Origin of the sequence: Arthrobacter sp. NPDC056691 (assembly GCF_042791415.1) — a bacterium.
Lineage (GTDB): Bacteria > Actinomycetota > Actinomycetes > Actinomycetales > Micrococcaceae > Arthrobacter.
In genome coordinates this window covers 1-56,801 of the sequence record NZ_JBHTXX010000032.1, presented here as the reverse complement: position 1 = coordinate 56,801, position 56,801 = coordinate 1, and the positions used below count along the sequence as shown (strand labels likewise).

Sequence of the window (56,801 nt, the reverse complement as noted above, 5' to 3'; positions counted from 1 at the left end):
TTCTCGTCAGCCTGGCTCCGCCAGGGCGGCAAGCCGTCAGGATGGTGGCCGACGATCAGCAGCGTGCCACCGGGGCGGACCGCATCGGCAGCCACGCGGTGCGGCCGCTGCCACGGGGCTTCGGTGGAGTGCAGGAACTGCGCGGACACGAGATCGAACTGCTCCTCGGGAGCCCACGCGTCAAGGTCACGCTGCAGCCACGTGATGCGCTTCCCGGCCGGGGAGGCTGCGGCGTGCTGCGCGGCGCGGTCCAGTGCGACGGCGGAGACGTCCACCGCGGTCACCGTCCAGCCCTGCTCGGCAAGCCACAGGGCGTCGGCTCCCTCGCCGCACCCCAGGTCCAGGGCAGTGCCGGGCTCCAGCCCTGCCGCTTCGGTCACCAGCTGCGGGTTGGGCCGGCCGCTCCAGACGCGCGCCCTGCTCCGGTACATTTCGTCCCAATGGCGGGCGGCGCCGTCGTGCCCCTCGTGGTCCATGGCCAACACCCTGCCACAGAATCGTCCGCCCATCTAGGCGCGTCAGGGCAGCCGGACGATGATGTTCTGCTCCCCGTCCGCGAACACCGGGTAGCTGCGCAAAGGGGCTGCCCCGGTGGTGGAGCAGCCTGTTTCCAGCTCAAACGCGTGCTGGTGCAGCGGACACATCACCACGGCCCGGTCGATGGTGCCGTCGGCGATCGGGCCGCCCTTGTGCGGGCAGACGGCCGAGACCGCACGGAGGGAACCGTTCCGGAGCCGGAACACGGCGATCTGTTCGCCGGCTACGGCGTACGCGCGGCCCTCGCCCACGGGGACCTGGGCCACCGGGCCGAGGACATGCAGCCCGTCGGCGTGTAGCCCGGCGCCGGACAGCCCGGCGCTCATCGGACCGGCACCTGGGGGAGCACCTCAAGTGGGAGCGAGGTGCGGAACTGGCCGGGGGTGAAGGGGTCGTTGCGCTCAGCCCACGGGTCTGCGTAGGCCTCCACCGACGCCTGCATCGCAGCATCAAGCTGCGCGGCCAGGCCTTCAGCGTCGTCCACGATCACCGCGCGGAGGTGCTCGATCCCGACGCGCGGCACGAAGGTATACGTGCGTTCGAGCCAGTTGGCGCGCTCGCGGTAGTACTGCATGAAACGCCCCGCCAGTAGTGTCACGGTTTCGCGATCGTCCACGGTGGCCAGCAAGTCCCCCTTGCGGATGTGGGCACCCGCGGCGCCGCCGACGTAGATTTCCCAGCGTCCGCCGTCGACCGCCACCACCCCAACATCCTTGACCAGGGATTCGGCGCAGTTCCGCGGGCAGCCGGAGACCGCGAGCTTCAGTTTCGCCGGGGACTCGATGCCCTGGAACCGCGATTCGATCTCGATGCCCAGCTTCGTCGAATCACCCGTGCCGAAGCGGCAGAACTCCTGCCCCACACACGTCTTGACCGTTCGGAAGCTCTTGCCGTACGCGTAGCCGGAGGGCATGTCCAGGTCTGCCCAGACCCTCGGCAGGTCCTCCTTGGGAACACCGAGCAGGTCGATCCGCTGGCCGCCCGTCAGCTTCACCATCGGGATGCCGTACTTGTCCGCCACGTCAGCGATCCGGCGGAGCTGCTCCGGGGAGGTCACGCCGCCCTTCATCTGCGGCACCACCGAGAACGTGCCGTCGCGCTGGATGTTGGCGTGGACGCGGTCATTGACGAACCGTGCATCGCGTTCGTCGATGTACTCACCGGCCCACATCATTTTCAGCAGGGACGCCAGACCCATCTTCGACTTCGCGTCCTCCGCCCCGTCCGGTGCCAGCGCCGCGAACACGGCGGACACGGACCGCAGGCCCTGCTCCCGGATTGCGGCCATCAGCGCGGTCTTCTGCAGCGGCACGCCGGGAACGTAGTACGCCGCGGCAGGGTCCTCCGCCACGGCGCCGCCGGCTACCCATTCCACCACCTGCCGGACCAGCAGCTTGCAGGAACCGCACCCCTTGCCGGCCCGGGTGGCGTCCATGACGCCGGACAGCGTGGTGCAGCCGCCTTTCACGGTGTCCGCGATGGCCTGCTTGCTGACGCCGTTGCAGTTGCAGACCTGGGCATCGCCGTCGAGTTCGGCCACGCCGGTTTCGCCGCCGGGCCCGCCGAGGTCGAACAGCAGCGAGACCCGTTCCTCGGGCAGCGGCAGCCCGCGGTCGAACGCCTGCGTCAGGTACGCCACCTTGCGGCTGTCCCCAAGCAGCGTTGCGCCGACGATCTTGCTGTCCCGGATCACGATGGACTTGAAGACGCCGCGGCTCGGTTCGGAAAACACCACGTGCTCATCGGTGTCCCGTTCCGGGGCCTGCAGCCCCATGGATGCGACGTCGACGCCGGCCACCTTGAGTTTGGTGGCGGTGCGAGAGCCCAGGTAAGTTGCCTTCGGATTGGCCCCGGTGACATGGTCGGCCAGCACGGCGGCCTGCTCCCACAGCGGCGCCACCAGGCCGTACACCTCGCCGCGGTGCTGGACGCATTCACCGACGGCGTAGATCTCGTCCTCGTCCGGGACGCGCATGTGGTCGTCCACCACGATGGCCCGCTCCACGGGCAGGCCACTGGTCACCGCCACCTCCACGTTGGGGCGGATTCCGGCGGCCACCACCACCATGTCGCATTCGATATCAGCGGCGTCCCGCAACTGGACGCCGCGCACCCTGTCCTGGCCCAGGATGGCGGTGGTGCGGCTGCTGGTGTGGACCCTGATGCCGAGCGCCTCGACGCTCCGGCGCAGCACCGCACCTCCGTCCGGGCCCATCTGTGCGTTCATCAGGTGCCCGCCGGAATGGACGACGTCGACGCCGATGCCATGGCTTTGCAGGCCGCGTGCGGCTTCCAGCCCCAGCAGTCCGCCGCCGATTACGACGGCGCGCCGGTGGTGGTCCTGCTGGGCGTACGACACCATGCCCCGGGTGTCATCGATGGTGCGGAACGCGAAGACGCCGGGCAGCAGTCGGCCGCCCGGCGTGTACAGGCCCTCCACGGCGGGCATGAACGAGCGGCTGCCGGTGGCGATGATGAGGATGTCGTACGGAGTGGCCCTGCCGTCGTCGGAGAACACCAGTTTGGCGAAGCGGTCGATCTTTTCCACCCGGACGCCAGCATGCAGCGTGATGTTGTTCTCCCGGTACCAGTCCAGCGAATTCAGGAAAATGCCGCCGGCGTCTTCCTCGCCGGAGAGGACATGGCTGAGCATGATCCGGTTGTAGTTGCCGTAGGGCTCGTCGCCGAACATGGTGATCCGGTGCTGAACAGCGCCGCCGCGGGCCAGGATTTCCTCGACGGCGCGGGCGCCGGCCATCCCGTTGCCGATCACCACGAGCCTGCGCCGGCTATCACCCGGCGTGCCCCGGCCGGAGCGGCTGGCGAGGGCGGTCATCAGTGCTCCACCATGCCCATGTCGACCACGACGGATCCACTGACCCCCGTGTCCGCCAGCAGCCTCAGCTCGATCAGGGAGCCGCCGTCGATGTCTTCCACCACGCGAAGCGGGACGTGCACGTCGCCCTTGGCAGCTATCGGGAAGTACCGCATGGGCACGCCGTCCCGCATCAGCACCACCGTGACCAGTTCCGCGGAAGAGTTCCCGCCACGGAAATACAGGGTCTGGTTGATGACGCCGTCGGGGACGAAGTGGGAAAGCTGGCTGTGGATGGGCACCGCCTTTTCGAGCCCCGCACCGTCGAACGGAAAAATGCCCTGAAGGAAGATGTTCTTCAAGATCACGGTCGGATCCTTTCGGCGGAGGGGACGCTGCGGCCGCTGCCATCGGCCCGGCATGAGTCCATCCTTCGCCGCACGTGTTACAGCGCCCGGCAGCCTGTGTAATTTCCGTTTAACACCTTTCTCACCGTCTCCAGGGCGTGACCCGGCGCCCGATCCGTGACCCGGACCAGGCAAAGAAAAACCGCGCTGCGGACCACCGGAGTGGCCGCAGCGCGGTTTTTCTGGTCTGAGGGATTAAGCGTCGGCGGCAGCGGGGACGCTGGTGCCCTCGGCCTTCCACTCCTCGATCCGTGCCTGCTGCAGCGGCGTCTGGCGGTTGAAGTACCAGGCGGCACCCAGCAGCAGGAACCACACCGGGGCAACCACCAGCGCGAGGCGGGTGTCCTCGGCCTGGGCCAGTGCCACGAGCATGAACGCGAAGAAGGCCAGGACCACGTAGGGCATGAAGGCCGAACCCGGCATCTTGAAGGTGGACGCCTCGTGGAGTTCCGGCCGGCGGCGGCGGAACACGATGTAGCTGATGAGAATCATCGACCAGACGAACATGGTCAGCACCGATGCCAGGGAGGTGACGATGGTGAAGGCGCCGATCACGGAGTCGCCCGCATACAGCAGGACCAGGCCGGCCAGCAGGAAGATGCAGGAGAACAGCAGTGCGTTCTGCGGAACCTTGCGGACGCTCAGCTTGCCGAAGGCCTTCGGGGCGTTGCCGTCCTGCGCGAGGCCGTAGACCATACGCGAGGTTGAGTAGATGCCGGAGTTGGCGCTGGAGGCGGCCGAGGTGAGGACCACGAGGTTGATCACGACGGCGGCGATGCCGAGGCCGGCGAGGGTGAACATGCCGATGAACGGGCTGCTTGCGGGGTCGATGCTGCGCCACGGGTTGACGGCCATGATAACCACCAGGGCGCCAACGTAGAAGAGCAGGACGCGGATCGGGATCGAGTTGATGGCCCGGGGGAGGTTCTTTTCCGGGTCCTTGGTTTCGGCGGCCGCCGTGCCCACGAGCTCGATGCCGGCGAAGGCGAAGATCGCGATCTGGAAGCCGAGGATGAAGCCGAACAGGCCGTGCGGGAACATGCCGCCGTCGTTCCACATGTTCGCCAGACTGGCCACTGCGCCGCTCGGCGAGGTGAAGTTGGTGGCGATCATGACCACGCCGGTGGCAATCAGCGCCAGGATGGCGACCACCTTGATGATGGCGAACCAGAATTCCGCTTCGCCGAAGGCCTTGACCGTGGGAAGGTTCAGCAGGATGAGGACCACGGGCGTGATCAGAGCCGGGATCCACAGTGGTGTGCCCGGAGCGAGCTTGTCCACGTAGCCGGCGATGGCCACGATGTCGGCCACGCCCGTCACCACCCAGAAGAACCAGTAGGACCAGCCGGTGAAGAAGCCTGCCCACGGGCCAAGGATGTCCCCGGCGAAGTCGCTGAAGGACTTGTAGTTCAGGTTGGAGAGCAGAATCTCGCCCATGGCCCGCATGACGAAGAACAGCATGAAGCCGATGATCATGTACACGAAGATGACGGACGGGCCGGCAAGGGAGATGGTCTTGCCGGAGCCCATGAACAGGCCGGTGCCGATGGCGCCGCCGATGGCCAGGAGTTGGATGTGGCGGTTGCCAAGCCCGCGGGCGAGGTGCGGTTCCCTGCTCTGGCCGGGTTCAGCACGTTCTGTGGTGGGTTGAACGGAAATGCTGGTGGTGCGTTCAGACATCAAGTCTTCTTCCTTGTCACAGGCGCCGGCACGTGCGCGAGCGTGCCGTGCCGGCCGCGTTGATCCGCCGCAGATGTGACGGAACTAACAATTGGGATGGTGTTAAGACTACGAGCGGCGGGAGGCTGCATCTGCGTTCCGGCCAGCCGGGGCACCCGGCTGTGGGCAGGCGGGATGCCCGCGCGCCGGGCGGGGCGGCGCGGCCGGAAAGCGCGTTTCCGCAGTCCAGCCGGGAAATCCGGTCTGCCAGCAGGAAATTCGCTGTGAGCGCGGAACGCCGCAATAGTCTTCGACATATGTCCAGCATGCCAGTCCCAAATGTCGTCCATTGTTGTCCGTGACTTGCGTCACGCACTATCAAGCGCGCTGCGAAGGGCTGCATGCTCCCGACCGGCGTGCCCGTCCGAAGCCGTCCAGGGGCCGCGCAGGGGCCGGAGATGGGCCGGGGAAAGGGCCGTGCAACGGGTGGGAAAGGGGCCGGGAAAGGGCCGTGCAACGGGTGGGAAAGGGTCCGGGGCGCCCGGATGGTAGACTGGTGGGACTTGATGTGCAGTGATGCCCGCTTTGCTCTGAATTTTGGAGAGCGGGCTTTTTTCATGTGAGAGGCACATCCTGCGTCGATGAACGCTATTGGTCCCGGCGGCCGCTGTTTGAACACTGGCAGCAGCCCGGTTGACCACCTGACTTTTCTTCGGCGACCCCCTGGGCCAACCGGCTTCGGGGGCCGATATCCGCTGGATACCGCCTGAAAGACCCTGATAAACGCATATGACTACTTTTGCTGCCCTCGGAACGCCCAAGGCACTCGCAGATACCCTGGCCGCCCAGGGTATCGATTCCCCGTTCCCCATCCAGGTCAAGACCCTGCCGGACACCCTGGCCGGCCGCGACGTGCTGGGCCGTGGCCGCACCGGCTCGGGTAAAACCATCGCCTTCGCCATCCCCCTCGTGGCCCGCCTCGCCGAGCGCGAAGCCGCCTACTTCCGCAAGCCCGGCCGCCCCATGGGCCTGGTCCTCGCACCGACCCGTGAGCTGGCCACCCAGATCAACGCAACGATCGAGCCGCTGGCCAAGGCCATGGGCCTGAACACCACCGTGATCTACGGCGGCATTTCCCAGGCCCGCCAGGAGAAGGCGCTGCGCGCCGGCGTCGACATCGTCATCGCCTGCCCGGGCCGGCTGGAGGACCTGATCCGCCAGCGCATCCTGACCCTCGAGGCCGTCGAAGTGACGGTGCTGGATGAGGCCGACCACATGGCCGACCTCGGCTTCCTGCCCGTGGTCAAGAAGCTCATGGACATGACCCCGAGCCAGGGCCAGCGCCTGCTGTTCTCCGCCACGCTGGACAACGGCGTGGACAAGATCGTCCAGCGCTACCTGTCCAACCCGCTGACCCACTCCGTGGACGATCCGCAGGCCGCGGTGACCACCATGGAGCACCACGTGCTGGTGGTCAACGACCAGACCGTCAAGAAGCAGCTGATTGTTGAACTGGCCTCCGGCGCCGGCCGCCGCGTGCTGTTCATGCGGACCAAGCACCATGCCCGCAAGCTGGCCAAGACCCTGACCGACGCCGGGATCCCCGCCGTCGACCTGCACGGCAACCTGTCGCAGAACGCCCGTGACCGCAACCTTGCGGAGTTCTCCTCCGGAGACGTCCGCGTTCTGGTGGCCACCGACGTTGCCGCCCGCGGTGTGCACGTCGACGACGTCGAACTGGTCATCCACGTCGACCCGCCCACCGAGCACAAGGCTTACCTGCACCGCTCCGGCCGTACCGCCCGTGCAGGCTCCGACGGCACCGTGGTCACGCTGACCCTGCCCGAGCAGCAGACGGACGTCAGGAAGCTCATGAAGGCTGCCGGTGTCGAGGTCACCTTCGAGCGGGTCACAGCCACCTCGCCGGTTGTTGCCGAGCTGGTCGGCGAGATTGCCGACAAGGTTGATCCCCGCACCCGCGCCGCGCTGCTCGCAGCCAAGGCTCCGCAGCAGGGTGGCGGCAAGTCCACCGGTGCCAACGCCGAGCGCAAGCGCGCCCGCCGCCAGGCATCACCCACGGCCGGCGGCCGGGGAGGCCGCGGCGGCCGCGGACGGGTTTCCGCAGAGGCTCCGCGCACGGACCTGCCCCGCGCTGAACGCCGCGCCGCGGCGTTTGAGGGCCGCACCGAAGCCCGTGCGGCATTCGATCGCGCCGCTGAGCAGAACGAGGACCGCGCCACCGCGGCAGCTGCGGCCCGCCGCAACGCCCGCGGCCGCGGCACTGCCGCCAGCACGCACCGCAACGACGTCCCTGCGGCCGGCGGCCGCTCGTCGGCCGGCCGCGGTTCGGATGGGCGTGCGGCGGAGGGCCGGGGCGATTCCCGCTTTACCCGCAGCGAAGCCCCTCGTGGCGGCACCGGTCGCCCGAGCACCGGAGGCCAGCGCAGCGGACGTCCGGCCACCGGCCAGCGCGCCACCGGCCAGAGGGCAGCTGCCGGCGGCAAGTCCGGCGGCAACGCTCCGGTCTGGTCCTCCACCACCGGCGGCACGTCGGGCGGCTCGTACTCGGGCGGTTCCTCCTCGGGCGGCAGCGGCCGCTCCGGTGACGGCCGTCCCGCCCGGAAGGCCCCGCGCCGCGCGTCGGCTCCGGCGTCGAACGAGCGCCGCGCCAGGTAGCTGGCGACGCGCCAGGGTTCTGGCGACACGCAAACGGCCGCCCGCTCCGGCAAAACCCGTCGCGCCCGGCATTTTGCGTAGCGCAGGCCACTATGCGTAGCGCAGGCTACCAGCCGCGGGCGCGCCACTCGTCAAGGTGCGGCCGCTCGGCGCCGAGCGTCGTGGGCTTGCCGTGGCCCGGGTGCACCACAGTGTCGTCCGGGTAAACGCCGAAGATCCGCTCGGTGACGTCAGTGAGCAGCTGGTCGAACCGATCGGGATCCTTCTGGGTGTTGCCCACGCCGCCCGGAAACAGCGAATCGCCGGAGAAGATGTGGGCCGGTCCCTCCGGATCCTGATACACCAGTGCCACCGAACCGGGCGTGTGGCCGCGCAGATGGACGGCCGTGACGTCGAACCCGTCAAAGTTCCCCACGTCACCGTGCTCCAGCAGCACATCCACCTTCACGGGAAGTTCCGGGGCGTCGTCGGTGCCGGCCGCCGTCTTGGCTCCGGTGGCTTCGACGAGGCCCGGCAGCGCCCGCACGTGATCCCAGTGCTGGTGCGTCGTGGCAATCAGTGCCAGCGTCGGTGGCCCGGACGTGTCCGCGACGGCGTCCGCCAGCAGGCCCTGGATCGCCGGCAGGTCATCCGCCGCGTCGATCAGCAGCTGCGCCCCGGACTCCTTGGCCGTCAGCAGATACACGTTGTTGTCCATCTCGCTGACCGATATCCGGCGGATGGTGATGTCCCGAAGTGAATGAATGAGCGTGTCCATGAGCCCAGTCTAGGGAGGACGCCCAGGCTAGGGAGCCGGATCAGCCCCGCGCCGGCGGGAAGGCCCCGCCGGCAGCATCTTGAGCCCGGCCGCGCATCCCACAATGCCTGCGATGAACAGCACCTTGAGCAGGCTGAAGGGCTCGACGCCGGTGGCCATGGCCCAGCCGACCGTCAGCGCCGCGCCGATCCCCACCCAGACGGCGTAGGCGGTGCCGAGCGGGATGTGCTTCACGGCCATGCCCAGCCCCTGCATGCTGAGCGCGGCCGTCACGACGAAGACAATGGCAGGCACGGGGCGGGTCAGGCCGTCGGACAGACCCAGCGCCGTGGCCCAGACAGCTTCCAGGACGGCCGAGGCGAGCAGGATAATCCAGGCCGTGGCAGGCTTTGCGAGCATCACGCCACCGCCTTCAGGCCAACCACGCACGCGGCGATACCGGCGAGCAGCAGCAGCCGCGCCGCCGTCGGCCGTTCAACTCTGGCCACGATCGCGTAGGCGGACGTCAGCACCACACCCACGCCGACCCACACAGCGTAGGCGGTGCCGGTGGGAATGGACTGCATCGCGAAGCCGAGGCCCGCGGTGCTGGCCACGACGGCGACGAGGAAGAGCGCACCGGCCGCGACCCGGCGGCGGCCCGAGGACTGGGACACCCGGTGCAGCGCTGCCGCCCACACCGCCTCGAGCGCGCCGGAAAAAATGAGGACGAACCACGACATGACAGATCCTTTGGCCAGTCTTGTCGCGCACCGGGTACTGAACCGTCGTCCGGAGGTCCGGGGAAGGGGACCTTGGCTTTACCCTAGCAACGCCCGACGGCGGTGGCCACCGGTGGTGGCAAACCTCACCGCCGGCGTGCGCTCGGGTTAGCGGGCACGGCCGTCAGCGGGGGCAGATCAGAGGGCGCCGCCGGCCGCTTCCGGCGCCGAGGCGTCACGGCCGCCGTCGCCGATGGTTTCACGGGCAACGAAGTTCTCGATGTCGAAGGTGTTCTCTGCCCGTTCGGCGATGTTCAGGAGGGTGGTCATTGAGGCGACCTCCTCCACCTGCTCCTTGAGGAACCAGAGCATGAACTGCTCGCCCAGGGCGTCATCTTCGGCCCGGGCCGCGCGGAACAGGCTTTCGATGCTGCTGGTGACTTCCTTCTCCTGCCGGAGCGCGAGTGCCAGCGGGTCTGTTACCGAGGCAAAGTCGTTGCGTACGGCGGGCACACCGGGGATGGTGACGGCAACACCGCGGTCCACCATGTACTGGACCATCATCATGGCGTGGTTGCGTTCCTCCACCGACTGCCGGTAGAAGTACCTGGCCAGTTGCGGGAGGTCCTGGTTGGCGAACCAGACCGCCACGGCAATGTACTGCTGTGAGGCCGCGAATTCATTGCCTATCTGCAGCAGCAGGAGATCACTGAATTTTGACTTGGTCATGGCACCGAGTCTAGGTTCCGGCACCTCGCGCGTACCAGAGCCGCTAGCCGGTCACCGGATCGAGGGATACCACTGCCAGGAACCCGCGGCCCAGGATTTCCGGCGTTTGGGTGTCGGAGCCCACCACCGCGTCGTAGCGGCCGAGCGGGACGGGCGCGCTGTCCTGTCCGGGGCTGGCCGTCGCCTGTCCCTGCAGCAGGACGCCTAGCTGGCCCTCGAAGACGGGATGGGCACGCTTCTTGGACAGTTCGATGATCGAGGTGTACGCCTTGAAGGTGCCCTCCCGGGCGATGACGTTCAGGTTGCGGACATCCCCGGTGGGCAGGGCCGAGGAGGAGGCCGCGCCGCCGGGAAAGCGGAAGGGCCGGTACTTTTCGAGCGGGTGCTCGGTCCCGTCCACGGCCAGCAACAGCAGTTCGCCCTCGACGACGGTAAGCACCCGTTCCATCCCCGGAAAGGGCGAGTACTCCCCGGCGCGGGTGACGTCGGCGATGCTGATCCGCCAGTCCCACGCCCCCGCGTCGGTTGACGTGGCTTCAGGAGAGGCGGACCCGGATGAAGCGGCGCCGGCTGCAAGCTCGCGGGTGACCCCGCCGCCGTTGCGCCAGGGCTGGGGTTTGAGGTCGGCGAAGCGGATGATCTGCATCAGCCCAGCCTATCCGCGCGTTGCCCGCCCCCTGCCTCCCCGCGTAAAGTCGGCGACGGATCGCTGTGGTCGAGGGCGACGCTGTCAACAACAAGGAGCCGGTGAATGTTCGTCAAAGTCTGCGGCCTGAGCACGCCTGACTCAGTCCGGGAGGCCGTGGAAGCCGGAGCGGACGCCGTCGGCTTTGTCCTGACGGCCAGCCCCCGGGTGGTGTCGCCCGCACAGGTCACCCAACTCGTGAAAGCTGTGCCCGACGGCGTGGCCGCCGTCGGCGTCTTCCGCACCGAACCGGCCGCGGATGCGGTGGCCATCGCCCGCGCTGCCGGGCTGGGCTGGATCCAGCTCCATGGTGAGCGGACACCCGAGGACGTAAAAACAGTGCACGACGCCGGCATGAAGGTCATCCGCGCCGTCACCATGGGTGCCGAACCGGACACGTTTGCCGATTGGGGCGAGGAGTTGCTGCTCATCGACGCCGCAGTTCCCGGTTCCGGCGAGGCCTGGGACTACGGTTCCGTGCGCGCCAGGGGCCTGGAAGGACGGCACTGGCTCCTGGCCGGCGGCCTTGACCCCGCCAACGTGTCCCAGGCCGCCCGCGATGCCGGCGCATGGGGCGTGGACGTTTCCTCGGGTGTCGAACAGAGCAGGGGAGTGAAGGACTTGGCCAAGATCAGGGCGTTCGTGGCGGCAGCCAAGGGCTGACCGGCCCCGTGACTGGGATGTCCGCCCGGGCGAAAGTCCGCAGGCTGAAGGTTAAGGGTTAAATCAGGGCAGATCCCGAGGCGCTTGGGGCTCCGCGACCGGCAGAATGGACGGATGAAGACACTCCTGAACATCATCTGGCTGGTTTTCGGCGGTTTCTGGCTGGCACTTGGTTACTTCGCCGCCGGCATCATCTGCTGCCTGCTCATCGTGACCATCCCCTGGGGCATTGCCTCCTTCCGGATTGCGTCCTACACCCTGTGGCCGTTCGGCCGGATGGTGGTGGATAAACCGGGCGGAAACGGCGTGTCCGCGCTGCTCGGCAACGTGATCTGGCTGCTGGTGGCCGGCATCTGGATCGCGATCGGGCACGTGGTCACGGCAGTCGCCATGGCGCTCACCATCATCGGCATCCCGCTGGCCATCGCCAACCTGAAACTGATCCCGGTGTCGCTGATGCCGCTGGGCAAGCAGATCGTGCCCACGGACAGGCCGTTCATCACCGCCTACCGCTGACCGTCACGCAACGTCCGGTCAGGGCCTGTCAGGCCAGTTCGCCCTGCAGGTTCCGCCGGGCGGCGTCCAGCCACAAATTCCGGGCCCGCTCGGTATGGAAGAGCGGGTCCAGCGCCAGCAACTGGCGGACGACGGCGGCCCTTCCGGCCGCGAAATCGGCGTCGCCGATGTGCGCATAATCTTCCCGGACGGCGGCCACATACCGGGCATAGGGCACCGGTTCCTCGCCCAGAACGGACAGGTCGGCGTCGCACAGGAGGGCGCCGTCGTCGTCCCCTGCCTCCGGCCGGTGATCCGAGGTAAGCCGGACCAGCCGCGCCACCTCGTCGACTTCGGCTTCCGGAAGTCCGGCCTGGCCGAGCCTGAGCTCGGCGAGCCGGGCGGATTCCTCCTCGTCGTCGCCGGCGGCTCCCCGGTAGACGGCGTCGTGGAACCAGGCCGCCAGAACCACAGTGCGCGGCGGCCGGGCCGGTTGTGTGAGCAGGTCCAGGGCTTCCAGCACGGCGAGGAGGTGGGTGCAGCCGTGGTACCTGCGGTGGCTCTCGCTCCAGCGGTCCAGCAGGTCCAGGAACAGGGCATCATGGCCCGGCATTACCGTGTTCCAGCGGTTGAGTAGGGGAGTCTTGAGGGACTTCGTGCGGCTGCGGGCGGGGATCCGGAGTCCGCTGGCGATGAGTTTCCGGACCAGGACCCGCGCCTCCACCGGAATGGCGCCGGCGGCGACCAGGCCGTCATAGCGCCGCTGCGGGACGTCGTAGTGGTCGCCGTCGAAAGCCCGTTCCGGGATGCCCGCCGCGGCGGCAAACGCGTGGAGTTCCGCCAGGGAGGTGTCCGAAATCAGGTGTGAAAACAGTGTCTCGTGGGCAGGCCAGAGCGGCGGATCGAGGTAGACGGCCATGGGGAGAGTCTAGTCCGCGCCTGAACCGGGCCGGCCTGGGGCCGGGCGGCCTGAACACGGCCAGCCTGGGGCCGGACCCGGCGCGGACCGGGCCCGCACAGCACGGCACGGCAGGCGTACTACCGGCCACCGCCTGCCGTGCCGTGTTACGGCGAACCTGCTGCAGTTATGGCGTCTTCTTGACGATGACGTCGTCGATGTACTCGTCGCCCAACTGGCGGGAGTGCTCCGCTCCAAGCTGCACATGCGTCAGGCTTGAGACGCCGAGATTCACCGCGCTGCTGGAGAACTCCAGGGCTCCGTCAAACCAGACCTTGATGGTGGAGGAGCTGCCGTTGGCCGTGACCTCCATCTGGGCGCGGTGCCAGGTGCTCAGCGGGATGCTGGAGGACTTCAGCTTGGTGTAGGAGAAAGTGCCGTTGGGTGCCGTAACGCGCAGCCACAGCTGGCCGTTGCTGTTGTAGCGGTAGATGTCCGCGATCCGCGTGCCGTTCGCGAAGAACCGCAGGTAGGGGACGTCGTTCCCGGCGACGCCGGCCGTGGTGATGTTGAACCAGCCGTCGGCGTTGGCCGTCTTGACGGCGGTGGAACCCAGGGCGACCGACATCTTGGCTACCGAACCGGAGTCGTTGGTTACGTGCAGCTTCGCGGAGCAGGTGCCCGTCCGCCGCTGCGAGGTGCTGATGGTTGCGGTTCCTGTGGTGGCTGTGGAGGGGCTGAACGGGGTGAACGACGCCGTCTCGAAGCTCGTGGCGGCCACCGTGGTTCCGGTCAGCGAGTTTGTTGGCTTGACGCTGGAATTGCTGCAGGTCACCGCGTTGGCCGGCGATGAGCCGAGGATCAGCCCGCCCGTCATCAGGACGCCGATGGTGCCCAGGGTGCCCAGTTTTTTCAGCTTGCTCATTTGGTAATCCTCACTATCATTTTCGGTTCGGAGGTCGCCGGCACCGGGTGCCGGTCCCGGTCCGGCAGCCGGCAGGCCGCGCCAGGAGCGAAACGCCGTCAAAGCAGTTGAATGAGCCTGGTCAGAAGCGAAACGCAGATTAGGGAAAGGAGAGCCGCTGCGGTGTACACCGCAGCTTTCGGCAGGGGGGCATCCGGCCGAACTATGCGCAAGGCATCACACGTGAGCACTGCCACCACGGTGGCAAAGCCAGCCAAAAAGACGATCATGACGCACCTGCCATGGCTGCCCGGGACCTCTTGGCGCCGAGGACCAGCAGGAGGAGGGTGACCAACGACAGCACCAGCACCGCCACGGGCGGGGACCACATTTGGGCGAACACCATGGCCGTCGACACGATCGTGGACAGGGCCAGGCTTGACGCCACGGCGATGGAGATGGTCAGCGGGAGGGTGCTCTGCGCGGCCGAGCGGTGGGCGCCGGCTCCGTCGGCGTCTCCCTCGGCTCCCGGATCTGCGGAGCCGAACCGGAGGTAGAGAACCAGGGCTGTTCCCGGGCCGGCGAGCATCAGGAGGCCGATGACCACCAGCCGCAGTGCCTCCGGACCGAAAAACGACAGCGGCACCGCGGCGACGGCGAAGGCCGCCACGACCCATGCGATGTATCTGCGATCAATTGCCATTGCCTGCTCCTTGGATGTGGAAGACCACGCCACCGGCGTTCTCGAACAGCTTTGACCAGCCGGGCGAACTGCCACAGGTGGCGATGAAGCGGTCAAGATCCCCCGAAGGCGTTGTTTCGAGAAGGTCCGCGGCCTCCTTCTGGCTTGTGGTGACGATCAGGTACGCGCCGGCCTTCTGGGCGATCCTGTCGGCTGCATCGCAGGTCAGCGGTTCCGCGCCCGGCTTCGGCTGGGCCATGGTCAGGGCCCGGTAGTCGTAGTCGGCGTACTTCTGGAACTGCCACGGAGTGTTGTGGACCGCCTCGATGAGGATCGAGCCGTCGGGGGCCACCGCGTAGAGCTGCTTGACCAGCGCGATTTCATCGGGCGTGAACTTCTCCATGCTGTCGTTGCCGTACCGCGTGACCATGGTGATGGACGCCAGGACAGACCCCATGGCCAGCAGGGCCAGCGCGCGCCGCCAGCCGGGGCCGCCGCGGCGGTCCGGCATGAGCGTCAGCACGGCCAGGCAGGCAGCGAACGGCAGACTGAACAGGTAGAGGCGCATCATCAGCTCGCCCCCGTAGGGCTGGCCGGGGATCAGAAGCAGCGGGGCCAGGGCGCCGAGCGCGGCGGTGAGCCAGGCGGCACGCCGCCGGTGCGCCAGGAACGCCCCAAGGGCGGCGAGGAGCCACACCAGCGCGACTTCGGCCAGCCGCATGTAGACCACCAGCACGTGCGAATCGCTGCCGACCACCCGCTCGGACAGCGCGCCAAGCGTATGCGCCTCGACATCGCCAAACGAGCCGAACAGTTGGGTCAGATGGCCATCAAAGAAGTCCTTTGCCACAAATACCAGCCACCCGACAGGCAGTACCGCGGCGAGGATCGGCAGCGACGGCAGCCGGAGCCGTCCGCTCAGGAGGAACAGAGCCAGGATCGGGATGGCGGCGAACGGCGTGAGCTGGTGGGACGCCGTCATGGCCACGAGGAGTCCCGCGCTGATGACCAGCAGGATGGCCGTGTCCACTGGCGGCGGGCTGGACATGCCCTGGTGGGGCACGGTGGGATCCAGGCGGGTGGCACTCCGTGCCAGGAACTGGGTAAGCCGGTTGCTGCCTGTCGGCCAGGCCCAGCCGCTGAAGGCGCTCAGCAGGCATGCCAGCAGGGTGACCAGGAGCAGGAAGGCGTACGCCTGGGGTGCGAGGTAGTCCTGCCCCACCCAACTGGTCAGGTAGAAGAGCCAGACGCCCGCCCATGCCTGCCGCGGCTGCGAGGTCAGTCGCCGGGCCAGGGCCAGGAGCGGTGCCAGCAGCAGCAGATTCATTCCCAGGGGCGCCCAGGTGGCAAGGCCCATCAGGTCACTGACGCCGGTGGCGCCGGACAGCTGGACCAGCAGGTCGAAGAACCCGGGCCAGTTAAAGTAGGCGTCCAGGTTGGTGTCCAGCCGGCCGGACTGTGCGATGTAGTCGGCGATGCCAAGGTGCCGGTAGCTGGCTTGCAGGCGAGGCAGGCCGTGAATGATCGGGTCGGCGGAATGCAGGATCACCACGAGCACCAGTACCTGCGTGGCCAGCAGCACGGGGGTGTGCCGGCGCAGGTTCAGTGTGGCTACGAACCCGGTCAGGCTCAGGAAGATGGCAATGAAGAAGGCCGGCGGCACCGCCTCCACGAGCCCGGTCCCGCCGATCCGTGCAGGATCGACGGCGAGCAGACTCCAGATCCCGAGGGTAAGCGCCGCCGCCGCCAATGCGGCCAGCGTGATCAGCTTCCAGGGCGGCGTGGGGCCATGATGTACGACGGCGGGCGGTTCCGCCCCGCCGTGCCTGGCACCACTGTGCTTGGTTTCGGCGTGCTCGCCGTGCTTGGTTTCCCCGTGCTTGGCTTCGCCGTGCCTGGCGTCGTGGTGGCCGTTGCCGTGCTGCGTTTCCCCGTGTTTGGGTTCAGCGTGCCGGTGCGGGGCGTGCGAGGGCGGCGCGGGCGTTGGCGGAGCCGGCGGCGGTGGAGCCGCCGGTGCCGTGGACGTCGGTTCGGGTGTCATGGCTTCTCACTTCCGGTCGGCTGGCGGAGGGCCGCTGGTGCAACCTTGACCGGTTCAGCGGCGGGCATGGGGTGGGTCAGCCTCCTGAGGCGCCAGGCGGCCATCAGGGCTGCTGCGGCCTGGGCGGCGGCCCAGAGGGCCGAGACGCCGGTGAGGCCGAACTGTTGGGCGGTGAAGGCGGCCGGGGCCACGATGAGGACAGCGGCGGACACCGCCACGGCCGTGGCTTCGGCAAGCCGTCCCCCGGCCCGGCACACGCCGAAGTAGACCTGGGTGACGCAGCCCAGCAGCAGGGCGGGCACCAGCATGGGGAGCAGGATGGCAGCCACAGCGTACTCCGGCCCAAGGAAACGAAGAAGGTAGGGGCCGGCTGCCAGCAGCAGCAGACCGGCTGCCAGTGTGAGGCCGAGGCTGGTTTTGAGCGCCGAGGAGACAAGTCCGGGCCGGGACCTGCCGCCGGCCAGTGCGGTCTGCAGCGAGAGCCCTGCCGACTGCGGCACAAAGAACACCGCGGACGCCATCATCCACAACATGTACCAGGCCGCCGTTGCGGCGGGGCCGAGGACGGCGGCGACGATCAGCGGAAGGAGGTAGCCGGGGGCGCGGTCGGCGAGCATCAGGGCATGGTTCGGGAGGCCGGGCTTGAGCAGGCGCAGGGCCGGCCGGGGCCTGAGTCCGTGCTTCCAGTCCGGCGACACCCCCGCACGGTTGAGCTGGCGCAGCCCGAGGACCACACTGGCCATGGCGCCGGCGCCAACAGCTCCGACCACCACGGCTTCTTCCCGGATTCCGGTGGCCAGCGCAATACCCAGTACGGCCAGCTGAACCACACTCTGGGCAAGGCTCCTGACCAGGGCGCGGTCGGAGCGTTCCTGTGCCACGCCCACATGATCCAGCTGGTACGCGGTCGCGGCAAACAAGGCAGTGGCGGCGAACAACCCCGTCACGAGCGGATCATTCCAGGCCAGCCCCAGGCCGGACCCCAGTGCATGGGTCACGGCAACTAGCGCGCCGGACACAACCACTGTGGAAACCCCGACGCTGAGGAGGCTGCTGGCAATCAGCCGCCGGCCGCCGTCGGACTGTTCGGGAAGCAGGGTGAGCGTTGCTTGCCCTACCCCCAGCATTCCCAGTTGCACCGTCAGGAGCGCTGCGGCCACCACGGCGGAACCCATGCCGAGCTGCTCTGGAGGCAACATGATCGCCGCCAAAGCCCAGAACAGGAAGCCGGTGACCATCGGTGCCACCCGCGCGGCCGTCAGCCAGGCTGCGTTCCCGCCCACGGAGAGGCCCGTGCCGGGCGGGCGCAGCAGTTCGCCGAACATCGATCTGTAGTTGTAGAGCAGGAAGCAGGCCCAGTAGGCGAGGAAACGGGGCGCATGCAGCAGCGACAGGCCGACTCCCCGGATCGTGGCCAGCAGCGGCAGCACCAACAGCCAGCCGCCGCGGCCCGGGTGCTTGCGGATGGTGCGGGCCAGTCCGGCTCCGTCCTGGAGCCACTGGTCGCGCGCGGCGTCGAAGGAGTCCATAAACCGGTGCCGCACCGCTGTGGTGCTGGAAACGCCTACCCGGTAGCCGGCGTCTTCAAGCCGGATCCTGAGCTCGATGTCCTCGCCGGAGCGGAAGGTGTCGTCGAATGGCACGGACAGCAGGACCTTCCGGCGCATGAGGGTGGCGCACACGCCGAACCATGAGCGGACCCTGCTGTGGATGTGGTGCCAGGCCAGGGCGGCACCCCAGTACCCTGGACCGTCCGCTTCGCTGACCAGGTCGAACTGCAGGCCGTCGTAGCCGCAGGCCTTGAACTCGTCCAGGAGCCCGCCGAGGGCACCGGGCGGCAGGACGACGTCGGCATCGATCAGCGCAACGAGGTCGGAGCAGGCGTTCTCGACGCCGAGCATCCGCGCTGCCGGCAGCCCGCGGCCCTCGTCGGAGATGACCCGGGCGCCCATGGAGCGTGCGATCTCCACCGTGTTGTCGGTGGAGCAGCCGTCCACCACGATGATCTCGCGCGGTTTTTCGGCGCGGATGGATTCCAGGCATTCGCCGAGCCAGCGGGCTGCGTTCCGCGCGGGAACCACCACGGACACCTCGAGGTCGCTCACGTGGGCGCCCATGTTACTCCTCCAGCTTGGAGCTGATCAGGCCGGCAACGTAGTCGGACGTCCGGTCGGCGGACCACGAGGCGGGGATCCGGAGCAGGGAACAGGGCACGTCGTCCAGTGCCCGGCGCACCACGGCTGCCTTCTGGCTGAAGAATTCCTCCAGCGGCACCAGCCCTGTCGCGCCGAGGGCCTCGATCAGCCGCCGTGACACGACCGGGAGCTCCGAATGGAAGTTCCCGACTATGCGGGAGGTCATCCATTCCTGGCTGCGGGTCTCCAGCCGGGCTTCGGAACCGTCATACCGTTCAAGGAAAATTGCCAGCCGGGTGAGCGCCGCCGAGGAGATGCCGTCCTGCCCGAAGACCAGCTCCGGATGGACCATGCGGTGCTCCGGGGACCAGCGGCGCGTGAAGGCGGCGGTCTTCGGATAGCGGACGATCACCGGATGGACGGCCGTGGCGAGGTGGGCCACCGTATTAGTGAGCCAGCCCGGTGCGAGGGGCTTGCGGGCGCCGCTGAAGACCTCGGGGTAGATCCTGCGGTGGTGCGGCTTGAGGAACATCGGCTTCGCGTAGCCCATGAGCATGCCGTCGGCATCCAGGAACGCCCAGTCATCGGCCATGAAGCGCACGCCGGGCATGGCCACAAGTTTCGCGACCGTGCTGGTCTTGCCCACGCCGCCCCACGCCGGAAGGAGGACCCCCGAACCGCGGAAGTCGACCACGGCAGCGTGGATCATGGCGGCGTTCTCCCGGATGCAGAGCCGGTCCAGCAAGGGTATGACGGCGGTCAGCAGCTCGCCGCGGCCCCGCACCGAGTAACCGTCGCGGGTTTCCTGGACCTGGACGCGGTCAGCCGGGATGTAGAGCGACTCCGCCGTGAACCGGTAGGCATCCTCGGCGTGCGACTGGTCCGCTACCTCCGCCGTATCGGCGCTAACATGCAGCCGGAGCGGTGCCCGGGACGGACCCAGGAACGGTGCGAGCATGTCCCGCAGCTGTGCTTCGCCGGGGGTGCCGGGGGCCACGTCGATGCCCACGAGGCCGTGGACATCGAAGCTGGTGCCGGTGGACGGGAGCGAATCCCGCAGGAATTCTTTTTCGGACTGACTCATGCCCCGTGGCCTCCAGCGGTCTCGTTGGTCCCGGCCATCTGGGCAGGGGTGTACTGCGGGTACATCCGGATCATTTGACTTCCCTCCAGCTGACGTGTGGCTCGTGCGGCGCGAGTCCCGCGTTCGCCGGATCGAGGGGCATGCGGCGTCCCCGGATGTACCCGCAGGTTGTGACGGCCAGCACTGCGACCATGGCCGCTGCCCGGCGCAGGCCGGCGGGATCCGTTCCCCGGATCCTGCCCGCTATGCCCGATGCGACGGCACGCGGCAGCACGCTGCGGACGTACCGGCGCTCGGGCCCCAGGGCGCGCTTGTGGCCGACGATCTTGCTGACCATGGCTTTTGATATCCCCTCGGACCAGGCCCGCCGCAGCATGTAGCTGAGCGTGCCCCGCTGGGCGGGAACATAGTGGTTCACCAGCGCGGCCGGCTCGTACACCACCCGGCCTCCGGGCGAGCCGATGACCGCCCGGATGCAGATCTCCGTCTCCTCGCAGCCCAGGGGCAGCGAATTCTGCCGGCCCAGCGCAGTGTTGAATCCTCCCACCACCTGCAGAACCTGGGAACGGAAGGACATGTTGGCGCCGATGACGTTGCGCACTTCGGCCGCCACCTTGGGCAGGCCGCGGTGCGTGCAGCCGATGATCCAGTCCAGCTCCTCGCCGAAATAGTCCGGCCGGCTTGTTTCCCAATCCGGCAGGACGCGTCCGCCCACGGCCAGCACATCGGGGTCGTCGTAGAGGGCTGTCAGCCGCTGCAGCCAGTCCGGGGCCGCCACCGCGTCGTCATCAAGGAAGGCAACGACGCCGGCCGTCGCCGCCGCGGCGCCTGTGTTCCGAGCTCCGGAGAGGCCTTTGGGGCCGGTGTTCTCCAGGATCACCACATCATCGACCGTAAAGATGAGCCGTTTGTAGAGGTCCACGTTGTAGTCCACCACCAGGATCGTCTGCTGCGGCGGGACGGTTTGGGCGCGGACGGATTCGACGGCGGCCATCAGCCGGTCCCACCGGTCTTCCGTGTAGGAGCAGATCACCACCGAAACGGCCGGGAGCCCTTCAGCATGGTTCACCTTAATCACCCGCTATCAGGCCAAGGACGGTTGCCGGATCCGTCGGAATGTGGGGGAGGGTCAAGCTGGGGTACCTGTATTTCACGCGCCTGAGCGACTCGGGCCGGGCACCGGCCGTGGGTGCTTCCCAGCCCACGCATTCACGGGCCAGGGTCCGCAGTACCCGCCATCCGTCGCGGAAAGTATGAAGATTGGAGTTGCCGGAGATCCGGTTCAGTTCGTTGCTGGGCACCTCGGCGATCCGCAGGCCTGCCCTGGAGGCACGGACGATCAGCTCGGTTTCAATTTCGAACCCTTCCGATTTCAGTTCAAGGATCTGCAGGCACTCCCGCCGCATGGCGATGTAGCCGTAGCAAAGATCCGAGTAATTGCTGTGCAGGACAAGGTTGGCCAGCCGGGTCAGGGTCCGGTTGCCGGCGCTGCGGAGCAGTGTGATGTCCTCGGAACCGCCGCCTGTGACATACCGGGAGCCCTTGACGAAGTCGAACTCATGCTGGAGAGGTGAGATGAACCAGCCAATTTCCTGCGGATCCATGCTTCCGTCGGCGTCCAGCATGACAATGATGTCCCCGGATGCCGCAGACAGCCCGGCCCGGACGGCGAAGCCTTTGCCTGCCTGGGGCTCGGAGACCACCACGACGTCCAGGCGCAGCGCGCGGGCCACGTCGACGGTGCTGTCCAGGGAACGGCCGTCGACAATCACCACTTCGTCCACATACGAGGGCATGCGTCGAAGGACCCATGGGAGGTTAAAGGCTTCATTGAGGGTGGGGATTACCACGCTGATGGAGGCCAGGGGAACCGGTATTACATTTGGTGCACGAACAGATGAAACTTGTATAGGGATGGTCACTAGCCTCACCACTCATCGGAGTCGTATGCCTATGCCCCTCCCGAGCAGCCTCCCCGGCTGGATACGGGAAATAGAAGCGCCTGCTGCTGCGGTACTGGCAACTTTGCTTGCACTCCCCCTCGGATCATGTTCGGCCCGCCAACTTGTAAAAAGCTTGGGATCGCTTGAAGTAACCCCAGTTTTAGGGGTCGCAGAATCCTTGGATGCAGCAGTCACGGGTGCCACACTTGCCCCATGGTTAACTCAGCCCACGGCAGGCACCGTGGGCGCCGCACTTTGCCCGGACCCGCTGGGCGGCTGGCTGTGCTCGCGGCGGTCGCGGCGCTGACGGTTTACGGGACGGTGGCCACTGAAGCGCAGCGGCTCCAGGCGGACCGGCCTGCAGCAGCAGAACCATCGGTCACCGATCCTGCTGCGGCGTCAGCGGCCGGATCCACTGCGTCTGCACCTCAGGGAACGGAAACGGGCGCTGCCAAGCCCGCCCCGCCGTCGCCATCCAGGCCGGCGCCTTCCCGGGCCGCGGCCCGGGCAACTGGCCCATCGGTCGCCGCGCCTCCCTCAACAGCCGCCCCGGTGGCACCGCAAGCACCCAAACCACTGACCGCGGAGGTGCCCGCAGTTGACCCGTTGCTGCAGGAACTGCCCACGGGCGACCTGCCCGGGTGGAAACAGGTGTTCCGGGAGGACTTCAACCAGGGGGACGTGCCCGTTGGCGGATTTCCGGGACCTGCCTACGCCGCGAAGTGGAGCGCCGGCTATGTGGACGGCACGCCGGACACAGCCGGTCAGCGGGGTGCGAAGTCCGGCTACTACCCCTCCAAGGTGCTCAGCGTGCAGAACGGCATGCTGGACTGGTACCTGCACACGGAGGACGGTGTTTCGATGGGGGCCGCACCCACCCCGAAAATTCCGAACAGCAGCACCAACCCGCACCGGGACAACAGCCTCCTCTACGGGAGGTTCTCGGTACGGTTCAAGGCCGATCCGCTGCGCGGCTTCAAGACGGCCTGGCTGCTGTGGCCGGACAGCGGGATCTGGCCCCGTGACGGCGAACTCGACTACCCCGAGGGGGACCTCTCAACGAAGTTCTACGGCGCCGTGCACAAGATGGGGAACGACCCCTACGCCACGGACATCATCTACTCAGACACCACCTTCACGCAGTGGCATGTGGCCACGATGGAGTGGAGCCCGGGCAAGGTCGAGTTTTTCCTCGACGGCCGCTCGCTCGGGGCGGGAACCTCACTGACCCCCAACATCCCCATGCACTACATTCTGCAGACCGAGGCCTGCCTGTTCGGCTGCCCGAAGCCGGAGACGGCGGGGCACGTCTACCTGGACTGGATCGCCATCTGGAAACGGGCCTAGGGGGCCGGTCCGCCGACCCGGCAGTCTCCGGGCCGGCTACTTCCGTCCGATCTCGAACGTGTCCGTGAAGGAGTAGCCTGCCGCCGGAACGAACCGTGCTGAGAGCCGGTCCGCGGTGGCCGTCACGTCCAGGGTGCCGAGGGCGGCGTCCCGGTTTTTCCCTGACCAGGTGGCGAAGTAGGGGGCTTCGGGATCCTGGTCGTGCACCTCGTAGAGCCCCACACCGCCGGTGCCCACAGTGGCGAAGACGGTTCCGGCGCCCTGGACCATGGGGCCGTTCGAGTCTGCGAGGCAGCCCCCGGAGAAGGTATCCGGTACCAGCGCCGGGCAACCCTGGCCGGCACCCAGTTGGTGGCTTCGCTGGTAGATGTGGTCGTGCCCCGTCAGCACCAGGTCAGCCTTCTTGTCGATGAGCAGGTTGGTGAAGTCGCGCCCGGCCTGGCAGCCGTATTTGCCCACGCTGAGGCACGGGGTGTGCATGCCCACGACAGTCCACGGGATGTGCTTGGACTTCGCGCCGTCAAGCGCGGCCGCGGTCCACTGCCAGCGCTCGCTTCCCCTGGAGTAGTCCAGGGTGTTTCCGTCGTGGAATTCGATGCCGGGGGACACCATGATGAAACGCACCAGCGGATTCCGTTCCGGGTAGTCCGCGTACCACTGGATTCCGTACTCCCCCTGAAGTCCGGAGAGTCTGTTGGGCAGGCAGTTCACGATGTTGGCGATGTCGCCGTCGTGGCCGTCGCTCTCGTGGTTTCCCGTGACAACCTGGTAGGCAAATCCACCGCCCAGCTTTCCGGTGACCATGTCACAGAAGTCCTGCTCGCGCCCTGCCTCGTAGGAGAAGTCGCCCAGGGCCAGGTTTAGCTCAGGACGAAGGCCGCGAATCGTGTCCAGAACGTCCCATGCCCCCGTGCTCAGCCCGATATCGCCCTGGGCCGTGAAGTGGACAGACCCTGGCTCGGGGGAGGCGGAGGGCTCAGCCGGGGAAGGCCGCGTGGGGGAGGACGTCCCTGGCGGGGAGGGAACCGCCGGGCTGGAAGGCTCTGGCGTTGCCGGCGGCCGGGACGTGCCGGGTGAAACCGGCGCCCCGGACGACGGCGGGGGCGCGGGCGGGCCCGGCTGGCATCCGGTGAGCAGCAGCGCCAGCCCGAGAACGGCGGCCCGTATCAGGCCAGCCCATCCACGCTGTTTCGACGGTCCGGTCATGGTCCCTCACATCACGGAACTGAGCCTGTTGCCGCTGCAGGCTGGGGAACAGGAAGTACTGCTAGGCCTCAGGGTAGTGCCCGCAGTACCGCCGTGCCAGACACCGGTCCCGGCCCGGATGGCAGTGACAGGCTTCGTAATGAATATGACAAATTCTGTCACTGCACGTACGCTCGCAGCCGGACCTCTCGCACCCAACGCTAAGGAGCCCCACATTGAAGATCGCAAAAATCCTGGCTGCGGCCGCGGCCGGTGCGGCGCTGCTGGCTCCCGTTCTGTGCGCCCTGCCGGCCCAGGCCACCACGGCCCAAGGCGTGCCCGTCAAGGAAGTGCCGGCGCCCCATGATGGCGGCACCTTCAGCAGGGATATAGCCGGTGGCGGTACCACCACAGTTTCAGCCGCCCCCTTCGCGGCGCAAGTTTCCTTCGACGCCGCAGGCACCAATGTGCAGTGCACCGGCAGTCTGATCGCTGCCAGTTGGGTCATCACGGCCAAGCACTGCAACTCCACGAGCCTGAGGTCGGTCCGGCTGGGTACCAGCTACCTCGGAGCCGGGGGTGCGGTCCGTAAGGTCGCCGGGCGCTACCCCGCACCTGCCGGCGATGTCCTGCTGCTGAAGCTGGCCACGCCGTACTACGGCTCCTACGTGGGCCTGTCCGGTTCCTTTCCCGCCACCGGAACCACCGCCAGAGTGTATGGCTGGGGGTATCAGTCCAAGGGATCCGGTGCCATGTCCTACTACCTCAAGGCGGCGGACGTCTCGGTGGTGTGGCAGGGTGTGGACAACTATGGCGGCCCGTCTGTCCGGACGAGGTCGGAAAGCGGCCACACGCTCGACGGCGACTCCGGCGGCCCGCTGGTCGTGAACGGCAAGCTTGCAGGCGTCCTGTCCACATCGGACATCCTGCCGGCCCCGAACCCTTCGAGTTACACCGGCTACTACAACGACCACGCCTCCGTGGTGCGCAACCTCGCCTGGATCACCAGCGTCTCGGGGGTCCGGGGCTCCTAGCGGGTTACATTCCGGGCAGGTCGAGGGTCTCGTACACCTGGATGCTGGCGCCGGGCATCATGAGGTGCGGGTGCCCCTCGAGCAGGGCCAGGGCGCCGTCCATGTCCTCGGCCTGCAGAATGCCGTAGCCACCCACGCTGGTGTTCGTGTCCGAGGTGCCCGACTGGCTGACCTCCTTGCCTGCGCCCAGGGGTTGGCCCATGTCCACGATGCCGCTGCCGGCCCGGGATGCCCACTCCATCCACGCCTTCATGCCTTCCTGGGCGGCCTCGGGGGAACTCTCCGCCATCTGGGATTGTGCCGACTGCGGTGCGTTGTAAAGAACTACAAACTTCTTCATTGCCGGTCCTGTCTCTGGGGTAGTGGCAGCCACAGGTTGATCCTAGGGGGATTCGGCCGGCGGCGATACAGTTCAAGGGCCACCGTTCACGGAAAATTCGCCCGTCCGCAAGAGGTGCATTTCGCTGTGGGAAAACCTGGCCGTGAGGACCTGAAAAAGCAAAGTTGAGCGTAGTAGACTCAACTCATCTAAACCGTCTTCGAAAGGAGCTCTCTTTGGACGTCAAATTCACCACCAAGAGCCAGGAGGCTCTTTCGGCTGCCGCCATGAATGCCTCCACGGCAGGGAACCCGCAGGTGGAACCCGCACACCTGCTCAAGGCGCTGATGGATCAGCGGGAGGGTGTCGCCGTCGCGCTCCTCCGCGCCACCGGAGCCGATCCGGACGCCGTCAGCGTGCAGTCCAGTACCGCCATCAAGGCCCTGCCCGCCACGTCGGGAAGCTCGGTCCAGCAGGCCCAGCTGTCCCGGCCTTCCCTGCAGGCGATCCAGAACGCCCAGAACGAGGCCGACAAGCTGGGTGATTCCTTCGTCTCCACCGAGCACCTGCTGCTGGGTCTTTCGGCCGGAAGCGACGGCGTGGGCAGGCTGCTGCGCGACGCCGGCGCGTCCCATGAGGCGCTGGCGGCCGCCCTGCCAGGTGTCCGCGGCGACCGCAAGGTCAGCTCGCCCGACCCCGAGAACACCTTCCAGGCCCTGGAAAAATTCGGCACTGACCTCACCGCCGTGGCGCGTTCCGGGAAGCTCGATCCGGTCATCGGCCGTGACAGCGAAATCCGCCGCGTGGTGCAGGTGCTCAGCCGCCGGACCAAGAACAACCCCGTGCTGATCGGCGAACCGGGCGTCGGCAAGACCGCCGTCGTCGAGGGCCTGGCCCAGCGGATGGTCGCGGGCGACGTGCCGGAGAGCCTTCGGGGCAAGACCCTGATCTCCCTGGACCTGGCCTCCATGGTGGCCGGCGCCAAGTACCGCGGCGAGTTTGAGGAGCGGCTCAAGGCCGTCCTTGAGGAGATCAAGAACTCCGACGGCCGGATCGTGACGTTCATCGATGAGCTGCACACCGTGGTGGGTGCCGGTGCCAGCGGCGAAAGCGCCATGGACGCCGGTAACATGCTCAAGCCCATGCTGGCCCGCGGTGAGCTGCGGCTGATCGGCGCCACCACGCTCGACGAATACCGCGAGAACATCGAGAAGGACCCTGCCCTGGAGCGGCGCTTCCAGCAGGTGTACGTCGGGGAGCCCAGCGTGGACGACACCATCGGCATCCTCCGCGGACTGAAGGAGCGGTACGAGGCCCACCACAAGGTTGCCATCGCCGACTCCGCGCTGGTGGCTGCCGCGACGCTCTCCAACCGCTACATTTCCGGCCGGCAGCTGCCGGACAAGGCGATCGACCTCGTGGACGAGGCCGCCTCCCGGCTGCGCATGGAGATCGACTCCGCCCCGGAGGAGATCGACCAGCTGCGGCGCGCCGTCGACCGGCTCACGATGGAGGAACTCGCCCTGCAGGGCGAGACCGACGCTGCGTCCGTGGAGCGGCTTGCTGCCCTGCGGGCCGACATGGCGGACAAGAAGGAGCAACTGGCCGGCCTCAACGCCCGTTGGGAAGCCGAGAAGGCCGGCCTGAACCGCGTGGGCGACCTGAAGGCAAAGCTGGATGAGCTGCGGTCCACGGCGGACAAGGCACAGCGCGAGGGTGACCTGGAGACGGCGTCCAGGATCCTTTACGGCGAAATTCCGGCCCTGGAGCGCGAGCTGAGCGACGCCGCCGAGGCCGAGGCCGCCGTCGCGGACAAGTCCGCCCTGATGGTGGCGGAAGAGGTCACCGCCACCGACATCGCCGAGGTCATCGCCGCGTGGACCGGCATTCCGGCCGGCCGCATGCTGCAGGGCGAAAGTCAGAAGCTGCTGCACATGGAGGAGGAGCTCGGCAGGCGGCTGATCGGCCAGTCCAAGGCCGTTACCGCCGTATCCGACGCCGTGCGCCGCGCCCGGGCCGGCATCAGCGACCCCAACAGGCCCACCGGTTCCTTCCTGTTCCTGGGTCCTACCGGCGTCGGCAAAACCGAGCTCGCCAAGGCGCTCGCGGACTTCCTGTTCGACGACGAACGCGCCATGGTGCGGATCGACATGTCCGAGTACAGCGAGAAGCACTCCGTGGCGCGCCTCGTCGGTGCGCCTCCCGGCTACGTCGGCTACGAGGAGGGCGGCCAGCTCACCGAGGCCGTCCGACGCCGGCCGTACTCGGTGGTGCTGCTGGACGAGGTGGAAAAGGCCCATCCCGAGGTGTTCGACATCCTGCTGCAGGTGCTCGACGACGGCCGCCTCACCGACGGCCAGGGCCGCACGGTGGACTTCCGCAACGTGATCCTGGTGCTCACCTCAAACCTGGGCAGCCAGTTCCTCGTGGACCCGACGCTCGATGCGAACGCCAAGCGCAACGCGGTGATGGCCACGGTGAACGCCTCCTTCAAGCCGGAGTTCCTGAACCGGCTGGACGAGGTGGTGCTGTTCGATCCGCTGTCCGTCGATGAACTGGCCCGGATCGTCGAGCTGCAGGTGGCGGAGCTGGCCAAGCGTCTGCATGAGCGGCGGCTCGCGCTGGAGGTCACCGAAGGTGCCCGCTCCTGGCTGGCGATGTCCGGCTTCGATGCTGCGTACGGTGCCCGGCCGCTGCGCCGCCTCGTGCAGCGCGAAATCGGCGACCGGCTGGCGAAAGCCATCCTGGCCGGTGAAATCTCCGACGGCGACACCGTGCTGGTGGACACCGCCGCGGACCTCGGGGAACTCACCGTGGAGGGCCTGGAGGCACTCTCAGGTCCCGACGGCGGCCCTCCTCTGGGCAGCGGACTCACCGTCCGCCGCCGGGACTAGCGGGACGGGAGCAGGCTTGCCTTGATGATGTTGCCGGATGCGGTGACGTAGCAGTCCACGCGGCGGTCGCCCTTGCCCCAGCTGGCCGTGCTCGGGTAAGCGAGCCGGTAGTTCAGGTTGTAGGCGTTGGACTTCTCTGTCAGGGCCGCCGTCTGGCACGTCTCCCTGGCCCTGGTCTTCAGGGCGTCACGGCCCGGGTACCCGTCACTGCCGGCGTAGTGGGTGACCGCCACCAGTTGGGCGGAATGGTCGGTGGTGCACGCAACGATCGTGGACTTTGATGCCTCGGGGTCGAAGTCCCTGAAGCAGTCGCCCACCCGGAAGTCCAGCGGACCCACGCTGGCCAACGGCAGGCTGGGGCGGGGAGACGCGGCCGGCGGGGCGGGGGAGGGCTCCGCCGCTGCCGCTTCGGGCCGGTTGGCCGCCTGCATGGTGGCAGTGGCGAGGAGTGACGTCAGGAGCCATACGAGCAGGCCGCCGGCCACCAGCAGCGCAGCCACAAAGCCCGCTTTGAGCAGGGTTTGCCGGACCTCGGGCCGGGCGAGCCGGGAGCGGATCGACCCGGTGAGGCTTTTGGGCCGGGCCGCACTGGCTTGGGCTTCGGCTCGGCCTTGTGCCGGTTCGGGGGATTTGGGTTCTGCCGGTCCGCGTGTACCCGGACCGGGCTGCACGGTGATACCGCGGGCCGGCCCGCGTTCCCCGTCGTGACTGGGATCGTTGTCATTCATATGGGGCGGCACCCCTTCCAGGCGGTCGCTCGGCGTCGGGCATCCGGCAAATATTGCGTTTCCGCGGTGTGGCCCGTGCGGCCGGTAACCGGATTCCCCCGCTCGCTTAATTTCAGTCGTTCAGGAGACTCTATCGAACAAAAAAACTGCGCGAGCCCCGGATTGCCGCGGAGAAGCGGGCTGCGGCGGCCTCCGGCGGCCCGCGTGGCAAGCAGATGCCGCCGAAAGCATGTAATCTAGGGATACGACAAATTGACCAAACATTCCGGGGCCTCACCGATCGCCAAAGGTGACCACCTCCGGTCCAAGTACAAAAGGGGGTCACGCCATGGGGCGCGGCCGTCAAAAGGCAAAAGCTACCAAGCAGGCTCGGGACATCAAGTATTACTCCCCGAACACCGATTATTCGGCCCTACAGCGTGAGCTCACGGGTCCGGGAAGTCGTGCCACGAGCCATTTCGCGAATGAACCGGTCGAGCCGGACTATTCAGCCTACGTGGATAAGTACGCGGACGATTTGGATGAAGACGACGACGAGGTAGACAGCCGTCGTATCGGTTAGTCGTTCCCGCTGAACTGCCGCCAGGCAGTTTGCTGCACGGCGCCGTCGTACACCTCCTGGGTATTTCCCGCATTCGGGTTGCCCGCTCCAAGGTGTCGCAAAAATTATCAGGCCCGTTGGGCACGCCAGTCTTTGGCGTGCCCAACGGGCCTTTTGCGTTCTTCATGCAGCCGTGCCCTCAAGGACTTAGGCTGGAGGAAACTCAGCCAACGAAAGGTACGGACGCATGGTTCAGCGCAGCGGGTACATCCTCGGAGAGCTCTGTTGGGCGGACGTCCAGACGCCGGATGTGGCTGCCGCCAAGGCGTTCTACGCCGCTGTTTTCGGGTGGCGCTACGAAGACCTGCCGACTCCGGACGGCCGCAGCTACGCCAAGGCCTTCCTGGATGACGACCTCGTGGCCACGGTGGCACCGCAGCCGCAGCAGGGCGAAACAAAGCGGCCCGCGCAGTGGAACGTCTACTTCGCCACGGATGATGCCCGGTCCACCGCGGAGGAAACCGCCCCCGCCGGCGGCACGGTGCAGTTCGGACCGGAGGACATCGGGGACACCGGCACCATGGTGTTTGTGGAGCCGCCGGGCGGCGGCGCCACCGGTGTATGGCAGGCCGGTACCCACCCGGGCAGCGGGCGGCACAACGAGCCAGGGGCGTTCGCCTGGGCGGAACTGATCACGCCCGAGCCGCAGGCCGCCGTCGGATTCTTCCAGCAGCTGTTCGGGCACGAGGTGACCGAATACCCGCAGGACGACGGCGGAACCTACACCACGCTGATGGTGAACGGCGCGGAGGTGGCTGGCATCGCCCCTGCCCTGGAAGAGGACGGGGACGACGATGACGGCGAGCCCGGCAGCCGCGGCTGGCAGGTCTACTTCGGCGTCTCCAGCGTCAAGGAAGCGGTGCTGTCGGCCGTCTCTGCCGGAGCCGAGGTGCTGGTGGAGCCGGAATTCGACGACGACGGCGGCACCATCGCCACCCTGAAGGACCCGCAGGGCGGCGTATTCAGCGTCCTGGAGGTTTAACAGCAGCACTATTAAACGCCGAATGCTCCGTAACTGCCCTTATGAGGGTTCTAAACGGCAGTTACGGAGCACTCGATGGGATAGTTACGCGTAGGCGTTGACCAGCTGGACTGCGCCGCCGTCCACGCCCTTGGCGCCCTGGACGTAGTCCGGGCCGGTCTTGACCACATCATCGGAATCGGCGCTGACGGAGCCCATGATCCAGGACGGCAGGCCGCGCTCGTTCAGGCGGGCCACGGCAGCGTCTGCGGCTTCGGCGGAAACCACTGCCACCATGCCGACGCCGAGGTTCAGCGTGCGCTCCAGGTCGGGCAGCGGCACGCGGCCCAGTTCGGAGACCAGCTTGAAGATGGCGGGCAGCTCCCAGGTGGAGCGGTCAACGGTGGCCACGAGGCCCTGCGGGAGGACGCGGGCCAGGTTGGCGGCGAGCCCGCCGCCGGTGACGTGGCTGAAACCGTGCACGGCCTTGTCCGCCGTGACAGGGAAGGCCCGCGCCAGGTCCAGGCAGTCGGCGGCGTAGACGCGGGTGGGTTCCAGGAGTTCCTCGCCCAGCGTGCGGCCGAGTTCGGAGACCTGGCGGTCCAGGGCCCAGCCGGCGTGGTTGATGACGCGGCGGACCAGCGAGTAGCCGTTGGAGTGCAGGCCGGAGGAGGCCATGCCGATCACTACGTCGCCGGCGCGGACGCGGTCCGGTCCGAGCAGCGCGTCAGCTTCCACAACGCCGGTGGCGGCACCGGCGACGTCGTACTCGTGCTCGCCCAGCAGGCCGGGGTGCTCGGCGGTTTCGCCGCCCACCAGCGCGGTGCCGGCCACGGAGCAGGCGGCAGCGATGCCGCGGACGATGTCCGCGATGCGCTCCGGCACAACCTTGCCGCAGGCGATGTAGTCGGTCATGTACAGCGGCTCTGCGCCCACCACCACGATGTCGTCAACCACCATGCCCACAAGGTCGTAGCCGATGGTGTCGTGGATGTCCATGGCCTGCGCGATGGCCACCTTGGTGCCCACGCCGTCGGTGGAGGTGGCGAGCAGGGGCTTCTTGAAGGTCAGGAGCCTGGACACGTCATACAGGCCTGCGAAACCGCCGACGCCGCCGATCACCGACGTGTTGTGGGTCGCCTTGACGGCGTCCTTCATGAGTTCGACGGCGCGGTCGCCGGCCTCGACGTCCACACCGGCGGCCGCATAGGTGATGCCGGTGTTGTTCTGGGCAGCATTCATGTCAGCAGTGGAGGAAGCGGAAGTCATCAGGACTCTTTCTTGTCAGCGCCGACGGTCGCAGCGTCGTGGTGGAGATCGGGCACGCGGTCGGCGTCGGTGAGAAGGTTCTCGAGCTCGGAATCCGGCCCCGGGTCACAGCCCGTGGCACCCGGCTTTTCCGCGGGATCCTCGGTCACCGGGATGCTGTCCGGGTTGCCGGGGGTGGCAGCAGCCGGGGCGATGGCGGCTTCAGCGGCGGCGTCCGCTGCCGAGCCGGCGGCGGCGGGGGCGGCGCCGGACACGGCGGGCAGTCCGCCCAGGTCCGTGCGCTCCAGCAGGTTCTTGCCGAGCTTGTCCGCGCCGGGGAGTTCGATGGGGTATTTGCCGGTAAAGCAGGCAGTGCAGAGCCGTTCGCGCGGCTGCCGGGTGGCGTTGATCATGCCGTCTTCGGAAATGTAGGCCAGCGAGTCGGCGCCGATGGCCTGGGAGATTTCCTCGATGGTGGCGCCGTTGGCGATCAGCTCCGCGCGGGAGGCGAAGTCGATGCCGTAGAAGCAGGGCCACTGCACGGGCGGGGAGGAGATCTTCACGTGCACGGATGCGGCGCCGGCTTCGCGGAGCATCCGGACGATGGCGCGCTGGGTGTTGCCGCGGACGATCGAGTCGTCCACCACTACAACGCGCTTGCCGCGGATCACGGACTCGAGGGCGTTGAGCTTGAGCCGGATGCCCAGCTGGCGCAGCGTCTGTGAGGGCTGGATGAACGTGCGGCCCACGTACGAGTTCTTGACGAAGCCGTGCGCGAAGGGGATGCCGGATTCCTCGGCGTAGCCCACCGCCGCGGGGGTGCCGGACTCGGGGACGGGAATGACGATGTCCGCTTCCTGGGTGTTTTCGCGGGCCAGCTGGCGGCCCATCTCCACGCGGGATTCGTACACGGACCGCCCGGCGATCGCGGCGTCGGGGCGCGCGAGGTAGACGTATTCGAAAACGCAGCCAGCCGGCGTCGGGTCCGCGAAGCGCTGGGACCGCACGCCCTGCTCGTCGATGGCGATGAACTCGCCGGGCTCGATCTCCCGGATGAAGCTCGCGCCGACGGTGGCGAGGGCGGACTGCTCGGAGGCCACCACCCAGCCGCGTTCCAGCCTGCCCAGGCAGAGCGGGCGGATGCCGAAGGTGTCGCGGGCTGCGTAGAGCGTGCCCTCGTCCATGAACACGAAGCAGAAGCCGCCGCGGATCTTGGGAAGGAGTTCGACGGCGGTCTCCTCGAGGGTCTTGCCCTCTTCGCCTTCCAGCAGTGCTGTCACCAGGGCGGTGTCCGAGGTGTTGCCCTGCTTCATTTCGCCGCTGAGCTGGCCGCCGTTGCGCTCCTGGATCATGGCGTTCAGTTCGGCCGTGTTGGTGAGGTTGCCGTTGTGCGCCAGGGCCACCGTGCCGGTGGCGGTGGCGCCGAGCGTGGGCTGCGCGTTTGCCCAGTGGCTGGCGCCGGTGGTGGAGTAGCGGCAGTGGCCGACGGCCAGGTGCCCGGTCAGGGTGTTAAGCGTGGTCTCGTCGAAGACCTGGGACACGAGGCCCATGTCCTTGTAGACGTTGATCCGCTTGCCGTCGCTGGTGGCTATACCAGCCGACTCCTGACCGCGGTGCTGCAGCGCGTACAGCCCGTAGTAGGTAAGTTTTGCTACTTCTTCACCTGGTGCCCAGACGCCGAAGACGCCGCAAGCGTCCATCGGGCCTTTTTCGCCAGGGAGAAGATCATGAGAAAGTTTTCCATCGCCGCGTGCCACTGGTCGATTATCTCACGTCATGGGGTAGGGAATTTCCGGCCGCCGGATTATGACCGCGGGCCGGGCCCGCCGCCGTCGTCCGTGGTCCGCTCCGGAGCAGTGCCGGATTCGGTGCCCGGGGCGGGATGTTCCGTGCCGGGGGCGGGATGTTCCGCTTCGGGCACTGCTTCGACGACGCCGCGGCGGGCGCGCCGCACGCTGGCCCGGTCCAGCACCAGGGCGGCAATTGCGCCGAGAATCACACCGGCCGCGGCGCACGGCACCATGAAGAAGCCGTACACGGCGCCTCGGTCGTAGCTCGCATCGCCGGGCAGCGCGTACGCAATGACCGCCGCCGCGGCGAAGCCCACCAGCCCGCCCAGGATCAGGAAAGGAACATACTTGGGGGCGCGCCGGACGGTGATCTCGCGCCGTTCAGGAATTTCGCGCTGTTCGGGGGTGGGCTGGTCGGAAGACATGCCATCTAGCCTACTGTCATCCCGGCCGCCGGCCCGCCCCGGCGGCTTCAGGCCAACACCGTTCAGGCCTGCACCAGCCGCTGCCGCTGTTCACCCAGGAGGTTCCCGCCGGACATCCGCATGACGTCCCCGGCCTGCAGGTACGGGAAGCGGCCGGACAGTGCCACGCCTTCCGGGGTGCCGGTGGTGATGAGGTCCCCGGGTTCCAGGACCATGTACTGCGACAGCCGGCGGACCAGTTCGGCGGGCCCGAACACCATGTCCGCCGTCGAGCTGTCCTGGCGGACCTCGTCGTTGACCCAGGAAGACAGACGGATATCGTCGGGCTGAACTGCTGCGGCGGGCACCAGCCACGGCCCCACCGGGTTGAAGGTGGGGCAGGACTTGCCCAGCGACCACTGCGGCCCGGAGTGCTCCAGCTGGTACTCGCGCTCGGAGACATCGTTGGACAGGACGTAACCCGCGATGCACTCTGCGGCTTCGGCATCGGACGACAGGTAGCTGGCACGCCGGCCGATGACCACGCCCAGCTCCACCTCCCAGTCCACCCGCTGCGCCCCGGGCGGGATGACGACGTCGTCGTCGGGGCCCACCACGGTGTTGGGGTGCTTGAAGAAGATGATGGGCCGCTCCGGCACGGGCAGACCGGATTCCGCGGCGTGCGCGGCGTAGTTCAGCCCCACGCCGATCACGGCGCCGGGCCTGGCGATCGGCGCGCCGATCCGTTTGCCGTCGACGCTCACCCGGGGAAGCCCGCTCAGGTCCAGGTCCGGCAGCTGGCCGGCCCAGGCCTGCAGGAAGTTCCCGTCAATGTCCTGGGTGACCGGCCGCAGGTCGTAGGCCTGGCCCTCGTCGTCGATGATTACCGGGACCTCGTTGCCCGCGGGGCCAATGCGCATCAGCCGCATTCTGTCTCCTTTCAGCTGCCGCGGTAGGTGGAGTAGGCGAACGGGCTCAGCAGCAGCGGCACATGGTAGTGCTCGGTGCCGGTGACCTCGAAGACCAGGTCCACCTCCGGGAAGAACGTCGTGCCGCCCTGCCGGGCGTAGTAGTCGCCGATGGCGAAGTTGAGCCGGTAGTTCCCGGGCGCCAGGACCTCCGGTCCCAGGTCCTTCGCGCGGCCGTCCGAATCGGTGGTGCCGCTGCCCAGCTTTGTCCAGCTGCCGCCGTCGTTCGCGTAAAGCACGACGGCGATACCCGCCGCCGGGCGTCCGGCGCCGGTGTCCAGGACGTGGGTTGTCACATGGGAAACGCTCATTCGCTGATCACTCCCTCCAGGCGGAGCAGCGCGATTTCCCGCAGCTGCTGCGCGACGATAGCGTCTTCCTGCGCCGGGGTGTTGGCCAGGCGCCCGTTCAGCGCTGCCAGGATTTCGGGGGCGGTGCGTCCGGCGGCGCGGATCAGGAAGACCCGGCCGAATTTTTCCTCGTACGCGCGGTTGCCGCGGGCCAGGGCGTCGGCCACCCCGGTGTCGGCAGGGTCCACGCCTGCCTGCTCTGACCTGGACATGGCGGCCTCGGCGGTCTGCGCGGCGGGGCGTTCGCCGATCCTCGGATGGTGTGCCATGGCGCCTTCCACCTCATCCGGAGTGAAGGGCGCCGCGGCGGCACGGGCTCCGTCGAAGAGCTCCTGGCGGGAGGCGAACGGGCGCGCAGCGGCGATCTGGTCCACCCAGCGCGGGACGTCGATGCACGGACGCAGGACTGCGTTCGCAGCGTCCCTGTCCGCGGCATTGAATTCGGCAAGCTTCACGTTGTGATCCTCAGGCAGATGCTGGCATCCATGGTGACGGCTATGCGGAGGGCCGGATACTCTCCCGGCGATCGCCACCCCCATCCGGGAGGGCGAGTTCCGCATCATGGAACTGTTATTTCAGCATACGTAATAGTGAAGCCGAGCAGGTCCGCCGGTGTCAAGAGACTACAGCAGGGGGTGAGCTTGGCCGGATAGTATCGGCGTCGGGGGGACTTGACGCTGGGTCGGAGTCCCGCATGGGGTTAGGGGACGGATGAAAGGCACCAGCGCTCGGACGCTCCCGGAGCAGGACGATGACCGGCAGGCCGCGCTCCAGGCGTACGGGCTGCTGGGCGACAGAGAAGTCAGCGCCCTCCCACCCGTCGGCGGCCCCTCCCGCCAGGGCACCGCCCGCACCGACGCTGTCCGCAGCGCCCTGGACAACCTCGTTGATCTGGCGGCCAAGCTGTGCCACGTGCCCTTCAGTGTGGTGAATGTGATTACCGCGGACCAGCAGCGCCAGATCGCGGCGTCGGGCGTCGAACCGGGCATCTGTTCCCGTGAAGACTCGATGTGCGCCCGCGTCTTCCTGACCCGGGAAACCACCGTCGTCAGCGACGCGTCCACGGACCCGCGCTTCGCGAACAATCCGTTTGTGACCGGCGAGATCGCGCGCGTCCGTTTTTACGCCTCGGTGCCGCTGGAAACCGCCTCGGGCTTCGTGTTGGGCTCGCTGTGCGTTTTCTCCGATGCGCCCGCAAACCCCGGGCCGGAGCAGATCCACATGCTGGAGCTCCTCGCCCAGCAGACCGTGGAGCTGCTCGAACTCCAGCACAGGACGCTGCAGCTGAACGTGGCGCTGGATGAAGTGCGGCGGAGCAACGCCAAACTGGGCGAGTTCGCGGGCCGCGTCAGCCACGACCTGCGCATTCCGCTGACCACGATCCTTGGCTATGTGGAACTGAGCGAGGACGATCCGGACATGCCGCCGGAGCATCCGGCCGCCGAGTACGTCCAGCTCATCGGCGCCAGCGGGCGGCGCATGCTGGCCATGCTCGAGGATGTTCTGGACTATTCGAAGGTGGGCGGTGCCCTCCATCCGCAGCCCGTCTCTTTGCGCGGGGCCGCCGCGGACGTCGCGCGGGACCTTGGCATCCCGTTCGGAGCCGGAGCCACGCTGGACTCCGACGACGCGCAGCTGCACGCCGATCCGCTCCAGCTGCGCGCACTGCTGCAGAATCTGCTCGCCAACTCGCTGAACTACCGCAGCCCGGAACGTCCCCTGGAAATCAGGATCACGGCGGTCTCCAACTACCACGGGACCGCGGTCCTGGTTGCGGACAACGGCAAGGGAATCAGGCCGGAGGACAGGCAGCGCGTGCTGGAGCCGCTGGTCCGCCTGCACCGGGACGGGGACGGCCCGGGATCCGGGCTTGGCCTGGCCACCTGCAGGCGGATCGCGCAGGCACACGGGGGTGACCTGACGCTGACGGAGAGCCTCGGCGGCGGAACCACCGTGGTGCTGACGTTCCCCGCCGCCCCGTGAGCGGCGCCGTGGGCCGCCGCGGCAGGGCCGCCGCAATGGTGCTGGTGCTCCTGCTCGTCCTGTTGCCGGCAGCCCTGTTGCCGGCAGGCGTGGCTGAGGCCAGTCCAGCGCCGGCGGGCACTGCAGACACTGCCGGCGCTGCGGAGGGGCCGCTTTTCGGCGCCGCCCTGGAATGGGGCAAGGACAGCGCCGCCGGTTTCGCGGAACGTCTGGGCGCCACGCCGGCCATCTTCGGCCACGACATCGCCTTCCCGCTGCAGGAATCCGAGACGGTCCACATCCGCGAATTCTTCCGGCAAAGCGACTCGCAAGGAGCCCATGCCCTGCTGACGGTCAAGCCCTCGCGGTCCCTGGACCAGGTGTCCGCGGGGGACGCAGCAGCTTTTGCCCGGACGGTGGAACAGCTCAGCACCGGCTTCCGGGGCAAGTTGTACATCAGGTTCGCGCCGGACATGAACACCAGCTGGGTCCCCTGGGGCCAGCAGCCGGAGGCCTACCGGAACGCATTCCGGGCCGTGGCCACAGCCTTCAAAACCCAGGACGACGCGGGCACCGTCATGGTGTGGCAGCCCTTTCTGGGCCGCGACTACCCCTTCGCGCGGAACCGTAACGCCCCGGCCCCGGGGTCGGACGGTTTCAAGCTGCTCGACACGAACGGCGACGGGCGCTGGGACAGCAGCGACGACGCCTACTCCCCGTACTACCCCGGTGACGACGCCGTGGAGTGGTCCGGCCTGGACGCCTACCATGACGACACCGGCGGGGCCTCCGCCGTCAACACACTTCCGGCGGACGGCGAACTGGCCGGCATGCTGACCGGCACCGATGGCCGTGGCGGCTACGGCGACTTCTATGCGGACTACGTGCAGGGACGCAGCAAGCCGCTGATGCTGCAGACGGCCGCATTCTTCAGCTCCACCACGGGCGGCCCGGCAGAGCCGGAGATCAAGCTGGCATGGTGGAACCAGGTGCTCGGTGTCGCCTCGTCTGCACGGTTCGGGAACATTGGCGCCGTGGTCTGGGACGAACGGACCAGCACCCGGGACACCGGGGTGGCAGCGATCGACTGGCGGCTGACGGGACAACCCGGCGTTGCCACGGCCGCCGGCGCGCGGCTGGCGGAATCGGCCGTGGTCACCGGGCCGGTGGCGGCCAGCGGCGGGCTGGCCGCCGACGAATCAACGGGTGTAGGCAAGGTCCTGGGCGGAATCGGTGCGTGGACGACGGCGGGTGTCCTGGCCGCCGTCGTCGGCTTGCTTTGGCTGCTTCCGCGCTTTCTTCCCCGGGCGTCCGGCTGGGCCTACGGCGACCCCTCCTCGCGTGATTCCCGCGTGGACTTACTGCGCGGCCTCGCCATCGTGTTTGTGGTGGTGAACCACGTGGGCATGACATCGCTCTTCCAGCTGGTCACGCAGGAAGCAGTGGGCTTTGTGTCCGGCGCGGAGCTCTTCGTGCTTTTTTCAGGACTGGTCCTGGGCATGGTGTTCGGTCCCCGGGTCAAGGACAACTTCGGTGACGTGGTGGACCACACCACCAAACGCGCCGGGAAGCTGTATGCCACCGCGCTCGTCGTGCTGGTCGGGGTATTCCTGATCTCGCTGGTGCCCGCCATCAACGCAGACACCCTGACGTCCTTCGTGGACCAGGGTACGGGGGCGGCCGGACGCGTAGGAGCCGGCCGCTCCTACGACCTGTACGCCGGAATGGATTCGCTGCTGCACTTCCCGGTGGCGCCGGAGGTCATTCCGGGCATCCTGCTGCTGCAGTTCGGCCCCTGGCAGTTCAACGTCATGGGCCTGTATGTGATCCTGCTCCTGGCCAGCCCGCTGGTCCTCTGGGCCCTGTCGCGCGGAAAGGTGGTGTGGGTGCTGGCCGCCACCACGGCCCTGTATGCGGCCGGGGCCATGTTCCGGATCCGGCTCCTGCCGTCCGAGTTCGAGGATTCGTTCCCGCTGCTGGTGTGGCAGGTGCTGTTCATTGTCGGCATGGTGGCGGGCTACCACCGGCGCCGGATCATCGCCTGGCTGGCCGCCCATTCGTGGGTGGTGGTGGCGTGCACCGTGCTGGCCGCGGGCCTCGCGTTCCTGGCCTGGGGCAATCCGTACCTGGCCAACAGCTTCGACGTCCGCGTGGCCATCCTGCCGGACACAGGCTACCGGGCACTCTACGATGCCTACTTCGGCCGGACCTACCTCGGCGTGGGCCGGCTGCTGAACGTCCTGGTGCTGGTGGTGGCCGCCTACGCGCTGCTGACGGCGTACTGGAAGCCGGTCCACCGGGCCCTGGGCTGGTTCCTGGTCCCGCTGGGCCGGGCCACGCTGTACGTCTTCATCATCCACGTGGCCCTGATCGCCGTCATCGCCAACATCCCGGCCCTGCAGGAGGGCCGGGTACTGTTCAACACCGCCGCCTACGCGGTGATCCTGGCGCTGCTCTGGATCATGGTCAGGACCCGTTTCCTGTTCCGCATCATCCCCACCTGACTAGCCGCGATTGTCAGGAGCCGGTGGAGTCCCTGGACAGGATCCAGGTGTTCGTCCCGTCCTGCCGGGTGAATGTCACGGTGGTGACCAGCGCGCGGATCAGAGCCAGCCCGCGTCCCGACTCGGCATCCTCGCCGGGCATGGCGGGGTCGGCGTCGTCGATGGCCGGGCTGGCGGCGCCGAAGGCGCTGACCTCGGCCCGCAGGCTCGACCTGCGGATGCAGATGTCCACGCCCAGTTCCACGGGATCCGACGATTCCGGTTCCGCATGCTGGACCACGTTGGCGGCGGCCTCGATCACTGCGGTGGCGAAGGTCATCCGGTCCATGTCGGGAACGAACGGGGCATCCTCCCAGAGGCCGTCCAGTTGGCCGTGCACAGCATCGACGGACTCTGGCGTCGCCACACTCCGGAATTTCCGGCGGGCCAGGACCTCAGTCATTGCCGAACGCCTCGTCAGCGGTGGCGTAGGACGTCAGCACGCGGTCCATGCTGGTCAGTTCAAGGACCATCTTCACCTGCGGCTGGACGGCGGCGATGCGGAGGTCGCCGCCTGCCTGCCGGGCCGCCTTCAGGCAGCCGATGAGGGCTCCGAGCCCCGAGGAATCCATGAAGGCGGTGTCCTCCAGGTTGACCACGATCCGGCTGGATCCGGAGGCAACAACGTCGGCCACGAACTCCCTGAGCTTGGGCGCGGACACCATGTTCAGGCGTCCGGCGGCCTTGATTTCGGCGTACGAATCCTTGACCTCGCAACTAAGATCCATCCGTCTTCCTCTCTTCGATCAAAACCCTTGTACAGCACCGCCCTGACCAGGATGCTCATGACCACGAGGTCGAACACCACCCAGGCCACGTTGACCAGCGTACCGATCGGTTCGGACATCCCGGCGGCAAGCCGCGCAATGCCCACCACCGAGGAAGCTGCCAGCAGCACCGACACCACAATCTGCGGCCGGATCAGGCTCCAGCTGGGGCCGCCGGTCTGGCGGTCCTTGGGGGTGACGGCGAACCCCAGGGGACGCCCGAACCAGACGTTCCGGGCCGCCGTCGTACATGCCTTGATCCAGGTGGGAAACAGCGCAAGGCTGTACTGCTGCCCGCGCCAGGTGGGGATGCCGCGGCCGGCGATGGCAAACAGCAGCTGGTTGACCACCATGAACGGAATGAACCGGATGAAGAAGTCGGCGCTGAGGCTGGTGACCGGCAGGATCCCCAGCAGCAGGTAGACGATGGGGGCGGCAAAGTAGATCACCGCTGCGAAGCCGCTCAGGTAGGTCCACATGGTGGCGAAGTACATGAGCCGCTGGCCCAGCTTAAGGCCGCGCTGCACCAGCGGGTTTTCGCGGAGCATCACCTGGATGGTGCCCTGCGCCCAGCGCAGGCGCTGCGTCAGCATGGTGGCGAGGTCCTCCGGGGCGAGGCCGTAGGCGAGGACCTCGTGGTGGTAGACGCTCTTCCATCCCATGCCGTGGATGCGCATGGCGGTGGCCATGTCCTCGGTCACGGAAATGGTGGCCAGCGGCATGACGGGCTGGGCTTCGCCGGTGCGTTCCACGGAGAGTGCGTCCAGCACGGCCTGCACCGATTCGATGGCACCCAGCGGGGACCAGTCCCGGGCGGACATGCGCTGCACGGCGTCGTCGGCCACCACGGGGACGCCGGAGTCGCCCACGTGCGCCAGTTCCATGGCCGCGATTTCCTCAAGGTCTGCCTGCAGCGCGGACACATCGGCCTGGACGAGGGCCTGGACCGCCTGGTCCACCTTCCGGCGCACCCGGTAGGTAATCTCGCTCAGCGACTCGCCGTCGTCGAGCCTGCGGCGGGCTTCGGTGGTGGCAGCCTCCACCTCGTCGAGCATCTGCGCCACGAGCAGGTTGTCCGAATCGGCCGACTTCCGGGCCTTGCGGATGGCCGACTGGGACGCCGCCAGTGCGCGGCGGATACTCTTTTCCGTCTCCTTGACGTACCCCACCAGGCCCAGCTGCATAAGGGCCTCGCGGCGGAGGATGGCGTTGGAGCCGCAGAAGAAGGCCGCGTTCCAGCCGTCCTTGCCCTGCTGGATGGGCCCGTAGAACAGCGGCGCCTGGCTGCCCAGGGGATCGGAGGCCGGGACGTTGCTGAAGTACTGTGGCGTCTGCACCAGCGCAACCTTGGGGTTGGTGAAGTAGCCCAGCGTCTTGTCGAGGATGTCCGGCTCGGGGATCTGGTCGGCATCGAGGATCAGCAGGAACTCGCCCTCGGTGACCATCAGGGCGTTGTTGAGGTTGCCGGCCTTCGCGTGCCGGGGCATGTTGTTCCAGTCCTCGCTGCGCGTGACGTACCCCAGCCCGTGGTCCTCGGCGAGGCGGCGCATCTCGGGGCGGGCGCCGTCGTCGAGGATCCAGGTGCTGTGCGGATGCCGGATGCGCTTGGCGGCGAGGGCCGTGGTCATCACGAGGTCCAGCGGCTCGTTGTACGTGGTGATGAAGACGTCCACGGTGGCGTCGGCAGGAGGCGGCGGCGCAGCCTTGCGGATTTTCAGGCGCCACACGGTCATCCCGAACAGCATGACGTCGATGAGGCTGTAGGTCTCCGCGGCCACGAGCGGCACCGCGATCCACCACGCCTCCCAGTTCAGCGAGGCCAGCCAGCGCCAGGCGATGTAGTTGATCCCCAGGAGCACCGTCAGGAGCACCACTAACCGCGTCCAGAAACGGGTCACTGCGCAGCCGTTCCGGCCCGCTCGCCCCAGTGCGGTGTCCCGGCCAGGCGCCGCACCACCACCGCGGTGACATCGTCCTCCGCGGTCTCGGCCGGGGCCAGCCGGAGCAGGGCGGCGCAGGCAGCCTCTGCGGTGGGCTGCCCGTGCGTGGAACGGCGGACGGCGTCGGTGAACTCCGCGACGGAGCCAAACACGTCAAGGACGCCGTCGCTGACGACGACGAGCGAGTCACCGGCGGCAAGCTCCAGGTCCGCTTCGGTCCAGCTGGCATCGCCCCATGCCCCGACGGGCGGGCCGGCGGACGGAAGCCGCTGCGCACCGCCGTCGGCCAGCAGGTGAAGCGCAAGGCCATGGCCGGCGTCGACGTAGCTGACTTTGCCGGAACCGGCGTCCAGCCGGGCGTGGAAGAGCGTGACGAAGGACCCGGAGATGTCCAGGTCCGAGGCGATCGAGCGGCTGGCCAGGCTGAAGGCGTTGCCGAGGTCCGGCTCGTGGCGGACCGAGCGCATGACTGCCCGGGCGGTGGCCGCGATGAGGGCGGCGCCCATGCCCTTGCCCATGGCGTCGGCGAACGTCAGGTGCAGCCCGTCGGGAGTCTGGTACCAGTCATAGAAGTCGCCGCCCACGCTGCGTGAGGGGCGGAACACGCCTGCCACCTCGTAGCCGTCCAGCCGGACCTCCTCGCGGGGGAGCAGGCTTTGCTGGACCTCGGCGGCGCGGCGGAGGTCGTTCTGGGCGGCTTCGTCCGCTGCCGGGGTGCGGGAGCGGCGGAACAGCGCGTTGATCCGGGACTGGAACTCACGGGGGCTGAACGGCTTGTTGATGTAGTCATCCGCCCCGTTGTCCAGGCCGGTGAGCTTGTCCAGCTCATCCACCCTGGCGGTGAGCATGATGATGAACGCGTCCGAGAACTCACGCAGCCGTTTGCAGACCTCCAGCCCGTCCAGATCGGGAAGGTTCAGGTCCAGCGTGACCAGGTCCGCCTTCGTGTTCCGCACCGCCTCGATGCCCGGGAAACCGGCGCCGGCTTCGGTGACTTCGAAGCCCTGTTTGGCCAGTACCCGGACCAGCAGCCCCCGGATGTCCGGGTCATCCTCGATCACGACGGCGCGGCGCGGCTCAGGGGTTGAAGGCATGCCTCTATTAACTACTGTCTTTACATACTTGTCACGCCGGAGGCGCATCGTGTCCAGCCGGTTCGGGCTGCGTGAACCCCCGTGTCAACGCTCCCTCACTTTGCGTTGGGTTTCCCCCGGCGCTTCCTCACCTTTCGCCGGGTCGGCCAGGACGCGTCCTCACCTTTCGCCGGGTCGGCGAGGACGCTTCCTCACGTTTCGCCGGGTCGGGGCTGACCCTCCCGCAATCGAGTGCGGAAGGGTTTGGGGAAAGGCGGCAGGATCCGAGGAAGGGTCGGCGGATGGAGGGGTGGTTTGGGGGCCTCGATGACCCAAGAATTGTCAAAGCTCGGAGACGTAGGCTAATCAAACCGTGGCTATCCGCCGCGGTACCGCTCCGGCCGGAAGATAATCGGATATGCAGATCCTGGTGGTTGAAGACGACGAATCGGTGGCCGCCGGCGTGCTGGAGGGCCTGACCAGGGCCGGTTTCCAGGCCCGGCACGTCGCCGACGGGGCAGGGGCGCTCGCCGAGGTCCGTTCCTCCAGCCCTGATTTCGTGCTCCTCGACCTGGGGCTGCCGGACATGGACGGCACGGACGTCTGCCGGTCCATCCGCTCCCTGACCATGACACCGATCATCGTTGTCAGCGCGCGCGACGAGGAGATCGACCGTGTGCTCGCTCTGGAGCTGGGGGCGGACGATTACCTGGTGAAGCCGTTCGGCATGCGCGAGCTCATCGCGCGGATCCGGGCCGTGGCCCGCCGCACGGCAGATCCGCAGTCCGATAGCCCTCCGCCGGCCGACGGTACCCGCGTGATCGGCACGCTGAGCATCGACCAGCGCTCGCGCAGGGTGCTGGTGGACGGCACGGAAATCCACCTCACCGCCAAGGAGTTCGAGCTCCTCTACTACCTGGCCGAAGACCCGGGCGCCGTGTGCCAGCGCAGCGACATCCTGCGCGCGGTGTGGGACGGCACCTGGTACGGAACCACCAAGACCCTGGACGCGCACGTGGCGGCAATCCGGAAGAAGCTCGGCGACCCGCGCTGGATCGAGGCGGTGCGCGGCGTCGGATTCAGGCTGGACGTGCCCGGGTGAGGTGGCGGCTGATCGGCGCGTTCATGGCCATCACGCTCCTGGTGGTGCTGGTACAGGACATTCCGCTGGGCAGCTACCTCGTCCGGGTGGAACGCGACCGGCTGGCCACCTCCCTTGAACGCGACGCCTTCCTGCTCAGCGGGCGGGCACGGCAGCTGCTTGAGACAGGCGGTCCGGCGCCCGGGACCGTGGCCACGGCCGTCCGCGACTACGGCCGCGCCAGCGGGGCCCGCGTGGTGGTGGTGGACCGTGCCGGTACGGCCGTGGCAACGTCCGACGACGACCAGTCGGCTACCGGGGCCTCTTACCTTTCGCGCCCCGAAATTTCCGCCGCACTCGCCGGCCAGATCACCTCCGGGCAGCGCCACTCGGACACGCTGGGATTCGACCTGGTGTACGTCACGGTTCCGGTGCTCAGCGGCGAGAACATCACCGGCGCGGTGCGCCTGACCTACCCGGCTTCCGTGGTGGATGACCGCGTGTCCGGCCAGCTCCGGGTGATGTGGGCGGTAGCGGGCACCACCGTGCTGCTTGCGGGCCTGCTGGCCTACCTGATGGCCGGCGCCGTGACCAGGCGGATCCAACGGCTGCAGAAAGCCACGGAGCTGCTGGCGGAAGGCAATCTGGCCACCCGTACCGAGGAGGAGCAGGGTCCGCCGGAGCTGCGCACCCTGGCCCGGTCCTTCAACCAGATGGCGGACCGGCTGGAGCACCTGCTCCAGCAGCAGCGCGGATTTGCCAGCGACGCCTCCCACCAGCTGCGCACCCCGCTGACAGGACTGCGGCTGCGGCTGGAGAACGCCGTGGATGCCGTCGGCAACGATCCCGCCGGCGCGCGCGTCATGGTGGCCGACTCGCTGGAGGAGACGTACCGGCTGCAGCGGATCATCGACGGCCTGCTCGTCCTGAGCCGGGCGGACAGCCGCCATGTGGACCGGGAAGAGGTGGATCTCAGCGAGATCGCCCGGAACCGCGTGGAGCAGTGGGAGGCGCTGGCCGAGGAAAGCGGGGTGCGGACGGTGCTGGATGCGGTTCCGGAGGCCAGGGTGATGGCCATGCCCGGCGCGGCGGAACAGATCATCGACAACCTTATCGACAACGCCCTGGCCGTGGCGCCGCCGGACTCGGAGATCCGCCTGGTGGTCCGGCCGGATGGTGCCTCGGGAGGGTATGAGCTTCACGTGCTCGACGACGGTCCCGGGCTTTCCGAGGAGGACCGGCACCGCGCCTTCAACCGTTTTTGGCGCGGCCAGTCGACGTCCGAGGGCAGCGGCCTGGGATTGGCCATCGTCCAGCAGCTCGCCGAGGCCAGCGGCGCCGCGGCATCCCTCGAAGCCAGGCCCGGCACCCAGGGCGTGGACGCCCGGGTCGCATTCAAGGCCGTGCACTAGCGGGAGGGCGCCCCTGACTGCCCCGCTCGTGGACGGCAGATGCACCATAGCGGGTTTCGCCATAGTCTGGCCCAGTGGGTACAGGCACCGTGAAATCCGGCGAACAGGTTGACAGGCAAGCGCGCATTCTCGAGGCGGCGCTGGACCTGCTGTCACGCCACGGCATCTCGGGCGTGAACATGCGCGCCGTGGCCCGCGAAGCCGGGGTCGCACTCGGTCTCGTCAACTACTACTACGAGGACAAGTCGAGCCTGATCCGTGCAGCCCTGCACCGGATTGACGAACGCGACCTTGAGCTGGTGGCGCCGGACCCGGCATCGTCCCCGGACGAACAGCTTCAAAAGGCCCTCCGGCGCGTTGCGGACCCGGAACTGCTGACCACGCAGCACCTTTCCCTGCGCCTCCATCTTTGGGCGCTTGCGCAGGCCTCTGAGGATTTTGCGCTGATCAATGCCGCAGCCTTCGACCGGTATCTGGATGGGCTCGCGGCCCTGATCGGGAATGCCAAACCCGGGCTTTCCACCGCTGAATGCAAGGAGCGGGCGGCCGACATCGTCGTCGTGCAGAACGGGATGTGGCTCACGGCCCTCCTCGGCGTGGACGAGGCATCCATCCAGCGGAGCCTCGCCCGCACGGAGCAGATCGCCTTCGCCGCGTAGCGGTAACCGGCCCAGCTAAAACAACACCAAACGGGTCCTGGCAGAGCCGTACCCAAAATTTCTTGAACATCGGTTCAGTTTTAACCTTGAACACTTGTTCAATCTGCACTAATCTGCTTGTGTATGACCTACACCACACAAACGGGGTCCCGCGGAAATAACGGCGTTTCACCGGCGGCTTCCGGTTTGCGGCTCAGGGAAAACTCCACCCGCCGCAACTCACTGACCATCTCGTCAACCCCCACCGCCAGTTTCCGGACGAAGGACTATCCGCCCCCGGCAGGTGACCTGCACCAGGTAGAAGGAGATTTTGCATGACACGGACCAATTACGATTACGTCATCGTCGGCGGCGGAAGCGCGGGCTCAGTGCTCGCCAACCGCCTGAGCGACGGCGGCCAGAGCAGCGTCCTGGTCCTCGAGGCCGGACGGAGCGACTACCCTTGGGACCTTTTCATCCAGATGCCCGCCGCGCTCACCTTCCCCAGCGGCAACCCGTTCTATGACTGGCGCTACGAGTCCGATCCCGAGCCCCACATGGGCGGCCGGCGCGTGGCGCACGCCCGCGGCAAGGTCCTGGGCGGATCGAGCTCCATCAACGGGATGATCTTCCAGCGCGGAAACCCGCTCGACTACGAGCGCTGGGGCGCCGACGCGGGCATGGAATCGTGGGACTTCGCGCACTGCCTCCCGTACTTCAACCGGATGGAAAACGCGCTGGCGGCGGACCCCGACGATGAACTGCGCGGTCATTCAGGCCCGCTGGTGCTGGAGCGCGGGCCCGCCACCAACCCGCTGTTCCAGGCCTTCTTTGCCGCCGCCCAGGAAGCCGGCTACCCGCTGACCGACGACGTCAACGGCTACCGCCAGGAGGGGTTCGCCGCATTCGACCGGAACGTCCACAAGGGCCAGCGGCTCTCGGCCTCCCGCGCCTACCTGCGGCCGGAATTCGGCCGGAAAAACCTGACCGTCCTGACCCGCGCCCTCGTCACCAAGGTCAACTTCAAGGGCAGCGTGGCCACCGGCGTCACCTACCGCCGCAACGGCAAGACCCACCAGGTGAGCGCGGGTGAAGTGATCCTGGCCGGCGGCGCCATCAACACCCCGCAGCTGCTGCAGCTCTCCGGCGTGGGCAACGCAGCCCACCTGAACTCGCTGGGCATCAACTCCGTGGTGAACCTGCCCGGCGTCGGCGAAAACCTCCAGGACCACCTGGAGGTCTACATCCAGCACGCCTGCACCCAGCCGGTCTCCATGCAGCCGGCCCTGGACCTCTGGCGGTACCCGCTGATCGGGCTGCAGTGGATGCTGGGACGGAAGGGCCCCGCGGCCACCAACCACTTCGAGGGCGGCGGCTTCGTCCGCTCCAACGAGGATGTGGACTACCCCAACCTGATGTTCCACTTCCTCCCGGTGGCCGTCCGTTACGACGGCCAGAAGGCGGACGCCAAGCACGGCTACCAGGTGCACATCGGGCCCATGTACTCCGACGCCCGCGGCAGCCTCAAAATCAAGTCCACCGATCCCACGGTGCACCCGTCCATGCTGTTCAACTACCTCTCCACCGACCAGGACCGCCGCGAGTGGGTCGAGGCGATCCACGTCGCCCGCGACATCCTCGGCCAGTCCGCCATGGGCCCCTTCAGCGGCGGCGAACTGTCGCCCGGCCGCGCCGTTCAGACAGACGCGGAGATCCTCGACTGGGTGGCCCGCGACGCCGAGACGGCACTGCACCCGTCCTGCACCGCGAAGATGGGCCCGGACTCCGATCCCATGGCCGTGGTGAACCCGCTGGACATGACGGTGCACGGCACCAGCGGCCTCCGCGTGGTGGACGCCTCGGCCATGCCGTACGTCACCAACGGCAACATCTACGCCCCGGTGATGATGCTGGCCGAAAAGGCCGCCGACCTGATCGCCGGCAAGGCGCCGCTCGCGCCCCAGCATGCCGAGTTCTACCGGCACGGTGTGAGCCCGCTGGAACGCGGCGGATCCACGCCGGCAGCAGCCGCCGCGGCAGCGAGGGCCTAAGGGCATGAGCGTGACAATCGATACCAAGCTTGAGCTCGCCCGGGGCCTGTACGTCGACGGCGAATGGCAACAGCCGTCCGACGGCGGGACCACCGTTGTGCGCTGCCCGGCGGACGGGCGTGAGGTGGCCGTCGTCGCCAAGGCTACGGAAGAGGACGCGGAGCGGGCGATCGCCAGTGCACGGGCCGCGTTCGACGACGGCCCGTGGCGCCGGCTGACGGACATCGAGCGCGGTGCGGTCATGCTCCGCGTCGCTGACCTCCTGGAGCGGGACAAGGCCGCCTATGCGCGGGCCGAGGCGCTCGACACGGGCAAGCGGCTCGTGGAGGCGGAGTACGACATGGACGATATCGCCGCGTGCTTCCGGTACTACGGCAAGGTCGCCGGGCTCGACGCCGGCCGGGTCATCGACACCGGCCGGGCGGATGCCATCAGCCGGGTGGTGTACGAACCGCTCGGGGTCTGCGCGCTCATTGCGCCGTGGAACTATCCGCTCCTCCAGGCAGCGTGGAAGGTTGCTCCGGCACTCGTCGCGGGGAACTCGTTCGTGCTCAAGCCCAGCGAGCTCACGCCGTCGACCTCGATCCTGCTCATGGAGACCCTCGCGGAGGCCGGCGTTCCCGCCGGCGTTGCGAACCTCGTCACCGGAAGCGGGTCGAAGGTGGGCGGACCGCTCAGCTCCGATCCGCGCGTCGACCTCGTTTCCCTGACCGGGAGCCTGTCCACGGGGCAGACCATCATGGCCGCCGCCGCGGACACTGTGAAGCGCGTGGCCTTTGAACTTGGCGGAAAGAACCCCAACGTCGTCTTCGCGGACGCGGACTGGGAAGCCGCCGTCGACAACGCCCTGACCGCGGTGTTCCTGCACTCCGGCCAGGTCTGCTCTGCAGGGGCGCGGCTCGTCGTCGAAGAGACGGTTGCCGAGCGCTTTGTGGCCGAGGTGGTCCGGCGGGCGAAGAAGATCCGGATGGGCGGACCGTTCGATCCCGACGCCGAGACGGGGCCGCTCATCTCCGCCAGGCACCGCGACCAGGTCCACGCCTACGTCCAGGCCGGGATCGCGGAGGGCGCAGAGCTGTTGTGCGGTGGATACATCCCCGACGACGGCCCGCTCGCCGGCGGCTTCTTCTACCCGCCCACCGTGCTTGGCAACTGCCGCCCGGGCATGAGCGTGCTGCGGGAGGAATCGTTCGGGCCGGTGCTCACTGTCGAGACGTTCCGGACCGAAGCCGAGGCCATCGCGATCGCGAACGACACCGAGTACGGCCTGGCCGGCGCGGTGTGGACGTCGGACGCGTCGAAGGCGCAGCGCGTCGCGGGCGCCCTCCGGCACGGAACGGTGTGGATCAACGACTACCACCCGTACGTCCCCCAGGCGGAGTGGGGCGGATTCGGCAAATCGGGGATCGGCCGTGAGCTCGGCCAGGCAGGCCTGGCTGAGTACCGCGAAGCCAAGCACATCTGGCAGAACATCGCCCCCGCCCCGAGCGGATGGTTTGGCTCAGCTCCCGGGGAAGCTCCCGGAGTGACGGGAGCGGTCGGGGCCGGCTAGGCATCAACTTTGGGGGAGACGGCCGGGCGCTGCAGCGCAGGGCCCGGCCGTCGATACACCTGCGTGATTCCAACTGCATTCGGTTTCACGTGCGTGTAGTGTTACCCGCGTCCAAAGGCGGCCGCGGGTCATCACCATCGTGCTTTTCTGACTTAGGAGTTCAGATGTTGGAACCCAGCAAGAGTACTGATTCAAGCGGCATGGACGAGTTCGGCTATGCCCAGACCCTGGACCGGAGCATTGGCAAGTTCGCCAGCTTCGCCGCAGGCGTCAGCTACATCTCCATCCTCACCGGCGTTTTTCAACTGTTCTACTTTGGTTTCTCTATGGCCGGCCCCGCCTACGCGTGGTCCTGGCCCATCGTTTTCGTCGGCCAGCTGATGGTGGCGCTGTGCTTTGCCGAACTGGCAGGCCGCTACCCCGTGGCCGGCTCGGTCTACAACTGGGCCAAGCGCCTCGCCTCCGGGACCTCGGCCTGGCTCGCCGGCTGGCTGCTGCTGCTGTCCTCGATCATGGCGCTCGGGTCCGTGGCGCTGGCACTGCAGATCACCCTGCCGCAGCTCTGGTCCGGCTTCCAGTTCGTCGGTGACGGCACCGGCCCCTACGACTTCGCCATGAACGGCGTGGTGCTGGCCACCATCATGATCACCATCTCCACGCTCATCAACGCGTTCGGCGTGAAGCTCATGACCCGGATCAACAGCATCGGCGTCTTCGTGGAGCTGGTCGCGGCCGTGCTGCTGATCCTGGCGCTGGGCTGGCATGTGGTGCGCGGCCCCGAGGTCTTCTTCGACACCGCCGGTTTCGGCGAAGGCCACGACCTCGGCTTCTTCGGCGTGTTCCTCATCGGCGCCATGGCCTCCGGCTACGTCATGTACGGCTTCGACACCGCCAGCTCCCTCGGCGAGGAAACGAAGGACCCGAAGCGCACCGCCCCCAAGGCCATCCTGCGCGCCGTCACGGCCTCGTTCCTGCTGGGCGGGCTGATCCTGCTCTTCGGCATCCTGGCCGCGCCGGACCTCACCGACCCCAAGATCGGGGCTGCCGACGGCGGCCTGCAGCACATCGTGCTCTCCGTCCTGGGCGGGCCCTTCGGCAAGGCGTTCCTGGCATGCATCGTGGTTGCCGTGGTGGTCTGCACGCTTGCCGTCCACGCCGCCGCCATCCGGATGATGTTCGCCATGGCCCGGGACAACAACCTGCCCTTCAGCCGGCAGCTCAGCAAGGTGGACCCGGCCCGCAAGACCCCCACCGTCGCGGCCATCGTGATCGGCATCCTGGCCGTCATCCCGCTGCTGGTCAACGTCATGCAGCCCGCGATTTTCACGATCCTGTCCAGCATCAGCATCGTCCTGATCTACCTGTCCTACCTGCTGGTCACCGTTCCCATGCTGCGCAAGCGGCTGGTGAAGAAGTGGCCGGTCTCCGGCGACCGTTCCGAACCCGGCTTCAGCATGGGCAAGTGGGGACTGCCCGTGAACATCCTGGCGGTCCTGTGGGGCGGCGCCATGACGGTCAACCTGATCTGGCCGCGGCCCGAAATCTACAACTCGGTACCGCCGTTTGAGTGGTACCTGCAGTGGGGCGGGGTCCTCTTCGTCGCTGCCGTCGCCGGCGGCGGGGCGCTGCTCTACCGCCTGAAGATCAGGCACCAGACGGGCGTCCTCGCCGAGCACGCCGCAGTGCACGCTGCCCCGCTTCCGGCGCCTGCGCAGGAGTTGCCCGCCCGCGTCGACACCGGCAGCACGGCGGGCGGAATGTCCGGTCCGCGGGACGGGGATTTGGAACCACAGCAAGTCGGTTAGATTTGGCTGAGGTGCCGCAGCCAAAGGGCCCCCGGGCTCAGGAAAGGAATGTGACCTCATGGTTCATAAAGTGAAGGCAGTTGTTGTCAGGGCGAAGGATGCTCCGGTGTCGGTGGAGACGATTCTGGTGCCGGATCCGGGTCCGGGTGAGGCTTTGGTTGATGTTCTGACGTGCGGGGTGTGCCATACGGATCTGCATTACAAGCTGGGCGGCATTGGGGATGAGTTCCCGTATTTGCTGGGCCATGAGGCTACGGGTGTTGTTGCTGCCGTGGGTGAGGGTGTCACGGAGGTTGCCCCCGGCGACCGTGTGATCCTGAACTGGCGTGCGGTGTGCGGGCAGTGCCGGGCGTGTGCGAAGGGCCAGCCGCAGTACTGTTTCAACACGGCCAACGCGACGCAGAAGATGACCCTGGAGGACGGCACGGTGCTGTCCCCGGCGTTGGGGATCGGTGCTTTCGCGGAGAAGACGCTGGTCGCTGCCGGTCAGTGCACCAGGGTTGACGAGGACGCGGACCCGGCCGCCGTCGGGCTTCTGGGCTGTGGTGTGATGGCCGGGATCGGGGCGGCGATCAACACCGGTGAGGTCAAGCGCGGCGAGTCGGTGGCCGTGATCGGCTGCGGCGGGGTGGGCATCGCCGCGATCGCCGGCGCGAAGCTGGCCGGGGCGACGACGATCATCGCGGTGGACATTGATGAGAACAAGATTCAGATGGCCAGGTCGCTGGGCGCGACGCACGGGGTGAATTCCCGGACCTCTGACCCGGTGGAGGCGATCCGGGAACTGACCGGCGGGAACGGCGCGGACGTGGTGATCGAGGCGGTCGGCCGCCCGGAAACCTACAAGCAGGCGTTCTACGCCCGCGACCTGGCCGGCCGGGTGGTTCTGGTCGGTGTCCCGACGCCGGCGATGGTCCTTGAGTTGCCGCTTTTGGATGTGTTTGGCCGGGGCGGGTCGCTGAAGTCCTCCTGGTACGGGGACTGCCTGCCGTCCCGGGACTTCCCGATGCTGGTGTCCCATTACAAGCAGGGCAACCTGGACCTGGACGCGTTCGTGTCCGAACGGATCACCATCGACCAGGTCGAGGAGGCCTTCGACAAAATGCACGAGGGCAAGGTCCTGCGCTCCGTCGTCGAAATCCAGCCCGCCACCGCAACCCGGCCCGCCGCAACCCAGGCCGTAACCCAGCAGGCCGCAGCCCAGGGAGCCGGCGCATGAGCGTCACGATCGAGAACCTGGTCACCTCGGGGACGTTCTCCCTGGACGGGGGCACGTGGGATGTGGACAACAACGTCTGGATCGTCGGGAACGACACCGAGTGCGTGATCATTGATTCCCCGCACGACGCGGCCGCGATCATCAACCAGGTCCGGGGCCGGAAGGTCCTGGGCATCCTGCTTACGCACGCGCACAACGACCACATCGGCGCCGCCCGCGAACTCGCCGACGCCGTCGGCGCCCCGATCTGGCTGAACCCGGAGGACCAGGTCCTCTGGGAACAGGTCTACCCCGGCACCACCCCCGACCGGGACATCACGGACGGGGACGAGTTCCAGGTCGCCGGCGCCGTGCTCAAGGCGATCCACACCCCCGGCCACTCACCCGGCTCCACCTGCTTCCACCTCGAAACCGAGAACACCGTGTTCACCGGGGACACCCTGTTCAACGGCGGACCCGGCGCGACCGGCCGCTCCTACAGCGACTACCCCACCATCCTGGCCTCCATCCGCGAACGCCTCCTCACCCTCCCCGCGGACACCATCGTCAGGACCGGACACGGGGAGAACACCACCATCGCCGCCGAACGCGAAACCCTCGCCAAGGTGGCTCAGTAAAGAAACAAGATCCACGATCCACGACGTAAGGCGCACCGGGAAGCCCGGCGCGCCTTACGCCGTGATCAGACAGGCACGAAAGCAGCCGGTTAGGAAGTTGGAACAATGAAGTTCGGAAAGCAGCCCGCCCCCGTCGCGGACATCAACGAGGACGAGCTGGAAGTCCACAAGCCGAAGACCGAAGCCGCCGGCGTCAAGGCCGTGATGGTGGCGCTGGAACGCGCCGTGGCGCAGGCCGGTGTGACCCGCACGGCGCAGTCGCTGCTGCGGCTCAACCAGCGCGGCGGCTTTGACTGCCCGGGCTGTGCCTGGCCGGAGTCGGACAAGAAACGCAAGGCCGCCGAGTTCTGCGAGAACGGCGCCAAGGCCGTGGCCGAGGAAAACACGCTGCGCACCGTGGGGGCCGAGTTCTGGGCCAAGCACTCCATCGCGGAGCTGTCGGAAAAGACCGAGTACTGGCTGGGCAACCAGGGCCGGCTCAGCGAACCGGTGGTCATCCGGGAAGGGGGAACGCACTACTCGCCGATCTCCTGGGCGGACGCGTTCGAGCTGATCGGGGAGCACATCCGGGCCAGCACTCCTGACCGCTGCGTCTTTTACACCTCGGGCCGCACGGCCAACGAGACGGCGTTCATGTACCAGCTGTTTGCCCGCTCCCTGGGCACCAACAACCTGCCGGACTGCTCCAACATGTGCCACGAGTCCTCCGGGTCGGCGCTGAACCCCACCATCGGCATCGGCAAGGGCACGGTATCGCTGGATGACATCCACGATTCCGAGCTGATCTTCGTCGTGGGGCAGAACCCCGGCACCAACCATCCCCGCATGCTGTCCGCGCTGAAGGAGTGCAAGGACAAGGGCGGCAAGGTGGTGGCGGTGAACCCCCTGCCCGAGGCCGGCCTGTTCAACTTCCGTGATCCGCAGACGCTTTCCGGCGTGGTGGGCGGCGGCACGCCGCTGGCCGACGAATACCTGCAGATCAAGGTGGGCGGCGACCTCGCACTGTTCCAGGCCCTCGGCCACCTGCTCCTGAAAGCCGAAGAGCAGAACCCGGGCACCGTCGTCGACCGTTCCTTCATTGACGCGCAGACCGATGGCTTTGATGCGTACGTCGAAGCCCGCCAGGACCTGGACTGGGACGAGACGGAGCGCGCCACCGGCCTGGACCGTGCCCAGATCGAGACCGTGGCCGGCATGCTGGTGAAGTCCAAGGCCAGCATCTTCTGCTGGGCGCTCGGCGTTACCCAACAGCCGCACTCAGTGGACACCATCAAGGAAATGGTTAACGTCCTGCTGCTGCAGGGGAACTTCGGCAAGCCCGGCGCCGGTGCGTGCCCGGTCCGCGGACATTCCAATGTCCAGGGCGACCGGACCATGGGGATCTGGGAGAAGCCGAAGGAATGGCTGCTGGAGGCCCTCGACAAGGAGTTCAGCATCCAGTCGCCGCGGCACCACGGCCATGATGCCGTGGAGTCCATGGAGGCCTTCGAACGCGATGAGGTGGACGTCTTCGTGTCCATGGGCGGGAACTTCTCGCTGGCGTGCTCGGACACGGAGACCCTGGAAGCCGGGATGCAGCGGATCGGCCTCACGGTGCACATCTCCACCAAGCCCAACCGGTCGCACGTGGTGCACGGCCGCACCTCGCTCATCCTTCCCACGCTGGGCCGCACGGACAAGGACGACAAGCACCCCAAGGGCGCCCAGTTCCTGTCCGTGGAGGACTCCATGTCAGTGGTCCACTCCACCCAGGGCAGGCTGCAGCCGGTGTCCGAGCACCTGCTCGCCGAGCCGGTCATCGTGGCACGGATGGCCGAGGCCACGTTCGGCCCCGGGCACCCGGTGGACTGGAAGTCCATGGCCGAGGACTATGACGTGGTCCGGGACCACATCGCCCGGGTCCTGCCCGGATTCGAGGATTTCAACGCCAGGGTCCGGACCAGGAACGGCTTCGTGCTGCCCAACCCGCCGCGCGATACCCGGTCCTTCGCGACGGACATCGGCCGCGGCCGCTTCACGGTCAGCCCGCTGGAGTACCTCACGCCGCCGGCCGGCCACCTGGTGCTGCAGACCATCCGCAGCCACGACCAGTACAACACCACGTTCTACGGCCTGGACGACCGGTACCGCGGGATCTCCGACGGCCGCCGCGTGATCCTGGTGCACCCGGAGGACCTCGCCGAGCAGGGCTTCCAGGACCGCGACCTCGTGGACGTGGTGAGCACGTTCCAGGGCACGGACCGGCGCGCCGAGAAGTTCCGGCTGGTGGCCTACCCGACGGCCAAGGGCTGCGCCGCGGCGTACTTTCCCGAGGCCAACGCCCTGGTCCACAAGGAAAACGTGGCCCGGGTGTCCAACACCCCCGGCTTCAAGGCCATGTTCGTCCGCTTCGAACCGCACGACGGCGGGACCGAGGCTGCCGCTGCCGGTGCGGACGCCGGGCTGGAGACGGCGTCGGCTAGCTGATTTCAGGACAGAACGGGCCCGCTTCCTTTCGGAAG

The 56,801-nt window shown here is 67.7% G+C and carries 50 protein-coding genes and 1 riboswitch (1 of these 51 running past the window's edge); of the genes, 19 read left to right on the top strand and 31 right to left on the bottom strand.

The genetic code is table 11. The annotated features are described in order from the left end of the window. The 5 genes from ACFRAU_RS20825 to cycA all read right to left on the bottom strand — a co-directional run. Nucleotides 1-476, bottom strand: the 5' portion of a protein-coding gene (locus ACFRAU_RS20825; protein WP_378001306.1) for an SAM-dependent methyltransferase. Its footprint begins 241 nt before the window's first position; 476 of the gene's 717 nt are visible here — the first part of the coding sequence; it begins with the start codon at nt 474-476; the stop codon falls past the left edge of the window. 42 nt (nt 477-518) lie between these two features. Then, nucleotides 519-863: a Rieske (2Fe-2S) protein gene (locus tag ACFRAU_RS20820; RefSeq protein ID WP_378001305.1), complete on the bottom strand. Its 345-nt coding sequence runs from the start codon at nt 861-863 to the stop codon at nt 519-521. After that, the gene (nirB, locus tag ACFRAU_RS20815; protein WP_378001304.1) at nt 860-3,373 is read right to left on the bottom strand and encodes a nitrite reductase large subunit NirB; all 2,514 of its coding nucleotides are present in this window, start codon (nt 3,371-3,373) and stop codon (nt 860-862) included. Before nirB ends, ACFRAU_RS20820 begins: the two co-directional genes overlap by 4 nt. Then, nucleotides 3,373-3,720, bottom strand: a complete 348-nt coding sequence (locus tag ACFRAU_RS20810) for a molybdopterin oxidoreductase (RefSeq protein ID WP_377993670.1) — start codon at nt 3,718-3,720, stop codon at nt 3,373-3,375. The genes nirB and ACFRAU_RS20810 overlap by 1 nt, the downstream gene beginning before the upstream one ends. Before the next feature lie 234 nt (nt 3,721-3,954). Continuing rightward, nucleotides 3,955-5,439, bottom strand: coding sequence for a D-serine/D-alanine/glycine transporter (gene cycA, locus ACFRAU_RS20805; protein ID WP_378001303.1), 1,485 nt, complete (start codon nt 5,437-5,439; stop codon nt 3,955-3,957). A gap of 768 nt (nt 5,440-6,207) precedes the next feature. Here cycA and ACFRAU_RS20800 point away from each other — a divergent pair. After that, complete coding sequence (locus tag ACFRAU_RS20800; RefSeq protein WP_377993672.1) at nt 6,208-8,094, top strand: DEAD/DEAH box helicase; 1,887 nt, start codon at nt 6,208-6,210, stop codon at nt 8,092-8,094. A 106-nt stretch (nt 8,095-8,200) separates the two neighbouring features. On the opposite strand, the gene ACFRAU_RS20795 is transcribed toward ACFRAU_RS20800, so the two are convergent. From ACFRAU_RS20795 to ACFRAU_RS20775, 5 genes are all read right to left on the bottom strand, one after another. After that, nucleotides 8,201-8,851: an MBL fold metallo-hydrolase gene (locus ACFRAU_RS20795; RefSeq protein WP_378001302.1), complete on the bottom strand. Its 651-nt coding sequence runs from the start codon at nt 8,849-8,851 to the stop codon at nt 8,201-8,203. Nucleotides 8,852-8,878: 27 nt separating this feature from the next. Beyond that, nucleotides 8,879-9,250 (bottom strand): DMT family transporter, encoded by a 372-nt coding sequence (locus tag ACFRAU_RS20790; RefSeq protein WP_377993789.1) that lies wholly within the window; start codon nt 9,248-9,250, stop codon nt 8,879-8,881. Continuing rightward, entirely contained in the window at nt 9,250-9,573 is a 324-nt protein-coding gene (locus tag ACFRAU_RS20785; protein ID WP_378001301.1) for a DMT family transporter, read from the bottom strand. The genes ACFRAU_RS20790 and ACFRAU_RS20785 overlap by 1 nt, the downstream gene beginning before the upstream one ends. 9 nt (nt 9,574-9,582) lie before the next feature. After that, a riboswitch (guanidine-III (ykkC-III) riboswitch) is annotated at nt 9,583-9,650 on the bottom strand. A 100-nt stretch (nt 9,651-9,750) separates the two neighbouring features. Further along, nucleotides 9,751-10,281, bottom strand: a complete 531-nt coding sequence (locus ACFRAU_RS20780) for a ferritin (RefSeq protein WP_377993675.1) — start codon at nt 10,279-10,281, stop codon at nt 9,751-9,753. A gap of 43 nt (nt 10,282-10,324) precedes the next feature. Then, complete coding sequence (locus ACFRAU_RS20775; RefSeq protein ID WP_378001300.1) at nt 10,325-10,927, bottom strand: HutD family protein; 603 nt, start codon at nt 10,925-10,927, stop codon at nt 10,325-10,327. 105 nt (nt 10,928-11,032) lie between these two features. Here ACFRAU_RS20775 and ACFRAU_RS20770 point away from each other — a divergent pair, with 105 nt between their 5' ends. Beyond that, nucleotides 11,033-11,629 carry a phosphoribosylanthranilate isomerase gene (locus ACFRAU_RS20770; RefSeq protein WP_378001299.1) on the top strand — a complete coding sequence of 199 codons (597 nt, stop codon included), beginning with the start codon at nt 11,033-11,035 and terminating at the stop codon, nt 11,627-11,629. A 114-nt stretch (nt 11,630-11,743) separates the two neighbouring features. Further along, entirely contained in the window at nt 11,744-12,145 is a 402-nt protein-coding gene (locus tag ACFRAU_RS20765) for a YccF domain-containing protein (RefSeq protein WP_378001298.1), read from the top strand. Nucleotides 12,146-12,173: 28 nt separating this feature from the next. Here ACFRAU_RS20765 and ACFRAU_RS20760 read toward each other — a convergent pair whose 3' ends face one another. The 8 genes from ACFRAU_RS20760 to ACFRAU_RS20725 all read right to left on the bottom strand — a co-directional run bounded on the left by ACFRAU_RS20760 (nt 12,174) and on the right by ACFRAU_RS20725 (nt 21,718). Continuing rightward, nucleotides 12,174-13,043 (bottom strand): DUF4031 domain-containing protein, encoded by an 870-nt coding sequence (locus ACFRAU_RS20760; RefSeq protein ID WP_378001297.1) that lies wholly within the window; start codon nt 13,041-13,043, stop codon nt 12,174-12,176. 166 nt (nt 13,044-13,209) lie between these two features. After that, nucleotides 13,210-13,947 carry a hypothetical protein gene (locus ACFRAU_RS20755; protein ID WP_378001296.1) on the bottom strand — a complete coding sequence of 246 codons (738 nt, stop codon included), beginning with the start codon at nt 13,945-13,947 and terminating at the stop codon, nt 13,210-13,212. A gap of 265 nt (nt 13,948-14,212) precedes the next feature. Further along, nucleotides 14,213-14,629: a hypothetical protein gene (locus ACFRAU_RS20750; RefSeq protein ID WP_378001295.1), complete on the bottom strand. Its 417-nt coding sequence runs from the start codon at nt 14,627-14,629 to the stop codon at nt 14,213-14,215. Continuing rightward, entirely contained in the window at nt 14,619-16,649 is a 2,031-nt protein-coding gene (locus ACFRAU_RS20745) for a hypothetical protein (RefSeq protein WP_378001294.1), read from the bottom strand. The genes ACFRAU_RS20750 and ACFRAU_RS20745 overlap by 11 nt, the downstream gene beginning before the upstream one ends. Beyond that, nucleotides 16,646-18,766, bottom strand: coding sequence for a glycosyltransferase (locus ACFRAU_RS20740; RefSeq protein ID WP_378001293.1), 2,121 nt, complete (start codon nt 18,764-18,766; stop codon nt 16,646-16,648). Before ACFRAU_RS20740 ends, ACFRAU_RS20745 begins: the two co-directional genes overlap by 4 nt. A 1-nt stretch (nt 18,767) precedes the next feature. Further along, nucleotides 18,768-19,868 (bottom strand): hypothetical protein, encoded by a 1,101-nt coding sequence (locus ACFRAU_RS20735; RefSeq protein WP_377993684.1) that lies wholly within the window; start codon nt 19,866-19,868, stop codon nt 18,768-18,770. 70 nt (nt 19,869-19,938) lie between these two features. Next, entirely contained in the window at nt 19,939-20,937 is a 999-nt protein-coding gene (locus ACFRAU_RS20730) for a glycosyltransferase (RefSeq protein WP_378001292.1), read from the bottom strand. 1 nt (nt 20,938) lies between these two features. Continuing rightward, complete coding sequence (locus ACFRAU_RS20725) at nt 20,939-21,718, bottom strand: glycosyltransferase family 2 protein (protein WP_378001291.1); 780 nt, start codon at nt 21,716-21,718, stop codon at nt 20,939-20,941. 645 nt (nt 21,719-22,363) lie between these two features. On the opposite strand from ACFRAU_RS20725, the gene ACFRAU_RS20720 reads away from it, so the two are divergent. Continuing rightward, nucleotides 22,364-23,158 carry a glycoside hydrolase family 16 protein gene (locus tag ACFRAU_RS20720; RefSeq protein ID WP_378001290.1) on the top strand — a complete coding sequence of 265 codons (795 nt, stop codon included), beginning with the start codon at nt 22,364-22,366 and terminating at the stop codon, nt 23,156-23,158. A gap of 36 nt (nt 23,159-23,194) precedes the next feature. Here ACFRAU_RS20720 and ACFRAU_RS20715 read toward each other — a convergent pair whose 3' ends face one another. Further along, nucleotides 23,195-24,364, bottom strand: coding sequence for a metallophosphoesterase (locus ACFRAU_RS20715; RefSeq protein WP_378001289.1), 1,170 nt, complete (start codon nt 24,362-24,364; stop codon nt 23,195-23,197). A 215-nt stretch (nt 24,365-24,579) separates the two neighbouring features. Here ACFRAU_RS20715 and ACFRAU_RS20710 point away from each other — a divergent pair, with 215 nt between their 5' ends. Next, on the top strand, nt 24,580-25,377 hold the full coding sequence (locus tag ACFRAU_RS20710) for a S1 family peptidase (RefSeq protein WP_378001288.1): 798 nt from the start codon (nt 24,580-24,582) through the stop codon (nt 25,375-25,377). A gap of 4 nt (nt 25,378-25,381) precedes the next feature. Here the strand turns inward: ACFRAU_RS20710 and ACFRAU_RS20705 are convergent, their stop codons facing one another. Continuing rightward, entirely contained in the window at nt 25,382-25,717 is a 336-nt protein-coding gene (locus ACFRAU_RS20705; RefSeq protein ID WP_306926337.1) for a hypothetical protein, read from the bottom strand. A gap of 215 nt (nt 25,718-25,932) precedes the next feature. Here ACFRAU_RS20705 and clpB point away from each other — a divergent pair, with 215 nt between their 5' ends. After that, entirely contained in the window at nt 25,933-28,590 is a 2,658-nt protein-coding gene (gene clpB / locus ACFRAU_RS20700) for an ATP-dependent chaperone ClpB (protein ID WP_378001287.1), read from the top strand. Here clpB and ACFRAU_RS20695 read toward each other — a convergent pair. Beyond that, nucleotides 28,587-29,318 carry a septum formation family protein gene (locus ACFRAU_RS20695; protein ID WP_378001286.1) on the bottom strand — a complete coding sequence of 244 codons (732 nt, stop codon included), beginning with the start codon at nt 29,316-29,318 and terminating at the stop codon, nt 28,587-28,589. The genes clpB and ACFRAU_RS20695 overlap by 4 nt on opposite strands. A 328-nt stretch (nt 29,319-29,646) precedes the next feature. On the opposite strand from ACFRAU_RS20695, the gene ACFRAU_RS20690 reads away from it, so the two are divergent. Together ACFRAU_RS20690 and ACFRAU_RS20685 are read left to right on the top strand one after the other, a co-directional pair. Further along, a complete protein-coding gene (locus tag ACFRAU_RS20690) occupies nt 29,647-29,880 on the top strand; it encodes a DUF3073 domain-containing protein (RefSeq protein ID WP_003803040.1) in 234 nt (77 codons plus the stop codon). A 226-nt stretch (nt 29,881-30,106) separates the two neighbouring features. Next, a complete protein-coding gene (locus ACFRAU_RS20685) occupies nt 30,107-30,901 on the top strand; it encodes a VOC family protein (RefSeq protein WP_378001285.1) in 795 nt (264 codons plus the stop codon). Between the two features lie 84 nt (nt 30,902-30,985). Here ACFRAU_RS20685 and purM read toward each other — a convergent pair whose 3' ends face one another. The 6 genes from purM to uraD form a co-directional block, all read right to left on the bottom strand. After that, complete coding sequence (purM, locus tag ACFRAU_RS20680; protein WP_378001284.1) at nt 30,986-32,149, bottom strand: phosphoribosylformylglycinamidine cyclo-ligase; 1,164 nt, start codon at nt 32,147-32,149, stop codon at nt 30,986-30,988. Continuing rightward, nucleotides 32,149-33,885, bottom strand: a complete 1,737-nt coding sequence (purF, locus tag ACFRAU_RS20675; RefSeq protein WP_378001283.1) for an amidophosphoribosyltransferase — start codon at nt 33,883-33,885, stop codon at nt 32,149-32,151. Before purF ends, purM begins: the two co-directional genes overlap by 1 nt. Nucleotides 33,886-33,932: 47 nt before the next feature. After that, a complete protein-coding gene (locus ACFRAU_RS20670; RefSeq protein WP_377993695.1) occupies nt 33,933-34,343 on the bottom strand; it encodes a hypothetical protein in 411 nt (136 codons plus the stop codon). A gap of 62 nt (nt 34,344-34,405) precedes the next feature. Then, nucleotides 34,406-35,251 (bottom strand): fumarylacetoacetate hydrolase family protein, encoded by an 846-nt coding sequence (locus tag ACFRAU_RS20665; RefSeq protein WP_378001282.1) that lies wholly within the window; start codon nt 35,249-35,251, stop codon nt 34,406-34,408. A gap of 11 nt (nt 35,252-35,262) precedes the next feature. Beyond that, entirely contained in the window at nt 35,263-35,601 is a 339-nt protein-coding gene (uraH, locus tag ACFRAU_RS20660) for a hydroxyisourate hydrolase (protein ID WP_378001281.1), read from the bottom strand. Beyond that, complete coding sequence (gene uraD, locus ACFRAU_RS20655; protein ID WP_378001280.1) at nt 35,598-36,095, bottom strand: 2-oxo-4-hydroxy-4-carboxy-5-ureidoimidazoline decarboxylase; 498 nt, start codon at nt 36,093-36,095, stop codon at nt 35,598-35,600. The genes uraH and uraD overlap by 4 nt, the downstream gene beginning before the upstream one ends. Nucleotides 36,096-36,351: 256 nt before the next feature. On the opposite strand from uraD, the gene ACFRAU_RS20650 reads away from it, so the two are divergent. Both ACFRAU_RS20650 and opgC read left to right on the top strand, forming a co-directional pair. Beyond that, nucleotides 36,352-37,623: an ATP-binding protein gene (locus ACFRAU_RS20650; RefSeq protein WP_378001279.1), complete on the top strand. Its 1,272-nt coding sequence runs from the start codon at nt 36,352-36,354 to the stop codon at nt 37,621-37,623. A 35-nt stretch (nt 37,624-37,658) separates the two neighbouring features. Further along, on the top strand, nt 37,659-40,106 hold the full coding sequence (gene opgC, locus ACFRAU_RS20645) for an OpgC domain-containing protein (protein ID WP_378001319.1): 2,448 nt from the start codon (nt 37,659-37,661) through the stop codon (nt 40,104-40,106). A gap of 13 nt (nt 40,107-40,119) precedes the next feature. On the opposite strand, the gene ACFRAU_RS20640 is transcribed toward opgC, so the two are convergent. Genes ACFRAU_RS20640 through ACFRAU_RS20625 form a run of 4 tightly spaced genes read right to left on the bottom strand, consistent with a single transcriptional unit; the run spans nt 40,120 to nt 43,946 of the window. Beyond that, complete coding sequence (locus ACFRAU_RS20640; RefSeq protein ID WP_377993700.1) at nt 40,120-40,548, bottom strand: ATP-binding protein; 429 nt, start codon at nt 40,546-40,548, stop codon at nt 40,120-40,122. Next, entirely contained in the window at nt 40,541-40,873 is a 333-nt protein-coding gene (locus ACFRAU_RS20635; protein ID WP_377993701.1) for an STAS domain-containing protein, read from the bottom strand. The genes ACFRAU_RS20640 and ACFRAU_RS20635 overlap by 8 nt, the downstream gene beginning before the upstream one ends. Further along, nucleotides 40,813-42,810, bottom strand: coding sequence for a glycosyltransferase family 2 protein (locus ACFRAU_RS20630; RefSeq protein WP_378001278.1), 1,998 nt, complete (start codon nt 42,808-42,810; stop codon nt 40,813-40,815). Before ACFRAU_RS20630 ends, ACFRAU_RS20635 begins: the two co-directional genes overlap by 61 nt. Then, nucleotides 42,807-43,946, bottom strand: coding sequence for a PP2C family protein-serine/threonine phosphatase (locus ACFRAU_RS20625; RefSeq protein ID WP_378001277.1), 1,140 nt, complete (start codon nt 43,944-43,946; stop codon nt 42,807-42,809). Before ACFRAU_RS20625 ends, ACFRAU_RS20630 begins: the two co-directional genes overlap by 4 nt. Nucleotides 43,947-44,343: 397 nt before the next feature. Between ACFRAU_RS20625 and ACFRAU_RS20620 the strand changes: the two genes are divergently transcribed. The 9 genes from ACFRAU_RS20620 (at nt 44,344) to ACFRAU_RS20580 (ending at nt 56,766) form a co-directional block, all read left to right on the top strand. After that, nucleotides 44,344-45,027, top strand: coding sequence for a response regulator transcription factor (locus ACFRAU_RS20620; RefSeq protein WP_377993704.1), 684 nt, complete (start codon nt 44,344-44,346; stop codon nt 45,025-45,027). Beyond that, on the top strand, nt 45,024-46,418 hold the full coding sequence (locus tag ACFRAU_RS20615) for an ATP-binding protein (RefSeq protein ID WP_378001276.1): 1,395 nt from the start codon (nt 45,024-45,026) through the stop codon (nt 46,416-46,418). The genes ACFRAU_RS20620 and ACFRAU_RS20615 overlap by 4 nt, the downstream gene beginning before the upstream one ends. 74 nt (nt 46,419-46,492) lie before the next feature. Continuing rightward, a complete protein-coding gene (locus ACFRAU_RS20610; RefSeq protein WP_378001275.1) occupies nt 46,493-47,077 on the top strand; it encodes a TetR/AcrR family transcriptional regulator in 585 nt (194 codons plus the stop codon). 314 nt (nt 47,078-47,391) lie between these two features. Next, nucleotides 47,392-49,107, top strand: coding sequence for a choline dehydrogenase (gene betA, locus ACFRAU_RS20605; protein ID WP_378001274.1), 1,716 nt, complete (start codon nt 47,392-47,394; stop codon nt 49,105-49,107). A 4-nt stretch (nt 49,108-49,111) separates the two neighbouring features. Next, entirely contained in the window at nt 49,112-50,659 is a 1,548-nt protein-coding gene (locus tag ACFRAU_RS20600) for an aldehyde dehydrogenase family protein (protein ID WP_378001273.1), read from the top strand. A 164-nt stretch (nt 50,660-50,823) separates the two neighbouring features. Next, entirely contained in the window at nt 50,824-52,464 is a 1,641-nt protein-coding gene (locus ACFRAU_RS20595) for an APC family permease (RefSeq protein ID WP_378001272.1), read from the top strand. Nucleotides 52,465-52,522: 58 nt separating this feature from the next. Beyond that, nucleotides 52,523-53,683, top strand: coding sequence for an S-(hydroxymethyl)mycothiol dehydrogenase (locus tag ACFRAU_RS20590; protein ID WP_378001271.1), 1,161 nt, complete (start codon nt 52,523-52,525; stop codon nt 53,681-53,683). Next, the gene (locus ACFRAU_RS20585; protein ID WP_378001270.1) at nt 53,680-54,300 is read left to right on the top strand and encodes an MBL fold metallo-hydrolase; all 621 of its coding nucleotides are present in this window, start codon (nt 53,680-53,682) and stop codon (nt 54,298-54,300) included. Before ACFRAU_RS20590 ends, ACFRAU_RS20585 begins: the two co-directional genes overlap by 4 nt. Before the next feature lie 105 nt (nt 54,301-54,405). Continuing rightward, on the top strand, nt 54,406-56,766 hold the full coding sequence (locus tag ACFRAU_RS20580; RefSeq protein WP_378001269.1) for an FdhF/YdeP family oxidoreductase: 2,361 nt from the start codon (nt 54,406-54,408) through the stop codon (nt 56,764-56,766). Nucleotides 56,767-56,801: the final 35 nt, after the last annotated feature.

What these genes read in the sequence shown, in the direction of transcription:
- ACFRAU_RS20820 (WP_378001305.1), bottom strand. Translation starts at nt 863, where the DNA reads ATGAGCGCCGGGCTGTCCGGCGCCGGGCTACACGCCGACGGGCTGCAT.
- nirB (WP_378001304.1), bottom strand. Translation starts at nt 3,373, where the DNA reads ATGACCGCCCTCGCCAGCCGCTCCGGCCGGGGCACGCCGGGTGATAGC.
- cycA (WP_378001303.1), bottom strand. Translation starts at nt 5,439, where the DNA reads ATGTCTGAACGCACCACCAGCATTTCCGTTCAACCCACCACAGAACGT.
- ACFRAU_RS20800 (WP_377993672.1), top strand. Translation starts at nt 6,208, where the DNA reads ATGACTACTTTTGCTGCCCTCGGAACGCCCAAGGCACTCGCAGATACC.
- ACFRAU_RS20795 (WP_378001302.1), bottom strand. Translation starts at nt 8,851, where the DNA reads ATGGACACGCTCATTCATTCACTTCGGGACATCACCATCCGCCGGATA.
- ACFRAU_RS20790 (WP_377993789.1), bottom strand. Translation starts at nt 9,250, where the DNA reads ATGCTCGCAAAGCCTGCCACGGCCTGGATTATCCTGCTCGCCTCGGCC.
- ACFRAU_RS20785 (WP_378001301.1), bottom strand. Translation starts at nt 9,573, where the DNA reads ATGTCGTGGTTCGTCCTCATTTTTTCCGGCGCGCTCGAGGCGGTGTGG.
- ACFRAU_RS20780 (WP_377993675.1), bottom strand. Translation starts at nt 10,281, where the DNA reads ATGACCAAGTCAAAATTCAGTGATCTCCTGCTGCTGCAGATAGGCAAT.
- ACFRAU_RS20775 (WP_378001300.1), bottom strand. Translation starts at nt 10,927, where the DNA reads ATGCAGATCATCCGCTTCGCCGACCTCAAACCCCAGCCCTGGCGCAAC.
- ACFRAU_RS20770 (WP_378001299.1), top strand. Translation starts at nt 11,033, where the DNA reads ATGTTCGTCAAAGTCTGCGGCCTGAGCACGCCTGACTCAGTCCGGGAG.
- ACFRAU_RS20765 (WP_378001298.1), top strand. Translation starts at nt 11,744, where the DNA reads ATGAAGACACTCCTGAACATCATCTGGCTGGTTTTCGGCGGTTTCTGG.
- ACFRAU_RS20760 (WP_378001297.1), bottom strand. Translation starts at nt 13,043, where the DNA reads ATGGCCGTCTACCTCGATCCGCCGCTCTGGCCTGCCCACGAGACACTG.
- ACFRAU_RS20755 (WP_378001296.1), bottom strand. Translation starts at nt 13,947, where the DNA reads ATGAGCAAGCTGAAAAAACTGGGCACCCTGGGCACCATCGGCGTCCTG.
- ACFRAU_RS20750 (WP_378001295.1), bottom strand. Translation starts at nt 14,629, where the DNA reads ATGGCAATTGATCGCAGATACATCGCATGGGTCGTGGCGGCCTTCGCC.
- ACFRAU_RS20745 (WP_378001294.1), bottom strand. Translation starts at nt 16,649, where the DNA reads ATGACACCCGAACCGACGTCCACGGCACCGGCGGCTCCACCGCCGCCG.
- ACFRAU_RS20740 (WP_378001293.1), bottom strand. Translation starts at nt 18,766, where the DNA reads ATGGGCGCCCACGTGAGCGACCTCGAGGTGTCCGTGGTGGTTCCCGCG.
- ACFRAU_RS20735 (WP_377993684.1), bottom strand. Translation starts at nt 19,868, where the DNA reads ATGAGTCAGTCCGAAAAAGAATTCCTGCGGGATTCGCTCCCGTCCACC.
- ACFRAU_RS20715 (WP_378001289.1), bottom strand. Translation starts at nt 24,364, where the DNA reads ATGACCGGACCGTCGAAACAGCGTGGATGGGCTGGCCTGATACGGGCC.
- ACFRAU_RS20705 (WP_306926337.1), bottom strand. Translation starts at nt 25,717, where the DNA reads ATGAAGAAGTTTGTAGTTCTTTACAACGCACCGCAGTCGGCACAATCC.
- ACFRAU_RS20695 (WP_378001286.1), bottom strand. Translation starts at nt 29,318, where the DNA reads ATGAATGACAACGATCCCAGTCACGACGGGGAACGCGGGCCGGCCCGC.
- ACFRAU_RS20690 (WP_003803040.1), top strand. Translation starts at nt 29,647, where the DNA reads ATGGGGCGCGGCCGTCAAAAGGCAAAAGCTACCAAGCAGGCTCGGGAC.
- ACFRAU_RS20685 (WP_378001285.1), top strand. Translation starts at nt 30,107, where the DNA reads ATGGTTCAGCGCAGCGGGTACATCCTCGGAGAGCTCTGTTGGGCGGAC.
- purM (WP_378001284.1), bottom strand. Translation starts at nt 32,149, where the DNA reads ATGACTTCCGCTTCCTCCACTGCTGACATGAATGCTGCCCAGAACAAC.
- ACFRAU_RS20670 (WP_377993695.1), bottom strand. Translation starts at nt 34,343, where the DNA reads ATGTCTTCCGACCAGCCCACCCCCGAACAGCGCGAAATTCCTGAACGG.
- ACFRAU_RS20665 (WP_378001282.1), bottom strand. Translation starts at nt 35,251, where the DNA reads ATGCGGCTGATGCGCATTGGCCCCGCGGGCAACGAGGTCCCGGTAATC.
- uraH (WP_378001281.1), bottom strand. Translation starts at nt 35,601, where the DNA reads ATGAGCGTTTCCCATGTGACAACCCACGTCCTGGACACCGGCGCCGGA.
- ACFRAU_RS20650 (WP_378001279.1), top strand. Translation starts at nt 36,352, where the DNA reads ATGAAAGGCACCAGCGCTCGGACGCTCCCGGAGCAGGACGATGACCGG.
- opgC (WP_378001319.1), top strand. Translation starts at nt 37,659, where the DNA reads ATGGTGCTGGTGCTCCTGCTCGTCCTGTTGCCGGCAGCCCTGTTGCCG.
- ACFRAU_RS20640 (WP_377993700.1), bottom strand. Translation starts at nt 40,548, where the DNA reads ATGACTGAGGTCCTGGCCCGCCGGAAATTCCGGAGTGTGGCGACGCCA.
- ACFRAU_RS20635 (WP_377993701.1), bottom strand. Translation starts at nt 40,873, where the DNA reads ATGGATCTTAGTTGCGAGGTCAAGGATTCGTACGCCGAAATCAAGGCC.
- ACFRAU_RS20625 (WP_378001277.1), bottom strand. Translation starts at nt 43,946, where the DNA reads ATGCCTTCAACCCCTGAGCCGCGCCGCGCCGTCGTGATCGAGGATGAC.
- ACFRAU_RS20620 (WP_377993704.1), top strand. Translation starts at nt 44,344, where the DNA reads ATGCAGATCCTGGTGGTTGAAGACGACGAATCGGTGGCCGCCGGCGTG.
- betA (WP_378001274.1), top strand. Translation starts at nt 47,392, where the DNA reads ATGACACGGACCAATTACGATTACGTCATCGTCGGCGGCGGAAGCGCG.
- ACFRAU_RS20600 (WP_378001273.1), top strand. Translation starts at nt 49,112, where the DNA reads ATGAGCGTGACAATCGATACCAAGCTTGAGCTCGCCCGGGGCCTGTAC.
- ACFRAU_RS20595 (WP_378001272.1), top strand. Translation starts at nt 50,824, where the DNA reads ATGTTGGAACCCAGCAAGAGTACTGATTCAAGCGGCATGGACGAGTTC.
- ACFRAU_RS20590 (WP_378001271.1), top strand. Translation starts at nt 52,523, where the DNA reads ATGGTTCATAAAGTGAAGGCAGTTGTTGTCAGGGCGAAGGATGCTCCG.
- ACFRAU_RS20585 (WP_378001270.1), top strand. Translation starts at nt 53,680, where the DNA reads ATGAGCGTCACGATCGAGAACCTGGTCACCTCGGGGACGTTCTCCCTG.
- ACFRAU_RS20580 (WP_378001269.1), top strand. Translation starts at nt 54,406, where the DNA reads ATGAAGTTCGGAAAGCAGCCCGCCCCCGTCGCGGACATCAACGAGGAC.